Origin of the sequence: Streptomyces sp. NPDC101165, from assembly GCF_044768135.1 — a bacterium.
Lineage (GTDB): Bacteria > Actinomycetota > Actinomycetes > Streptomycetales > Streptomycetaceae > Streptomyces.
Map to the genome: position 1 here is coordinate 113,676 of NZ_JBIWPG010000024.1, position 45,962 is coordinate 159,637.

Here is a 45,962-nt window from a genome sequence, read left to right on the forward strand (position 1 = left end):
TCGCGGTGGCGGCGCTGGGCAGCCGTACGGCGGGAGTCGTGGCGGCGCTGTCTGCGGCGGCCTGGTACGACTTCTTCTTCACCCGGCCGTACGAGACGTTCGACATCACCGCGTCCGGGGACGTGGCGACGGCGATCCTGCTGCTCGTCGTCGGTCTGATCGTCTCCCAGCTCGCCGCCCGTGCCCGCCGTCTGGAGGTCGTCGCCGTGACCGACGCGGCCCACCTGGACCGGATCCACCGCACGGCCGCTCTCGCCCACGCGGCCAACTCCGCGGACATCGTGGTCGACCACGTGCGCCGGGAGTTGACCGAGCTGCTGGGCCTGCGTGCCTGCCGCTTCGAGTACGGCACCCTCATCGGGCGGCCGCCGCGGCTGGAGAAGGACGGCACCGTGACGGTCGGCCGGCACACCCGGGACGTCGACACCGCCGGCTGGCCCGAGGGCGAGACCGAGCTACGGGCGTACGGCAACGGGCACTACCTCGGCCGGTTCATGCTCACCCCCGGCCCGGGGCCCCTACCGCCGCTCCAGGCCCGGCTGGTCGCGGTGACCCTGGCCGACCAGACAGGGGCCGCGCTGGACACCTCGGGTCCGGTCACCTGAGTCAGTCGAGCCCGGAGGCCCTGAACACGGCCTGGGCCGTCTCGGAGTCGATACGCCGGGCCAGGCGCCGCAGGGCGGTCGCCCCGCACAGCAGCAGGCCGTCGTCGGCCGCCCTGCGCGCGCCCTGGTCCAGGAGGCGCCACAACTCCGGGTTGTTCACGAGGACTTCGGGATCGATCTCCACCCGGCCGCCGAGCGCGTCCTTCAGCACGAGCCGCTGAGCGATGCCGTCCAGGAAGCGGACGGACACCAGCAGGTCCGTGCGGACCCGGCGTTCGCGCAGCAGCCGCCGCGAGGCCAGCCAGTCCTCGCCGGCCGAGACCCGGGCGGGGCACAGCACGAGGAACAGCAGCAGGGCGAGGGCGAACCACAGCGCGCAACGCCAGGGCACCAACCGCCCCGAGCCCCAGTCGACGAGCACGAGCAGGGCGAGCAGGACCCCGGCACAACGGACGGCATTCCGCACGTCCTTGGGCCGGCGACCGTCATGTGCTGCCTGTTCCATGGCGGCGACGGTAGGGAGCCGAGCGGCCGGATAGAACCATTTTGATGGGATCTTGACGGATATCAGGTGAATTCCGAGATGGCCCGTCAAGATCCCGTCAAAGTCGCACGGTTGGGCGCGAAGAAGCCGCAAGGAGCAGTCGGACCCGGCCGCGAACGGACACAACCTGGGTGCACCCGCGCACCGTTCGGACCTCGTGCGCGGCTGAACGAAGAAGGAGCACGCACCCATGTCCGTCCTGACCCTCCAGCCGGGCGCGACGCCCGCCGACGAAGAACCGCCTGATACCGGGGAACGGCACCGCCTCACCGCCCTCACCGGCCTCGCCGCGCTGTCGCTGGACGCCATGGCGTCGGTGGCGTACGGCCCGGAGGCGATCGTCCTGGTCCTGGCCGCCGCGGGCGCCCACGGCCTCGGCTTCACGCTGCCGGTCACCCTGGCCATCGCCGGACTGCTCGCGGTGCTGGTGGCGTCGTACCGGCAGGTCATCGCGGCCTTCCCGGACGGCGGCGGCTCCTACGCGGTGGCCAGGACGCACCTGGGCGCGCGGACGAGCCTGGTGGCGGCGGCCTCGCTGATCCTGGACTACGTCCTCAACGTCGCCGTCGCGGTCACCGCGGGCGTGGCCGCCCTGACCTCCGCCTTCCCGGGCCTGTACGACGACCGGCTGTGGCTGTGCCTGGCGGTGCTGGTGCTGATCACGGGCGTCAACCTGCGGGGCATCGTGGAGTCGGCGAAGGCGTTCATCGTGCCGACCGTCGTGTTCGTCGGCTCGATCTTCGTCCTCATCGCGGTCGGCCTCTTCCGCTCCCACCCCGTGAGCACGGTCACCGCGGCCGGGCACGCCTCGGTCGTCGCGGACAACGCCACCACCATGGGCACCCTGCTCCTGCTGAAGGCGTTCGCCTCCGGGTGCAGCGCGCTGACCGGTGTCGAGGCCATCGCCAACGCCGTCCCCTCCTTCCGCGTCCCGCGGGCCCGGCGGGCCCAGCGCGCGGAGGTCGCGCTCGGCGCGGTGCTCGGCCTGATGCTGATCGGCCTGTCGGTGCTGATCTCCCGCTTCCACCTCCAGCCGGTCGAGGGCGTCACCGTCCTCGCCCAGCTCGCGGACGCCTCGCTCGGCCACAACTGGGCGTTCTACGTCCTCCAGTTCGCCACGATGATCCTGCTGGCGCTGTCCGCGAACACCTCCTTCGGCGGCCTGCCGGTCCTGCTGAAGCTGCTCGCCCGCGACAACTACCTGCCGCACGTCTTCGCCCTGAAGGCCGACCGCCAGGTCCACCGGCACGGTGTGCTCGCGCTCGCTCTGGTCTCCGCGGCCCTGCTGGTCTTCTCGGGCGGCGACACCAACACCCTGGTGCCCCTGTTCGCCATCGGGGTGTTCGTCGGCTTCACCATCGCCCAGGTGGGCATGGTCCGGCACTGGCGCCTGGAGCGCGGCAGGGGCTGGCGCGGCAAGGCGCTGCTGAACGGCTTCGGCGCGCTGCTCACCGGTGTCGCGACGGTCGTCGTCACCGCGAGCAAGTTCACCGAGGGCGCCTGGCTGATCGTGGTGGCGCTGCCCCTGCTCGTCGCCGCCTTCGGCGCCGTGCACCGCGCCTACGGCCGGATCGGCGAGCGACTCGGACTCGGCCGCATACCCGAGGCCCCGCATCGCGACCGCTCGCTGGTGATCGTCCCGGTGTCGACCCTGTCCCGGCTCACCTCCGAGGCCCTGACGGCCGCCGCCTCCCTGGGCGACGAGGTCCGCGCGGTCACCGTCTGCTACCCGGATCGGGAGGACCGCACCCAGCTGCACGCCCTGGAGCGCGCCTGGGCCGAGTGGGACCCGGGAGTGCCGCTGGTGCGGCTGTCCTGCGAGCGGCGCAGCCTGGGCCGCCCCATCGCCGCGTACGTCCGTGAGGTGGCCGCCGCCGAGCCGGCCACACGGGTCACCGTCCTGATCCCGGAGGCGGAGCCCGAGCGGCTGTGGCAGCGGCTGCTGCAGAACCAGCGGGGCGCCGTCGTCGCGCACGCCGTGCGGCGGGAGACGGACGCGGTGATCTGCCGGCTGCGCTTCCGGCTGATGTGAGCCGGGTCACCGACAGTCACGGCCGCTTACCGGCCGGTACGGATCAGGGTCCGTAAGAGACCCGTCAAAGCCGTGAGGGACGCCGTAAGAGGGTCGTCAACGGGTGACCGGATCCGGCCACGGAGGCGCTTTCCTCGAACCGTCCGTTTCAACCGAACCTCACTCCAGGAGTTCGCGATGGCCGATCTGGCCTTCGTCGTCACCGTGATCGCGGGTTTCGCGCTGGTGGCTCTTGTCGCCAAGGGGGTGACCAAGCTGTGACCGCCGAGAACATCGTCGGCCTCGTCGTGGCCGTCGCCCTGCTGGGCTATCTCGTCCTCGCCCTGATCTTCCCGGAGAGGTTCTGAGAGCTGACATGGGTCCCGTACTGGCCGGCGTGCTCCAGCTCCTCGCGCTCATAGGCGCGCTGGCGCTCGTCTACGTCCCCGTTGGCACCTACATGGCCCGGGTCTACTCCTCCGACAAGCACCTGCGGGTCGAGAAGTGGATCTACAAGGGCATCGGTGCCAACCCCGACGCCGAGATGACCTGGCCCGCGTACCTGCGCGGTGTCCTCGCCTTCTCGGCCGTGAGCGTTCTGTTCCTCTACCTGCTGCAGCGGCTCCAGGGCGTGCTGCCCGGATCGCTGCACTTCTCCTCGGTCAACCCGGCGCAGTCGTTCAACACGGCCGTGTCGTTCGTGACCAACACGAACTGGCAGTCGTACTACGGCGAGCAGACCATGGGGCACGTCGTGCAGACCGCTGGTCTGGCCGTGCAGAACTTCCTGTCCGCGGCCGTCGGCATCGCCGTCGCCGTGGCCCTGGTGCGCGGTTTCGCGCGTTCGCGCACCGGTGAGCTGGGCAACTTCTGGTCCGACCTGGTGCGCGGCACGCTGCGGATCCTGGTGCCGGGTGCGGTCATCGCCGCCGTCGTGCTGGTGGCGTGCGGTGCGATCCAGAACTTCTCCGGCATCCACGAGGTCGGCCAGTTCATGGGTGGCTCGCAGCAGTGGAACGGCGGCGCGGTGGCCTCGCAGGAGGCCATCAAGGAGCTGGGCACCAACGGCGGCGGCTACTTCAACGCCAACTCCGCCCACCCGTTCGAGAACCCGACTCCGTTCACCAACCTCTTCGAGATCTTCCTGATCCTGGTGATCCCGTTCGCGCTGACCCGCACCTTCGGTGTGATGGTCGGGAACGTGAAGCAGGGCTACGCCATCCTCGCCACGATGTTCACCATCTGGCTGGGCTTCACCGCCCTGATGATGTGGACCGAGTTCGCCCACCACGGCCCGGCGCTGCAGGCGGCCGGCGGGGCGATGGAGGGCAAGGAGGTCCGCTTCGGGATCGGCGGCTCGTCGATCTTCGCGGTGTCGACCACACTCACCTCGACCGGTGCGGTGGACTCCTTCCACTCCTCCTTCACCGGGCTCGGCGGCGGCATCACGATGCTGAGCATGATGCTGGGCGAGATCGCGCCCGGTGGTACCGGCTCCGGCCTCTACGGCATGCTGATCATGGCGGTGATCGCCGTGTTCATCGCCGGTCTGATGGTCGGCCGTACGCCCGAGTACCTGGGCAAGAAGATCGGCGCCCGCGAGATGAAGCTGGCGGCCGCGTACATCCTGATCACCCCGGCGCTGGTGCTGGTCTTCAGCGCGGCCTCCATGGCGCTGCCGACCCCGCCGAACTCGATGCTCAACTCGGGCGCGCACGGCTTCTCCGAGGTGCTGTACGCGTTCACGTCGGCGTCGAACAACAACGGCTCGGCGTTCGCGGGTCTGAACGCGAACACCGACTGGTACAACACCATGACCGGGCTCGCGATGCTGTTCGGCCGCTTCCTGCCCATGATCTTCGTTCTGGCGCTGGCCGGCTCGCTCGCCGAGCAGAAGCCCGTCCCGGTGACCGCGGGCACCCTGCGCACGGAGAAGCCGCTGTTCACCGGCCTGCTGGTGGGCGCGATCCTGATCATCACCGGTCTCACGTACTTCCCGGCCCTCGCTCTGGGTCCGCTCGCGGAAGGACTGGCGTGATGAGCACCGACGTACAGAAGCACGAGGACTCGATGTCCACTCCCACTCTCGCGCCCCACCAGGACGCCCCGACCGGGCACAAGCCCGCCGAAAGCCGTGTCGGAGCGGGCCTGTTCGAACCCAAGGCACTGATCAAGTCGCTGCCGGACGCGTTCCGCAAGCTCGACCCACGGGTGATGGTCAAGTCCCCCGTGATGTTCGTGGTGTGGATCGGCTCCGTGCTCACCACGGTGTTCTCCTTCAAGGACCCGACCGACTGGTTCGGCTGGACGATCAGCGCCTGGCTGTGGCTGACCGTGCTCTTCGCCAACCTCGCGGAGGCCGTCGCCGAGGGCCGCGGCAAGGCGCAGGCCGACACCCTGCGCAAGGCCAAGACCGACACGGTCGCCCGCCGGCTGGTGGGCGATTCCGAAGAGCGGGTGCCCGGTACCGAGTTGAAGATCGGTGACCTGGTGGTCTGCGAGGCGGGCGACATCATCCCCGGTGACGGTGACGTCATCGAGGGAGTCGCCTCGGTAGACGAGTCGGCGATCACCGGTGAGTCGGCTCCGGTCATCCGTGAGTCCGGCGGTGACCGCTCGGCCGTGACCGGCGGCACGAAGGTGCTGTCCGACCGGATCGTCATCAAGATCACGACGAAGCCCGGCGAGACCTTCATCGACCGGATGATCAACCTGGTCGAGGGCGCCGCGCGCCAGAAGACGCCCAACGAGATCGCGCTGAACATCCTGCTCGCCTCGCTGACCATCGTCTTCCTGCTCGCGGTGGCCACCCTGCCGCCGTTCGCCGACTACGCGGGCACGCATCTGACCATGGTCGTGCTGGTCGCCCTGCTGGTCTGCCTGATCCCGACCACCATCGGCGCCCTGCTCTCCGCGATCGGCATCGCGGGCATGGACCGCCTGGTGCAGCGCAACGTGCTGGCGATGTCGGGCCGTGCGGTCGAGGCCGCCGGTGACGTCTCGACGCTGCTGCTCGACAAGACCGGCACCATCACCCTCGGCAACCGCCAGGCCGCCGAGTTCGTGCCGGTGAAGGGCACCACCGAGGCGGAGGTCGCGGACGCGGCCCAGCTGTCCTCCCTCGCGGACGAGACGCCCGAGGGCCGCTCCATCGTCGTCCTGGCGAAGGAGAAGTACGGGCTGCGCGAGCGGCACCAGGGCGAGCTGGCGCACGCCGAGTGGATCGCCTTCACCGCCCAGACCCGTATGTCCGGCGTGGACGTCGACGGCCGCGAGGTCCGCAAGGGCGCCACCGCCTCGGTCATCGCGTGGGTTCAGGAGCGGGGCGGCACGGTCGCCAAGGACGCGGACACCGTCGCGAACCGTATCTCCGAGGCCGGCGGCACGCCGCTGCTGGTCGCGATCGAGGACGAGCAGGGCGCCCGCGTCCTGGGCGTCATCCACCTCAAGGACGTCGTCAAGGAAGGCATGCGGGAGCGGTTCGAGGAACTGCGCCGCATGGGCATCAAGACGGTCATGATCACGGGTGACAACCCGCTGACCGCCAAGGCGATCGCCGAGGAGGCGGGCGTCGACGACTTCCTCGCGGAGGCCACTCCCGAGGACAAGATGGCCCTCATCAAGCGGGAGCAGGCCGGCGGCAAGCTGGTCGCCATGACCGGTGACGGCACCAACGACGCGCCCGCGCTGGCCCAGGCGGACGTCGGCGTGGCGATGAACACCGGTACGTCGGCCGCCAAGGAGGCCGGCAACATGGTCGACCTCGACTCCAACCCGACGAAGCTCATCGAGATCGTCGAGATCGGCAAGCAACTGCTGATCACCCGCGGTGCGCTGACCACGTTCTCCATCGCCAACGACGTCGCGAAGTACTTCGCGATCATCCCGGCGCTGTTCGCGGCGGTCTACCCGGGCCTGGACAAGCTGAACATCATGCAGCTGTCCTCGCCCAACTCCGCGATCCTGTCGGCCGTCGTCTTCAACGCGCTGATCATCATCGCGCTGGTGCCGCTGTCCCTCAAGGGCGTGCAGTACCGGCCGGTGAGCGCGGACAAGATGCTGCGGCGCAACCTCGGGATCTACGGCATCGGCGGCCTGATCGCCCCCTTCATCGGCATCAAGATCATCGACGTGATCATCTCCTTCATCCCCGGGATCGGCTGATCGCCATGAACAACTCCGTAACGAACACCGTCCGGTTGCTCGGGGCGGGCCTGCGGGCGCTGCTCGTGCTGACCCTGGTGACCGGTGTCATCTACCCGCTGGTCGTCACCGGCATCGCCCAGGGGCTGTTCCACGACAAGGCGAACGGTTCCGAGATCAAGGCGGACGGCAAGGTCGTCGGCTCGTCCCTGATCGGGCAACAGGGCTACAGCCTCACGTACTTCCAGCCCCGTCCTGCCAACGGACTGGGCACGAACTCGGTCAACACCCGGTACAAGCTGATCCTTTCGGGCGCGACCAACCTCGCCGCCGACAGCAAGGTCCTGCTCAAGCAGGTCGAGGACGCCAAGGCCAAGGTGGTCAAGGACAACTCGGTGCCGGGCTACACCGTCCGCCCCGCGCAGGTCCCCGCCGACGCCGTCACCTCCTCCGGCTCCGGCCTGGACCCGGCCATCTCCCCGGAGTACGCCGAACTCCAGGTGCACCGGGTCGCCGCGAGGAACGGCCTGTCCGTCGCCGCGGTCGACAAGCTGGTCAAGGACCACACCGAGGGCCGCACCCTGGGCTTCATCGGCGAGCCCCGGGTGAACGTCCTTGAACTCAACATCGCGCTCAAGGATCTCGCGGCGAAGCAGTGACGGCCTTACGCGACCCGCACGGGAGCCGGCGGACCGGGAGACATCCCGGCACCGCCGGCTCCCGCAGCCATGACAGGAGAGGCGTACACCCATGACCCGGGTGCTCGTGGTGGAGGACGACCCGCAGCTCGTACGGGCCCTCGTGATCAATCTGCAGGCCCGCAAGTACGGCGTCGACGCGGCCCCCGACGGCGCCACCGCGCTGCGGCTGGCGGCGACCCGCCAGCCGGACGTGGTGCTGCTCGACCTCGGCCTGCCCGACATGGACGGCGTCGACGTCATCAGGGCCGTGCGCGGCTGGACCCGGGTACCGATCATGGTCCTGTCCGCCCGGCAGTCCTCCGACGAGAAGGTCTCGGCCCTCGACGCCGGCGCCGACGACTACATCACCAAGCCGTTCAGCATGGACGAACTGCTGGCCCGGCTGCGGGCCGCCGTCCGCCGCACCGAGGACCTGCCGATGGTCCCGGAGACCACGCTGGTCCAGACGGACGGGTTCACCATCGACCTGCTCGCGAAGAAGGTCGTACGGGACGGCGTCGACGTACGCCTCACCCCGACCGAATGGCACCTGCTGGAGATCCTGGTCACCCACCCCGGCCGCCTGATCACCCAGAAGCAGCTGCTGCACGAGGTCTGGGGCGTCTCCCAGAGCAACAAGACCAACTATCTGCGGGTCTACATGGCCCAGTTGCGACGCAAACTCGAGTCCGACCCCTCGAGCCCCCGTTATCTCATCACCGAGCCCGGCATGGGCTACCGCTTCGAAGGGTGACCATGGCACGCGGCAAGCTCCGTATCTACCTCGGCGCGGCTCCAGGCGTCGGCAAGACCTACGCCATGCTGTCCGAGGCGCACCGCCGGGTGGAGCGGGGCACCGACTGCGTGGTCGCGTTCGTCGAGCACCACCACCGGCCGCGCACCGAGGTGATGCTGCACGGCCTGGAACAGATACCGCGCAAGGAGATCGGGTACCGGGACAGCTCCTTCACCGAGATGGACGTCGACGCGGTCCTCGCCCGCCGTCCCCAGGTGGCCCTCGTCGACGAACTCGCCCACACCAACGTCCCCGGCTCCCGCAACGCCAAGCGCTGGCAGGACGTCGAGGAGCTGCTCGCGGCCGGGATCGACGTGATCTCGACCGTCAACATCCAGCATCTGGAGTCCCTCGGCGACGTCGTGGAGTCGATCACCGGGGTGCGGCAGCGGGAGACGGTGCCCGACGAGGTCGTACGGCGGGCCGGCCAGATCGAACTGGTCGACATGTCGCCGGAGGCGCTGCGCCGCCGTATGGCGCACGGCAACATCTACAAGCCCGACAAGGTCGACGCGGCCCTCTCGAACTACTTCCGGCCCGGGAACCTGACCGCCCTGCGCGAGCTGGCGCTGCTGTGGGTCGCCGACCGGGTCGACGCCTATCTGCAGGAGTACCGCACCGAGCACCGGGTCTCGGCCATCTGGGGTTCGCGCGAGCGGATCGTGGTCGGCCTGACCGGCGGCCCCGAAGGGCGCACCCTGATCCGGCGCGCCGCACGGCTCGCCGAGAAGGGCGCCGGCGGTGAGGTCATGGCCGTCTACATAGCCCGCAGCGACGGCCTGACCTCGGCCTCCCCGAAGGAGCTGGCCGTCCAGCGCACCCTCGTGGAGGATCTGGGCGGCACCTTCCACCACGTGGTGGGCGACGACATACCGGCCGCGCTGCTGGACTTCGCGCGCGGTGTCAACGCCACCCAGATCGTGCTCGGCGTCTCCCGCCGCAAGGGCTGGCAGTACGTCTTCGGGCCCGGCGTCGGCGCCACGGTGGCCGTGGAGTCGGGACCCGACCTCGACGTCCACCTCATCACCCACGACGAGGCGGGCAAGGGCCGCGGGCTGCCCGTGGCCCGGGGCGCGCGGCTCGGCCGGGCCCGGATCGTCTGGGGCTGGCTGGTCGGCATCGCCGGGCCCGTCCTGCTGACCTGGCTGCTGAGCGGTGTCTTCCCGGACGTCGGGCTCGCCAACGACATGCTGCTGTTCCTGACGGCGACGGTGGCGGCGGCCCTGCTGGGCGGCCTCTTCCCGGCCCTGGCCTCGGCGGTGGTCGGATCCCTCCTGCTGAACTGGTACTTCACCCCGCCCGTCCACACCCTGACGATCGCCGACCCGGAGAACATCGTCGCCATCGCGATCTTCGTCGGGGTCGCCGCGTCGGTCGCCTCGGTGGTGGGCCTGGCGGCCCGACGCACGCAGCAGGCGGCGCGGCTGCGTGCGGAGTCGGAGATCCTCTCCTTCCTCGCGGGCAGTGTGCTGCGTGGCGAGACCGGCCTGGAGGAGCTGCTGGAGCGGGTCCGCGAGACGTTCGGCATGGAGTCCGCCGCCCTGCTGGAACGCGAGAGCGACGTGGCGCCCTGGACCTGCGCGGGCAGCGTGGGCCCGCGTCCCTGCGCCACCCCCGAGAACGCGGACGTCGAGGTCCCGGCCGGCGACCACATGTCCCTCGCGCTCTCCGGCCGTGTCCTGCCCGCCGAGGACCGCCGGGTGCTCGCCGCCTTCGCCGCGCAGGCCGTCGTGGTGCTGGACCGCCGGCGCCTCCAGGAGGAGGCCGACCAGGCGAAGGAACTGGCCGAGGGCAACCGCATCCGCACCGCCCTGCTGGCCGCCGTCAGCCACGACCTGCGCACCCCGCTCGCCGGCATCAAGGCGGCGGTCACGTCCCTGCGCACGGACGACATCGAATGGTCGGAGGCCGACCGGGCCGAACTCCTCGCGGCCATCGAGGAGGGCGCCGACCGCCTGGACCACCTCGTCGGCAACCTCCTCGACATGTCCCGCCTGCAGACCGGCACCGTCACCCCGCTCCTCCGCGAGACGGACCTGGACGAGGTGATCCCGATGGCGCTGGGCGGCGTACCCGAGGACAGCGTCGAGCTGGACATCCCGGAGAGCCTGCCCATGGTCGACGTGGACCGGGGCCTGCTGGAGCGGTCGGTCGCCAACGTCGTGGAGAACGCGGTCAAATACAGCCCGCCGGGCGAGCCGGTCCTGGTCGCGGCCAGCGCCCTCGCCGACCGGGTGGAGGTCCGGGTCGTCGACCGCGGCCCGGGCGTGCCCGACGAGGCCAAGTCCCGCATCTTCGAGCCCTTCCAGCGCTACGGCGACTCACCCCGCGGCACCGGAGTGGGTCTCGGCCTCGCGGTGGCCCGCGGCTTCGCGGAGGCGATCGGCGGCACGCTGAACGCCGAGGACACCCCCGGAGGCGGGCTCACGATGGTCCTCAGCCTGCCGAGGTCCGGGGCGGCCCCGGCACGGCTGGCGCCGGGACCACGGGAGACGGCGATCACCTGAACGCCTGCTCCGCAGGTCGGAGCGGGTGGCAACCCGGCAAGGTCGGCCGCCCGGACACTGCCGGGATCCGCACAAGAACCGGCGCCGTGCAGGGACGGAAGCTGTACCCATGACCAATGTTCAACCGCATCCGCGCCGCACCGCGGGCAGGGGCTCGGCGGGGTCGCTGGCCCTCTGCGCGCTGCTGCTCGTGGCCGCCGGCGTGGCCGCGTGGTTCGTCCCGAACGCCGCGTCGGACGAGCAGGCCTGGCGCCGGGCCACGCCCTGCACGGCCGAGACGCCCGCCGCCCGGCGTGACGACTGCCTGACCACCGTCCCGGCCGTGATCGCGCGCACCGACGTCAACCAGCCCAAGCAGCCCAGCTGGCTGTACTTCACGGACAGCCGGCCGCTGCACCGACTTCAGGTCTCGGCCGACGCGGCCCAGGACTTCCGGGCCGGCGACCACGTGGAACTGACCGTCTGGCGCGGGCAGGTGAGGAAGGTGACCGGCGCGGGGAACAGCTGGCACGAGCACATCACCACCGCCCGCTCGCTGGCCGTCGTGGCGGCGCTGCTGGCCCTGGCCGCGGGCTACCCGGCGGCGAAGGTGTTGATGAGGCTGCGCGGACGCCGGCTGCCCGACGACGAAGTCCTGCCCTCGGCCGTGCCGTTCGCGGGCGCCCTGGCCGGCACCGCCCTGTGGCTGCTGCCCCTGTGCTTCCTGCACCCCACCGACCTGCTCACCTCGCCCACGCAGATCACCTGGGCGGCCGCGGGCTCGCTGTTCACCCTGGCCCTGCTCGCCGGGGCCTGGCGCGCGACCCGCATCCGCACACCCGGGGACGTGGAAGCGGCCGGAGCGGCCCGACAGCCGGATGAGGGCGAGGTGTTCCTGCCGGCCCGGTTCCTGGAGCCCACCGACTTCAACCCGCACGGCTTCGGCACCCACATCGCCCTCGGGGACGGCGCACCCGCGGTGGCCCCCGGCCCGGGCCGCTTCGCGGCGAAGCGCATCCCGGTCGAGCGGCTCACCGTCGGGAACGTACGACGGGCCCGGGACAGCGACGGCGACACCGTCCCCAGCAGCTGGCACATCGCCGAACTCGACGACGCCGGCACCCCGATCCGACTGGCCGCGGCCCCGGCCGACCTGACGCGCATCATCCGCGCGCTGGAGCCGGCCAGGGCCTGACGACGGTTCGTGACCGGCTCAGCGCACGGTCACGGACGCGGTCGTGGCCGATCCGGCGGTCCAGCCGTAGCGGTGGGCGGTGACCTTGACCGTGATCTTCTGACCCCGGTCGGCCTTCACCGGCACATAGGTGGACCGGGTGGCGCCGGTGAGGGTGTGGCCGTTGCGCTTCCAGGAGTAGCTGTAGGAAGTGGCGGCCGGCGACCAGGTCCCGTGGGCCGCGGTCAGCTTGGCGCCGACCTTGGCGGTGCCGCTGACGGCCGGGGCCTTGGTGACCTTCAGGGTGGGGCCGACGGCGACCGCGACGGCCGGCGAGGTGGAACCGGTCGCCCCGGCACCGTTGCTGACCGTGACTTTGCAGGACACCTTGTGGGCGTAGTCGTCGGAGGTCAGGGTGCGGGTCTTGGCGGTGGCGCCCGGGATCGCCTTGCCATCGCGCAGCCAGGACCAGGCGGCCGTGGCGTTGGAGCCGGTCCAGGCGGCGTTGCAGGTGAGCTTGGAGCCGGTGCGGGCGGTCCCGCTGACGGTGGCCTTGGAGGTGATCTCCGGCTTGGTCAGGAGCGTCTGGGACTGGGCCCACAGCTGGGAGGTGTAGCTGCCGGGGGAGATGTCGACCGCCTTGCGCCACACCAGCGTGGCCCGGCCGTCGGGGCCGGCGGCGATCTCACCGGACAGCGCCTCCGTGTCGGGGACGTCGGCGACGGGCGCGCTGTTGAGGGCGGTCGCCTTGCTCCACGTGCCGTCGGCCCGGACCGCCCACTCCAGGTAGTGGTCGTCGCCGTTGTCGATGGAGGGCGTCTGCGGCCACACCACCTGGACGGTGCCGTCGGCGCCGATGGCGGCGGACATCTGGTGGTCGACGTACCCGGTGGACAGCGTCTTCGGCGCGGACCAGGTGCCGGTGGCGGCGCTGCGGGTGGTGGTCTGCACGACCGGGGTGCCGGCGCTGTTGCTCCAGCCCTCCCACACGTAGGTGACGTCCCCGTCGGGGGCGGCCAGCGGGCCGCCGGCGTCGCCGTCGTCGATCGAGCCGACCGCGGTCTGCGCGGAGCCCCAGTCCCCGGTGGGCGACGTCCGGGTCGCGGACTTCAGGTCGGTCTTGTTCGTGGTGGCGTTGGCGTCGTGCCACAGCACGGTGGTGCGGCCGTGGGCGTCCATCGACACCAGCGCGTCGCCGGAGGTGGCGGTGGTGCCGGGCAGGACCGCGGGGCTGCTCCAGTCGCCGGTGGCGGTGGAGCGGGTGACGGTGGAGACGACGTGCTTGTCGTCGTCGAGCTTGTCGCGGGTCTCCCACACCGTGGTGGCCGCTCCGTCGGGAGCCACCGCGAGGTCGAGGCTCCAGAAGGAGCCCTTGTCGAAGGAGCCCAGCGGCTTTGCCGCGGACCAGGCGGACGCGCCGGGGGCGAGGGTGGCGGTCATCACCTGGTAGTGCAGGGAGCCGTCACCCTGGTCCCACACGGCGGTGACGGTGCCGTCGGCCGCAGCGGCGAGACGCGGAGTGGACATGTCCAGGCCGTCGTGGGTCGCGAGGGTGCCCGGGTCCGACCAGGCGCCCGCCACCGCGTCCCAGGCGGTGAAGCGGGCGGCCAGCGAGCCGTCGGCGCCGTTGCCGGTCAGCCAGGTCACCACGGCACCGCCGTCGGCGGTCACCGCCAGCACGGCCCTGGCGCTCGCGCCCTGGTTCGTGACCAGCGTCCTGGGCGCGCCCCACGTGTCGCTGCCGGCGGCCCGGACGGCGGCCCGGATCTCCCAGTCGGAGGCCCCGGCCTGCTTGTCGCGCCACAGCGCGAACGCGGTGCCGTCACCGGCCACCTTGACGTCGACCAGACTCTGCTGGCCGTCCGAGCCGGTGACGCCGGCCGCGGTGTTCCACGGACCGGCCGAGGCCGTGTACCCGGAAGCGGCGGCGGGCAGGGCGGGGCCCCATACGACCGCGGCCGCCGCTGCTGCCGCGAGTACGACGGCGGCGGCTCCCGGTCTCCGTATCTTCACTGCCACTACGACTCCTGATCCCCTGGGCGACGGCACCGTTCCCGGTGCCGGCTGGAGGATGACGGTATCCGGCCAAGATTTACATTGCCTGGAACCGGCAGTCTCGAGTGGATCAAGATTTCCGGCTTCTGCTTGCCCGGCAATGCGCAGGTGAGCGTCATTGCCGGGGCGCGGACGCCGTGAGTCGGGTCAGCGTGCTGCGGTGGCGCGGAATCGCCGCCGGAGAACGGTCCCGCCGAGGAGCAGGGCCACGCTCGCGCCGGCGACGGGCAGCATGCCGTCCGCACCGGTGTGCGCGAGCGGGGTCGTACCGGGGTGCACGGTGATGGTGTGACCCGGCCGCGGCTGCGGGTGGTTCACCGGGACGGGGGGCTTCTTCACCGGAGGCACGGTCTTGACCGGCGGGGTCTTGACCGGCGGGGTCTTGACCGGCGGAGTCTTGACCGGCGGCGTGGTGGGAGTTCCGGGCTGCTCCGTCTTGGGCGGAGTGGTGACGCTGGAGCCGCCGTTCACGGACGTGTTGCCGAACACCGGGTTGAGGACCCCGGCCGCGTTCACCGTGTTGCCGCTGACGTTCACCGGGAGGTGCACGGGCAGCTGGACGCCGTTGCCGCTGATGACGCCCGGGGAGCCCGTGGTCTTGCCCTCGGCCGCCGCCTGGGCGCCGGTGCCGTTCGCGCCGCCCGTACCGCCGGTGTTGGCACAGGAGTTGCCCGCGGCCGGGTTCAGGAGCCCCACGACGTTCACGGTGTTCCCGCAGACGTTCACCGGGACGTGCACGGGGAGCTGGATGGTGTTGCCGGAGAGCACACCGGGCGAACCGGCCGTGGAGCCGTTCGCCGACGAGTCCGCGTACGCCGACCCTGCCACGGCCATCGCGCCCGAGGCGGCCACGACAGCGATCACGCTGTTACGGGTAACCCGATTCATTTAGGTTCCCTGCCTTCCATACATGGTCGCGGGCACTCGCCCGCAAAGGAGGAAACGGTGGTTTACCCGTCCGGGTTATGACGAATCAGCCTTTCGCGCCGTCGAACCTCACACATCCCGCTCGTGGCACGTGCGCACAGAATGTGCCGCCAAGTCGGCATCTTCTCGTACGTTCCTCTAGTAGCTTTGCTTCATGTATCCGACGATTCCCCGGGACAGGCCCCCGGTCCGGCCGGTGGCGACGCACGACGCCGTCCTGGTCGTACCCGGGATCATGGGCACGGAGTTATACGAGGCCGCCACGGGGCGCATGCTCTGGGGTATGACCAAGGTGGCCGAGTACGCCGCCCGTTGGGACCTCGACAAGGGCATGGACGCGCTCGCGCTGACCGAGGACGAGCGAGCGGGCCGCCTCGGCCGGGTGGTGCCCGGCCGCCTGCTGCGCACGCCCGCCTGGATGCCGCTCACCGACGGGTTCGAGCCGTACACGCCGCTGGTGAAGAGCCTGCGCAAGGTGGTCGCCCATCGCGACGCGGTCGCCGAGTTCGGCTACGACTGGCGCCTCCCCGTCGAACACAATGCCGGATTGCTGGCCGACGCGGTCGACCGGCATCTCACCGCCTGGCGTGCCCACCCCGCCTGCGTGGCCACCCGTGACCGCGCCCCCGACCAACGGCCCGCCCGGATCGTCCTCGTCGCGCACTCCATGGGCGGCCTGCTGACCGCGGCGCTCGCGCTGATACCCGGCGCCTTCGACGAGGTGCGCGCCGTCCTCACCCTGGGCACGCCCTTCCACGGCGCCGTCAAGGCCACGGAGATCCTCAACAGCGGCCGCGGCATGCTGGGTCTGCCCGCGAAGAACCTCGGCCGCCTGTCCCGCACCCTGCCCGGTGTGCACGACCTGCTGCCCAGCTATCGCTGCCTGGACACCGGGGACGACGTCGTGGCGCTGACCCCGTCCGACGTGGAGAGCATCGGCGGAGACCGTGAACTGGCCCGCGACGCCTTCGAGTTGCACGCCCGGCTGGACAAGGCCGCGCTGCCGGGCCACCGGATCGTGGAGGGCACGGCCCAGCCGACCACGCAGTCCCTGCGCATCCGTGACGGGGTGGTCGAGGCCCGGCACGTCGGCTACGACCGGCACGACGACGATGAACTCCTGCGCGACGAGATCGGCCGGCTGGTCGAGTTCGACCACGGCGGCGACGGCACCGTCTACCGCTACTCGACCACGCACGGCGACGTGGACACGTACGCCGTGGCCCAGCAGCACGCCGCCCTCCCGGTCACCGGCTCGGTCATCGACTACACCCAGGGCCTGCTCACCGGAGGCCGGCGCGGCGCCCGGCTCGGCGGCACCGACGTGGGCCTCGACCTCCCGGACCGGGTCCCGGTCGGCACCGAGTTCGAGGTCGTGGTGCGCACCGAGCAGGACCCGGGCCGGGTCAGCTGCCTGGTGGAGGACGCCGGCGCCGAGATGCTCCAGGACCCGGTCCGCAGGCCCGTGCTGATGTCCGTACCGGGTCGGGACGGCGTGCTCGGCGCCCGCGTCCGGCTCGACGAGCCGGGGCTGTACCGCGTGAAGGTGGGAGGCGGCGGCGACCCGGTGACCCGGCTGGTCATGGTGGCCTGACCGGTCCGAGGACGCGGATACGGGACGACGCACGGGGGGCTGGGGCCGCATGGACGGGGACGTACAGGACGAGGGCTTCGTCGTCGTCACGGTGCCGATGGACAGCTACGTCGACGGCGACCGGTTCGCCGAGGTCCACGAGGTCGTGGCCGAAGCGGACGGCGTGGCCGGGCTGTTGACCGAGTGGGGCGGCGAATTCCGGGCCTGGGAGGGCGAGGACCGCACCCTGGGCGCCACCCAGGTCCGGCTGCGGGAATGGGCCAGGGCGCGCCCGCCGCGCAACTCCATGCTGCTGTGGTTCGGCCATGGCGAGTCCAACCAGGACGACGCCCTGCTCGCCGTGCGCGGCGCCGGCACCGACGGTGAGGACGACTCCGTCACGCCCGAGGAACTGGGCAGGCACCTCGTGGACAACTTCCGGCGCCGGGCGGCCGAGGACCACTGGGCGGTCGTGGTGGTCGAGGCCTGCGGCGCCGCCCGGTTCGTCGAGGAGCTGCTGGCGTTCGTCCTCCGGCAGCGCGCCGCCGTCCGCCTGCTGCTCATCGGTTCGGGCGCGGACCAGGGCAGCGGGTACGTGGCCTCCTTCCGCGAGGTGCTCACCCGGGTGCTGGCCGAGTTCTCCGACAACTACAGCCACATCCGGCTCAGGGACCTGGCGCAGCGCATCCAGGACCTGCTGTCGCCGGGCCGGGTGCTCTGCCTGCTCGACGGAGACGAGCAGGTGGCCCGCCGGAACCCGGCGGGCCGGCCCGTGATCATGACGCTGGAGGACTACGCCCGGCCGCGCGGAGAACTCCTGTCGTCGCCCGAGCCGGCCGGATCGGCCCGCGGTGAGGCCGTGCTGCCGCCGCCGCGTACCCCGGTCGAGGCGGACGCCCCCACCGGCGAGCTGTCGTGGTTCTTCGTCGGCCGGACCGAGGAACGCAGCCGCATCGCCGACTGGCTGGCGGCCGCAGACCACGGCCTGCTGGCGGTCACCGGACCGCCCGGCTGCGGCAAGTCCGCGCTGCTGGGCCACATCCTGTTACGGACCGGCCGGTCGGCGGAGCGGGCCACGGCCGGCGAGGCACCCCGGCACGAGCCGTGGCCCGAGGACGTCCCGCTGCCCCGCGCGGACACCTTCCTCAACCTCACCGGCGCCTCGGTCCGGCAGGTCGTCGGTCAACTGGCCCAGGTGTTCGCCGTACCGGCCCCGCCCGACACGGCGGGCGACGACGAACGCATACGGGCCCTCCTGGACGCCGTCCGGGCGGGCGGCCGGCGGCGCAGGACCCTGTTCGCCGACGGGCTGGACGCGTCGGCCGACCCGAACCGGCTCGCCGACCTGCTGCGCCTGCTCGGCACGCTGCCCGACGTACGGGTGGTGGCCGGCACCCGGCCGTCGTCCGCGGACAGCCTCGACGTACCGCGTGCCGTCACCGAGGACCTGCTCGACGGGCTGGGGTGCGACGCGGCGAACACCCTGCGCCTGCGCCCGGATCCGCAGGATCTCGCCATCTACGTGCGCGAGGTCCTGCGCGCCGAACGCGCCGCGTTCCAGCACCTGGACATCGACCTGGAGGCGGCCGTGCAGCGCGTCGGCGTGCTCGTCGTGGCGCCGCAGGCGGGCGCGGAGCGCGACTTCCTCTACGCCACGCTGGCCGTGCACGAGATCATCGCCGACCCGTCGCTGCTGCTGGACAGCAGACGGGCGGACCTGGCCGACCTGCTCGGCAAGGACCACCGACGGCTGTTCGCCGCCGTCGTCCGGCGCCTGCAGGTCGCGTTGCCCGGCAGTACGGCGGTGCTGCGCGCGCTGGCCTTCGCACAGGGCCACGGGCTTCCCCGGGCCGAGCGGATCTGGGCCACCGTCGCCTCGGCGCTGAGCGACACTCCCGTCGACGCCGGGCTGCTGGAAGCCGTGTCGCAGGCGGCGGCGCCGTACATCATGCTCGACGCCGAGGACGGACAGGCCGTCTACCGCCTGGCGCACCGCACCTTCCGCGACTTCCTCCTCGGCGACGACATGCAGGCCGACGCCCCGCAGGACGTGGGCGCCCCGCAGGAATCCGCCCGGGCACGAGACGACCGGCTCCGCGTCGTCACCGCCCTGACCCGTCTCGCCGCCACGAAGGACAAGCGGATGACGGCCCTGCCCCGGCCGCACCCCTACCTGCTGCGCCATCTCGCCGCGCACGCCGCCGAGGCGGGCCCGAGAGGATGGCGGGTGCTGGCCGGCCACCCCGGGGTGCTCGACCATCTCGACCCGGCGGCGCTGGCCGGCGCCGCGCTGCGGTCCGGCGCCGGGCTCGGTGCGCTGCCCCCGGCGGTCACCGGGGCCCTGGCGCTGGTGCACCTGGCCGTGACCGCGGGCCCGGGCGACCGCAGAGGACTGCGCGAACTCGGCACCTGGCGGACCACGGGCGCCGCCCCGGCCGAGCCCGCCCAGGAGTACGACGGTCCCGCCGCGCCCTGGACCGTGCGCTGGGCCGCGCTGCAGCCGCACGCCCCGCACGTGACCCTCGCCGACCTGCACGTCCCGATGCGGTCCCTGCGGGTGCTCGCCCGGCGCACGGACGGGCGGCAGCTGCTGGTCGGCGCCGGGGACGCCGGGGTGGTGCGGGCCTGGGACCTGAGCACCGGCCTCGAAACGGCGCCCGCGCTGCGCGGCGGACCCCGGGACGGATCCCAGTGGGTGCTCGCCCCGCTGTGCGGACCGAGCGGCAAGGACTGGCTCGCCGCCGCCGGGGACGACCGGACGCTGCGGCTCTGGGACGTGCTGACCGGACGCCCGGCGAACACGGAGTACTCGCTGCTCGGGGACGCCGTACGGGCCATGGCGCCGTTCGCGGGAAAGCTGGCGATCGGCGATCTCCAGGGCCGGCTCCGGCTGTTCGACCCGGCCGAGGGCCGGGAGGACCGGCACCACCGCACCGGTCACCGCGGCCCGGTGCACGGCATGACCGTCTACACGCTGCCCGGCACCGGCCCACGGCGCGAGCGGCTCGTCACGGCCGACGGCAAGGGCTGGGTCCTGGTGTGGCGGCCGGACCGCCGCCGTTTCGAGCGCGAGTGGCGGGCCCACGAGACCGGCGTGCACGCGGTGACGACGTACATCGATCCGGACGACGGGGTCGTCTTGGCGACGGCGGGTCAGGACGGGACCGTGCGGCTGTGGGACCCAGGCGACGGGCGGGAGTTGGGCCGGCTCACGGGGCACGAGAGTCCGGTGCACGCGGTGACGGCGTACACGGATCCGCAGGACGGGGTCGTCTTGGCGACGGCGGGTCAGGACGGGACCGTGCGGCTGTGGGACCCACGGGGCGAGCGGGAGTTGGGCCGGCTCACGGGGCACGAGGGTCCGGTGCACGCGGTGACGGCGTACACGGATCCGCAGGACGGGGTGGTGCTGGCGACGGCGGGTCAGGACGGGACCGTACGGCTGTGGGGCCCGCGGGCCAGGAGCGCGGCCGGGCAGCCGGCGGCACCGCCGTCCCCGGTGCACGCCCTGACCGAGGCCGTCGACCCGGCCGACGGCGGCCTGCTGTGCGTGGCGTACGCCGACGGCGGTGTCGCCCGCTTCGGTGCGGCCGACGGCGTGCGCTACACCGCGCCGGACCCGGGCGGCCCCGTCGTCGCCATGGCGTCCCTGGAGGACACCGCGAGCGGCTGGCTGCTGGCCACGGCCCACACCGACGGGAGCGTCCGGATCGGCGGTGTCGCCGCTGCGGGGGAGCGGATCGAGGCGGCCGTACCGGCCGGGGCGGCGCCCGGTGGCGGGCCGGTGCAGTTCCTGGCCGGGCTCCGGCTCGCCGACGGACAGCAGGCCTTCGCCGGGCTCACCGAGTCCGGCGGGCTGTGCTGGTGGGACGCGCGCACCAGCACCCTGCTGGGATCCGCCGACACGGGGCTGCCCGGGCCGTTCACGGCGCTGACCGCGATCCCGTACGGCGCGACGACCGCCCTGGCCGTCACCGGTGAGGGCGGCCATCACGTCTGGTGGTCCGCCGGCCCGGACGGACACTGGAACCCGCTGTTCCCGGGGCACACGGGGCGGCTGGCCGCGCCGGCGGTGGTCCGCGGCCCCACGGCCGGGCACCGGGCGCTGGTCACCGTGAGCCGCGAGGGCGAGCTGCGGGTGTGGAACGGCACGGGCACCCGGCTGCTGCACACCGTACGGCTGGGACTGCGCTGCCACGCCCTGACCGCGCTGGGCGAGGGCGGGGTGGCGGTGGGGACCCAGGACGGGATCGTCGTCCTCGGCCTCGACCCGAGCGCGTGGGCCGAGGACGGCGGACCCGCCGAACCCGGCGCGGAGGACACGGGACCGAACCGTGTGCGGTTCGGCGAACGAGCTGACAGGCCGTCGGGTGTCGCCTGAGAATGAATGGTGCGAAGTACGTCGAGGGGGACGGGCGCATTGAAAAACGTCGCAGAGTGCAAGGAACTCATCGACCGGCTCTTCTGCCGTGACGAGGCCCAGTTCGCGGGCTACACGCTGGTCGGGGATCCGGAGATCGTGGTACCGGAGCGCCTGGTGCGGGCGACTCTGAACCGCCGCACCGAGACCCACGGGCACGACGCCTACCAGCTCACGATCTTTCTCCAGATCACCGGCCTGGCCGGGGAGTTATGGGAGCACACCGCCCGCAACCTGCTCCGGGTCGGAGCGCTCAACCACCCCGCACTGCCGCAGATCGCCATGGGCAAGTTCGTCCCGAACGAGGACATCGCCTTCACGCTCACCCGGGAACGCGGCAAACCGATCAACATCGACCACACCGTCGCATGGGCCCGGCGCGCCCCGCGCAGGGCGCTGGAGCACTTCAGCAAGCTGCTGGACGCCCTCAACGAGCTGCACTCGGCGGGCATCATCCACCGCAACCTCACCGCGGCCTCGCTCAACACGCATGTGATCGACGTCTGGGACCCGGACAAGGTCGAGATCGTCCTGTCGCGGTTCGAGATGAGCACCCTGATGGGGAACGTCATCCGGACCGTGGGCGCGGGCAGCAGCCCCGACACGGTGGCCGAGGTCCGCCAGTTCTACACGGCCCCCGCCGGCATCGACGCCGAGCGCCATCTCGCCTTCCTCGCACCGGAGTTGCACTCCTACCTGTTCGACGAGCACACCAGCGTGCGCCGGGACTGGGTGAGCACCGACGTCTACGGGCTGGGGGCCACGGCCTGGGAGTGGTTCTGCGGCCGCATCCCCGACGTCCTGCCCGAGCCGTACGCGGAGGTGAAGCAGGCCGGCCCGGCGGAGCGCAAGGCCGCGCTGGCCCGGCTGCAGCGGGCCATGGTCTCCCACCTCACCATCGCCGGACTGCCCCAGGCCCTGGCCCAGGCGCTGCGCCGCATGATGGAGCCCCACCCGGACAGCCGCTGGACCGCGTACACCGCGGCGAAGCACCTGGACGAGAACTGGCAGCAGATCCAGGCCCACTGGGACGGGCCGGAGGACAAGACACCCCGGCTCGTCGCCTTCATGCCGGACGAGAGCGTGCAGATGCTCTACGAGGAACGGCAGTGGATCCGGCACTCCCCGGCCACCCCGGCCGGCCGGGAGGAACTGCGGTTCTTCCTGGAGCGGGAACTGGAAGAGGCCGAACTGGTCCACTCGGAGCGCGGGGCCCTGGGATACGCCACCGGACCGGAGGACCGGCTCAAGGAGGCGCAGTGGGTGCTGATCGGGCAGCGCGCCGTCTGGTTCTGCGCCGTCCTGTACGACCCCGTCCCCATGACGAACACGCGCAAGCACTTCGAACAGGTCCTGGTCATCAAGTACCTGCGTGACAAGGACATCACCATGGAGCTGGTGACGGCCAAGCGCAGACGCAAGATCGAGAGCCGGCTCGAACTGATCCCCTTCCGGCCCGGTCAGGACATGACGAAGGTCGTCGAGGGCAGGCGCTCGTGGACGGACCTGCAGGAAGAGGTGAACGGGCACGCCGGAAGCGACACGCTCAACGAGATGTACCTGCGCTCCCTGCAGTTCCTCCTCAACTATCAGCGGGTGGTGCTCCAAGCCCGGTCCTACCCGTTCCGCAAGGTCGAGACCGCCCACCAACAAGGCACGGTGACCATCGAGTTCGACGAGGAAGCGGACGCCGAACGCCGGCACGCCAGCCCGATGCTGGCCGCCTACGCGCTCGACGAGCGGCGCCGGCCGCGGTTCGGGGACTTCTTCACCGGGCTCGACGGCGAACGCGAGGGCAGGGCCACCCTGCTGAACGTGGTGCACCGCGGCTCCACCCGCGAACCGTACTTCGGCGGCTCGGGGGTCACCGCGGTCTTCCGGGAGTCCGTCGACCCCCAGACGATCAGGGTCACCGTGCAGGGCGGGGGCACCATCCCCAAGACGGGCTGGATCCGGCACGTGGACGACGGCGGCAGCGGCCCCCAACTCGACCGGCAGGAACGCGGACTGGCCCTGCTGAGGGCGCAGCCGCTGCTCATCGAGTCACTGCGCGCGCCGTTCTCGTTCGACCTGGGGCGCGGCCGCTGGATCGACCCCCATCCGCTGGAGGGCGAGGTCGACTTCGGCCCCACCTCCCGCAAGCTCATCGAGCGGATGCTCGGCACCCACCCGCTCTTCGCCCTGCAGGGACCGCCCGGCTCCGGCAAGTCGACCCTCACGGCCGCCGCCGTACGCCGCAACCTGGCCGTGGAGCAGGGGGCCCGGATCCTGGTCACCTCGCAGTCCAACCACACCCTCGACGGCCTGGCCCGCAAGCTCATCCAGCAGCAGGGCCCGCGCACCCTCATCCTGCGCGAGACGCCCGCGGAGAAGGAGGACGAGGTACGGGACGAGCTGGTGCGCTCCCACACGCTCACCCACCTGACCCGGTCGGTGCAGGACGCCTCGACCCGGCTGCTCAAGGCCAGGCTCGCCCGCCAGTCCTACGAGCACCCGCCCTACGCCGACGCCCCGTACCAGCGCGAGCTGGTCGAGCTGGGGAACCGCTGGTGGATCGACCTGCCGAACCTGCCCCCGCTGGAGGAGGCGCGCCGGGACCTGGCGGAGCAGTGGCTGCAGCACATCACCTCCAACCAGCTCGAACTGAGCGAGCGGATCCGCAGCGGGGCCAGTGTGGTCCTCGCCACCTGCTCCATCGCCGCGACCATCAACGACGGCCGCTGGGACCCGAGGGACCTGTTCGACTGGGTGATCGTGGAGGAGGCCGCCAAGGCGTGGTCGACCGAGATCATCGTCCCGCTGGTCCTCGGGGTGCGCTGGACCCTCATCGGCGACCACCTGCAGCTCGGACCGCACCGCGGGGAGGAGCTGGAGGCCTTCCTCGGCTCGCTGCGGGGCCACAAGGACCCCCTCGTGGCCCTCGAGTACGAGCAGAAGGACGACCACCTCAACGCCCTGCGGCTGTTCGAGCAGATCTTCGCGGACAAGACCGAACGCGACTACCAGCAGATGGACTCGGCCGTGGGCCGTATCGAGAAGCAGTTCCGCATGGACAAGACCATCGCCGAACCGGTCAGCCGGGCCTTCTACCCCCGCGTGCCGCCGCGCGAGGAGAACGGGCTGCCCGTCAGCTTCCTGGAGACCGATCGGTACAAGCCGCACGACCTGACCGCCCCGAACTTCCTGCGCGGCAGGTCGCTCGTCTGGGTCGACACCAGCGGCTGCGAGGGATTCGGCGACGAACCCCGCTGGCGCAACATGGGGGAGGTGGACCTGGTGGACCGGATCGCCCAGTGGATGCAGCCGACCTCCGCGCCTCCCGACCGCCTCGACGACGACGGCAGTCTCGCCGTACTCACGCCCTACAAGGCCCAGTTGGACCTGCTCGGCGGCCGGGACTCGCTGCGCGGCCGCGAGTACACCGTCCACTCCTTCCAGGGCAGGGAGGCCGACCGGGTCATCGTGTCCCTGGTGCGCAGCACGGCCGACCCGAGCGGTGGCATCGAGCGAAACGTGGGCCATGTGGGCCGGCGCGAGCTGATCAACGTGCTGATGTCGCGGGCCAAGCGGCTGCTCGTCGTCGTGGGCGACCTGCAGCATTTCGCCACCTACGGCGGTGAGCACTGGGCGACGGTCACCAAGGTGCTGCGCCACTACGGCGCCGTCGTCTCCGCCGACGAAGTGGGGCGGCCGTGATCAACGAACTGGTCCAACTGGCGCTGCCGTGCCGCATGCTGACCCTCAAGATGCAGGTCGGCCCGGAGGACGGCGAGACCACCCTGGAGACCCTCGTCACCAAGGCCATCGGTACCGGGCTGACCACGGTGCAGGACCTGGCCGATCTGTTCGTCCTGCCGTACCGGGTCGTGCTCGACGTGGTGACCTCGCTGTGGGCGCGCGGGCTGGTCTCCATCGACCTGCAGAGCGGCGACCTCGAACTCAGCGACGGAGGCCGCGACAGCATCGACGCGGGCTCCGCGGCGGCCGAGGAGAACGGGGTGCAGGAGAGCCGGTCCTACCTCTTCGAACCGATCACCGGCAGCTTCTTCGCGGAGCGGGAGGGCACGGCCAAGTCGCCGCCGGCGGCCCTGCGCGCCCCCGTGGACCACGGGCTGAAGGCCTCGGACCTGCCGCAGCGCGACCTGCTGGCCGCGGTCCGCGCGGCCACCCGGTACGGCGGCGGGGCCGGCTTCCGGCGCCGCATCCTCAACGTCAGCTTCGGCAACCCGCTGCTGCAGCCGCCCCAGGAGATCCGCTGGTACACCGTCGGGGTCCAGGTCCGGGCCGACGACGACAGCGGGCGGCTGACGGTGTCCGTCGCCGACCCGGGCAAGCGGTTCTGGAGCGCCCGTGCCGAGGCCCGCTTCCAGGAGTACTTCGCCCGGCTCGGCGACGAACAGCCGGACAGCGGCCTGGTGCAGGCGCTGCGCGGGAGGGCGAGCCGGGTCCTGCTCGAGCCCGAGGGCGTGCCGCAGCTGCTGACCCGGCTCGCGACCCAGGTCGAGAAGCTGCCACGGGTCGAGGCCCCGCACACCGGGCAGGCCCAGCAGAAGCTGGAGGACGTCGGCCGCCAGATCCAGCAGCGGCTCAGGGGACTGCTCCAGGCACGCGCGGATCTGGAGCCGATCGAGAACGCCCAGGGCCACGAGTGGGCGCTGAAGGAACTGCTGGCCAAGGCGGGCAAGCAGGTCGTCATCGTCTCCCCGTCGATCCGCTACTCCACCCTGAAAAGCCTGCTGCCCGAGCTGCACGACGCGCTCAAGCGCAGGGTCCGGCTCGTCTTCTCCTGGGGACGCACGATCGGTGACTCGCTCGCCCCCGAGGTGCGCACCGCGCTGAGCGAGCTGGCGGCCAAGTACCCGGGGCGGGTGCTGCTGTCCGCCGCGAGCGTGCGCACCGCGGCCTGCGTCGTGATCCAGGACAACGTGCGCGCCTACGTCAGCGCCCACAGCCCGCTCGACCTGGTGAGCGGTTCCGACGGCCAGATGACGGGGCTGCTGATCGAGCCGTCGAAGTACGGTCCCGAACTGCCCACATGCGTGGCGGACCTGCTGCTGTGGGTCCGCCGGACCGGGTTCTCCGGCCAGGAGCGGCTGCAGGTCCTCACCCACCAGGACGAGTTCCCGGCGGCCGACGGCGTCGAGCCGCTCGGCGCCGAGATCGCCGAGACACCGCTGCCGCCGGGGCCCGCCGACGGCACCCCCGAGATGATGCGCATCTGGGCGGCGAGCTGGCACGAGCACCAGGCCGCGCTCGCCGACGCCGTCCGGCAGGCCACGGACGAGGCGCCGAGCGTGGACCTGGTGGAGGACGGCGCCCACCAGGACTACCTGTGGCAGGCGCTGCACGGCGCCACCGAGCGGCTGGTCCTCGCCGACGACCGCATCAGCGCCCGCGCCGCCACCGAACGTGTCGCCGGCGCCCTGCGGGAGTGCGCCGACCGGGGCGTCGCGGTGCACCTGGTGCAGCCGTCCCCGGGCCGGGACGCCGACGCCGTCAAGGCGTTCACCAAGGTCGTCGAGGGAACCCGGGGCATCACCGTGCACCGGCGGCGCTCCGGTGTGCGGCTGGTGGCCCGCGACGACACCCTCCAGCTCGGCAGCTTCGCCCCGCTGGGGCGGGTCTCCCCCCGCGCCGAGGGCACCGGCACCCCCAGCCAGCTCGGGGTACGGGTGCACGGCTCCCGGCTGGTGACCGACCTGCTGTCCCGGCTGGGCGTCGAGCAGGACCCGGACCCCGCACCGCGGCAGCAGGAGCCCGACGCACCCGCCGCGCCGGTCACCGACGGTGCGACCGCCGCGTACGGCGCCCTGGTGACGGCACGTCAGGCCGACGCCGAGGGCCGCTACGGCGAGGCGCTCACGGACATCCTGCGCGATCTCGACGACCCCTGGCGGGTCCTGGAGGTCTGGGAGGAGCGCAAGGTCTCCGCCACCGATCTGCGCCGTGCCGCCGCCACGCTGCTGCGCCTGGGCGACCGGGTGCCGGCCGCGGACCGCCGGCGCTGGAGCCGCTGGCTGGTCAGGGACGCCTGGAGCCGGTCCGCCTTCTTCGAGGCCGCGCTGGTCGGGCGTCTGCTGCCCAACAACGGCGAGCGGCTGACGGCGGCCGTGTGCACGGCGGCGCTGCCACTGGAGTTCGGCCCGGTCGGCGAGGCGCTGGAGATCGCCGCCCTGGAGGTCGAGAACGAGGACGACCAGGCGGTCGCGGCCGTCGGCGGGCTCGCCGAGACGCTGCTGTGGGGTGGCTCCTCGGGCGGTCAGGTGGTCGACCTGTGCGGCGAGACCCTGTCGCCCCGCTGGCGCGAACTGGCCGACGCCGTGAGCGAACTGGGCCTGCCCGAAGGGCGCGGCCTGCCGCTGGACGCGTTCACCGCGGAGCTGGCCACGACCCTGACCGCCGCCGAGGCGGAGGAGCGCTGGGCCGTGCTGGGCCGCAGGATCGACGAGATCCGGCGGCGCCGCGGACGCTTCAACTTCGACGCGGGACAGGCCTGGCACGACGGCATGTTCGCCGCGGACGGCATCCTCACCCGCATCGAGGCGGCGACCACGGACCTCGTGCTCCGCCCCGGGCTGGGCCCCGACCTGCCCACCGACGTCCGCCGGTACGTCGACCGGCTGGTCGCCGCCGCCGGGCAGGAACCCATCCAGTGGCGCAAGCAGATGTCGCACCTCAACCGAATAGAGCAGCTGGTCCTGGAGGCGCGCCGGCTGTCCGCCGGCGCCGTGAGCCGGGCCGATGCCGGTGAACCGGTCCTGGCCCCCTTCCGGAGGTTCGCCGTGCTGACGGCCCAGGCCTGGGACGGGCTGTTCAGCGAGGCCGACGTCCTTCAACCGCCGTATCGCCACCCTCCGCTGGCGCTGCTGGAGCGCCTGAAGCCGGTGGCCAAGTGGGCAAGGGTGCACGCATGACCGACGACCCCGTGATCGAACTGCTGAGCCGCTGGCCGGGGCGCTTCCGCTTCGGCCGGCTGGCGGTGGAACTGCGCAGGACGGATCGGCTGGACGACGACACCCTCACCGATGCCGTGCTGCGCGGCATCGCCGAGGACGAGGACGAGCAGGCGGTCTTCGAGAGCCTGCTGAGGGAGGGGGAGGTGGAGGCCGCCGAGTACCTCCTGGAGAACGGCCCGCTGCCGGACCAGGCCCGGCTCTCCCGCCGTCTGCAGGCCGTCACGGCCCGCCGGCAGGAGCTGCTCGGGGAACTCGACTCCCGCTGGGCCGCCCTGCAGAAGCAGGCTCTGGAGGCGGACCTGCCCCTGCCCGGCCTGGACCTGGCGGAGCTGGAGAGCCGGTGCGTCGTCTCCTGGCCCGAGACGCTGCCGCTGCTCGAACGGGCCGAGGCCGACTTCGGGGAAAGGCTGCGGGACGAGCAGGAGGAGCTCCACAAGAGGCTGAAGGAACGGCAGGCCGCGGGCACGGTCGACGCCGCGGGGGCGGAGTCGAGCCGCGCACTGATCGACGCGGGGCTGCTGCGGGCCGCGGCGCGGCAGATCGACGACGGCACGCGCAGCTCCGGCCCGGAGCGGGTGCCCGCCCTGCCCGCCTGGATGCCGGGGGTGTCCCCGGAACAGCTCCTCGAATGGCACCTCGATCCGGTCCAGCAGCAGCGGCAGGCGCGCTATGCGGCCTGGGCACCGGCCGACGGCTCGGCCCGGCAGCTGATCGAGGCGTACGCCTCCCTGGCCGACGGCGGCTTCGACACGGCCCAGCGCTTCGCCACGGCACTCAACTGCTTCCTGAACCGGGACGACGCCGAGGACGTCCGGCCCGACGAGGTCACCGGCGGATACCTCACCACCGTGTCGCGGGCGTTCGCCGATCCGGAGATCGCGCGGTTCCGGCCCCTCGGCAACCTGGATCTGTTCATCGGCGGGCCCGAGACCCGGGAACCCGAGGGGATGGAGAAGGTTCCCCCGTTCGTGGCCGTGGGCCCGGCGCTGCAGGCATCGGCGGGCCGCGGCGGGTGCGCGGTGCTCGGTCTGCGGGCGCTGCTGCAGCTGGCCACCCTGCGCACGGGACGCTCCACGGCACTGCTGCGGGTGCTGGGACCCCAGTGGCCGCTGGCCGCGTTCGCGGGCCGTACACCGGACGAACTCGACGAGCTGCTCGGACCGGACGAGTCCACGCGGTGGCTGACCCTCCGCTGGATCCTCGACCTGACCGGCCTCGGCGGCATCACCGTCGCCGACGCGCTCGCGTACGCGACCGGCTGGGACCCCGCGCTGCTCCACCTCTTCCTGCAGGCCCTGGCCGAGCGGCAGGGCCGGGCCGGCGGCGGCCGGCGATGGCTGCCCCAGTGGCGTCAGGACCGCCCGTTCGCGGCGGCCGTCGAGGACACGGTGCTCAGGCCGCTCGGCCCGTCCCTCGTCGCCCGGATCGCGTTCTGGGCCGCGCTCGCGGCGGCACCGCCCGGCGAGGACGTCACGGCGGAGGAGCTTCTGACGGAGGCGCAGTACGCGGCCGACGCGATCCCCGACGCAGGGGCGGTCAGGGCCGCCATGGCCGGGCTCGTCCGGCTCCGGTCGGCCGAGGAGGCCTCCGCCGACCGCGTCCGGTTCCGCCGCTGCGGAGTCCTGGCCGTCCTCGGCGACCAGGCGCAGCAGCGGCTGGAGGCGGCCCTGCGGGACTGGGCGGCTCTCCCGCAGGACGCCGCGCCCGAGGACGACGGTCACGCCGTACGCCAGTGGGAGGCCAGGCGGCACGGCCTCAGCCCCGCGTACGACGCCTACATGGCGGCCCTGTCCGACTCCGCTCTCGCTGCCGACCTGGACATCCGGCTGGCCGAGCTGGTGGCGCAGACCGCCGAGAACTCGGTGGACCGGCAGCGTGTCGAGGGCACCACGGACCTGGTCCCGCTGCTGCGCGAGATGGCCGGCATGTGGCAGCAGGCGTTCCCCGGTCCGCAGGTGGAGATCGGCGCTCCGGCCGCGGCCGTGGCCCGGATCAGCACGCGTGCCGCGCAGGTGCTGTTGTACGAGCTGCTGGCGAACGCGGGGGAGGCGCTGGCCGGTTCGGACACCGGGCGGGTCGCGATCCAGGTCGAGCCGTCCGGGGACGAGTGGCTGGTGGACGTCAAGGACAGCGGCCCCGGCATCACCTACCCGCAGGGCCGGGAGGACCTGGTCTTCCGCGCGGGCCGCTCGACCAAGGGCGAGGACCGGGGAGACGGCCTCCACCGTGCCCGGCGCATCGCCGAGGTGGTGGAGGGAGACGTCCTGCTGGCCTCGCGCTCGCACGGCCACCCGGTCCTGAAGGGTGCCCACTTCCGCCTGATCGTGCCGATGGGCTGAGCGGTCGGTGATTCAGTGGTCCGGCGGGTCGGTCCGAGCAGCCGGGCCCGGCGGCCTGTCCGGCCCACCACGCCGTGCTCAACCGCCCCGGCCGGCCCGGGCCGTCGACCGCGGGCCCACAGCCCAGCCTGCGAAGTGCCCGTCCGCCGAGGTGCCCAGGCGTCCCCGGAGCGGCGGGCTCTCGGCGCGCAGGAGGCGGACGACGGCGTCGAGCCCACCTCCGGAGGCCGCCTCCAGGGTGACCTCGCCACCGCTGGCGCGGGTGAGCCGCTGGACCATCGGCAGACCGAGGCCCGTGCCGTCGTGGTCGGCGTCAGCGGCTCGCCAGAACCGGTCGAAGGCTCTCTGCCGTTCGGTCTCGGTCATGCCGGGCCCCTGGTCGAGCACATGCAGCTCGGCCACCGGCGGCGTACGGCCGCCGTCCCCCGGGACGGTGACCGTGGCCAGGGTGATCGCGGTTCCCGGCGGGGACACGCGCAGCGCGTTGGAGAGCAGGTTGTCGATGATCTGCTCCAGCGCGCCCGGGACCGCCCACACCCGAACGCCGGTGGCTCCGGGAACGATGATGCCGACGTGTTGTTCGTCGGCGAAGGCTGCCCAGATGCCCGCCCGATCGGCGACGACGGCGTCGAGATCGACCGCCTCCGGCCTGATGGCGGAATTCTCCAGCCTGGCGAGCGCGAGCAGCCCCTGCACCATCCGACTGAGCCGTTCCATTTCCCCGAGCGCTTTGTCGAGGCTGTCCTGGGCGCAGGGGGCGAGATGCGGCTCGAAGTTCTCCAGGCGCAGGCGCAGCGAGGTCAGGGGGGTCTTCAGCTGGTGCGACACCTCGGAGGCGAACGCCTCCTGGGCCTGGAGCAGATGCTGAAGCCGGGTCGCGGTCCTCGTGAACGACGCGGCCAGCCGGCGCAGTTCCGGCGGCCCGTGATCGGTGGCCGGTGGATCGGTGATCCGGCCTTCGGCGAGTTGTGCGGTGGCGCGTTCCAGGGCCCGGACGGGGCGGGTGATGGAGCGGGCGAGCACGAAGCCGATCAGGGCAACGGCGGCCAGCACCCCCAGGCCGACGACGGCGAGAGCCAGCCAGGTGGCATGGACCCTGGCCCTGAGCGGGCCCAGCACATACACGGTCCGCACCACACAGGGGACGGTGGCGCCGGAGCCACCCGGCACGGCGACGAAGAGGACTTCGCCACCGGCGGACGGGTCGCTCCGGGTACCGACGGCGGGTCGATCGCGCAGTGCGGCGGCGATGTCCGGTTCGGCGGACAGGTCCTTGCCGACCGGAGCGAGGGCAGCGGTGTCGGTGAGGACCACGCCCTTCCGGCCGGCGACGAGCACGCGGCTGCCGGTGCGCCGCCCGTACGCGCGAGCCAGTTCGGGCAGGTCGGCCGTCAGGCCGTGCTCCATCTTGTCCTCGCAGACCTCGGCGAGCGTCATCGCCCCCTGTTGGGCCGCATGGGAGAAGCGGGACAGCTCGCTGCGGGCGTAGAAGACGCCGAACGGCACTTCGAGCGCGAGCAGGACGAGCAGTATGAGGCTCAGATGGCTGAGCAGGAGGCGACGTGTCACCGGGGCGCTCCGCCGCGCACCGACCCTGCGGCGGACGCGGCGTCGACGGGTGCCGGCGGGACCAGGCGGAAGCCGATTCCGCGGATGTTCTCGATCCAGGAGGAGTCACCGAGTTTGCGGCGCAGTGCGGCGATGTGGACGTCCAGGGTCTTGGTGGGGCCGAAGTAGTTCGGTTCCCAGGCCGTGTCCAGGATCTGTCTGCGGGAGCAGACGGCTCCGGGGTCTTCGGCGAGGCAGACGAGCAGGTCGAACTCCTTGGGCGCCAGGGCGATCAGCGACTGGCGCAGATGCACCTGCCGGGTGCGGCGGTCGATGGTCAGCGGGCCGATCCGCTGGACGTCGGGCGTCCCGGGGTGGCGCGGGGCATCCGAGGGATCCGGCTCCGTGCGGCGCGTGTCCAGCACCGCGGGGCGGGTGCGGCGGGTGACGGCGCGGATCCGGGCGACGAGCTCCCGCACGCCGAACGGCTTCGAGACATAGTCGTCCGCGCCCAGCTCCAGACCGAGCACGCGGTCCACCTCGTCGTCCCGGGCAGTGATCATGATGATCGGCACGGACGAGCGGGACCGGAGTGCCCGGCAGACGTCGATGCCGTCCATGTCCGGCAGCCCCAGGTCCAGCAACACCATCGCCGCCTCCGGCGCGGCGAGGCCGTCGGCACCCTTTCTGGCGTGTTCCACGGTGAACCCGAAACGGCGCAGTCCCTCCACCAACGGTCCGGCCACCCGGTCGTCGTCCTCGATCAGCAAGACACGCATGCCGAAAGGCTCACAGACTCCGGTCGGAGTGTGGGGCGCAAACGCCGTAACCTCCCCCGAGCCGGTGATCCTTTTGCCACTCGTACGACGTAATTGCCGGACGCGGCGCGATGACGACATCCAGCACTTGTCCAGCGAGAAGTCAGGAGAGGGTAAAGACTTCGAACGCCGGGTGAATCCAGCGGTTCTCCGAGGCTGACGCCACCTGGAACCCGGTCGAAAGCTGATCCAGGGTCAGCTCGCAACGGTCGGAGCAACCCCAGGGGAATTGGCTGGGAAAAACCGGGACAACGCGATGGTCCGACGGAATTCGAGACGCCCCCTGCATGTTCTCTGGCAATTCGCTTGATTGTGCTCCCGTAGCGTTTTTCGGGCTGACCCCGTCCCCACACGCACCCGGGAACACCCCATGCCCATGGACGAACTGCGCCGCACGCGACCGGATCTGGTGGAGCCCTTCACGACGGCGCTGCCGGGAGCACGGGCAACCGTGCTCGGCCGGCTGTGGGGGGCCTTCGCGCGAGAACCCGTGCCCGGCGTGGCCGGACACCACCGGGAATCCGGCGCCCTGGTGGTCGGACTGCGACGAGGCGGCTCACTCTCGGCCGCCGAGTCCGGTGCGCGTCCGTTCGCCGAGGTGCCCGACGACTTCGCCGTGTCCGGGCCGGAGGGGCCGATCAGCGAGCCGGCCCGGCTCCTGGCGCAGCTCGGCCTGGGGACCCCCGCGGCGGAGCGACTGGCGACCGAACTCGACAACAGCGTGGTCAACCTTGCCCTGGCCAGGGCCGCGAACGCGGTCCGGGCCGCCCCCCTGGACGACTCGGCGGACGCCGAGCAGGCGGTGGTCGACGGGCATCCCCAGCATCCCTGCTGCCGGACGCGTACCGGCATGTCGATCGCAGACGTGCTCGCCTACGCTCCCGAGCACCACCCCGTCGTCCCACTGGCGCTGCTCCGTGTCCCGGCCGATCGCCTGCAGGGGGCCGGTGTCTGGCCACAGCACCTGCGCGACGGCGACACGATCCTGATGCCGCTGCATCCCTGGCAGCGGGACCACGTGCTGTCGCGCCGTGCCGACCTGGTCGTCATGGAGGAGACGATCCCGGCCCGGCCGTTGCTGTCGTTGCGCACCCTGGCACCGCTGGGCGTCCTGCCCGGCTGCCACATCAAGACGGCGCTCGACGTTCAGGTCACCAACTACCGGCGCACCATCTCCCCGGCCGAGGTGGCCGACGGACCCCCGCTGTCCGACCTCGTCTCGGCCGTCATCGACAAGGCAGGCTACGGCAGCAGCCTGCGCGTCCTGCGTGAGCTGGGCGGCGGCGCGGTGTGCGTGGACGGACAGCCCTCGGCGAGCCTGGCGGCGATGATCCGGGAGTCGGCCGAGTGCCACCTCGACACCGGGGAGATCGCGGTGCCGCTCACCGCCGTCCACGCGACAGGAGCCACCGTGATGTCGGGAGATCCGGTGCGCTGGCTGACGGACCTCGCCGGGCTCGTCCTGCCGCCCGCGCTGACCCTGCTGTCCATGGGGGTGGCGCTGGAGGCGCACGGCCAGAACACCCTGGTCGTGCTGCGAGAAGGGCGGCCGGTGCGGGTGCTCTACCGGGATCTGGACGGCGTGCGCGTCAGCCCCCGCCGCCTGGCCCGGTGCGGCTTCGCGCTGCCGCCGCTGCTCGGCACCCGTGCGGGCGACGACACACACGCGCTGCGCACCAAGCTGTTCGGCGCTCTGATCAGCGGAGTCTTCAGCGAGCTGGTCGACGTCCTCACGCGGACCCGGGCGGCCGACCCCCGGGCGCTGTGGGGCGCGGTGGCCGAGGTCGGCCGCCAGGTGTACGCCGGCCTGCCGGACCACGAGGACGCGGCAGCGTTCTTCGGCGACACGATGCCGCTGAAGGCGACCATCGCCATGCGCCTGGCCGAGAACCCGGGCAAGGCGCAGTGGACGTCCGTTCCCAACCCCCTCGCGCCGTGCCGTTGACATCCGACACCGACCGCTGACCCACTGGAGCGACCGTATGACCACCGGCACTGCCCCCGACAACAGGACCGCCAGCACGATCGTCACGGAACCGGCCGCCGAACCGACTCGGAGGGCCGATGCCGTCACCGCCCACACGCTGCTCAACTGCCTGATCCGCGAGGTCTCCGCCCCCGAGCATCAGGCGACTGTCGACGGCGGCCACCTCCTGCTGCGTCTGCCCCGTCGGGGCCTCCTGCTGCGCGCCCGGCTGCGCCGCGTCTCGCTGATCGGAGCCCACCGCTTCCAGGGCGCGGCGCAGCGGCTCGACGGGGACGCCTGGGTGACCGTCGGCTGGCGGGAGCTGGCCGGTTACATCCGAGACGAACTGGAGCTGCGTACGGGTGTCGCCAACGAGGAGTTCCTGGCCCAGGTCGCCGACAGCCGCGAGACGATCCGCACCGCATTGGAGGAGCGGGCCAACGGCACACCGCACGCGGACCCGTACGTGGCGTCCGAGCAGTCCCTGGTGTTCGGCCATCGCTTCCATCCCACGCCGAAGGCTCGCACCGGCGACCCGGTGGACTGGCTGGCGTACGGCCCCGAGACAGGCGCCCGCTTCCGCCTGCGCTACCTGGCCGTACGCGACCGTCTCGTGCGTGAGGAGGGCGAGCTGTCCGACCTGGACGCGCTGCATCCGACGCCTGAGCCGGGCTTCGCGACACTGCCGGTGCACCCCTGGCAGTACCGGCTGCTCGAGGGCCACGACCGGCTGCGCGAGGCGGTGGCCTCCGGCGATGTCGTCGACACCGGAGTGAGCGGCCCGGAGCTGGTCCCGACCGCATCGGTGCGCACGCTCTACCACCCCGGCAGCGACACCTTCCTGAAGTTCAGCCTGAACGTCCGCCTCACCAACTGCGTGCGCAGGCACGCCCGTTACGAACTGAGCGGCGGCGTCGCCCTCAACCGGCTGCTCCAGCCCCTCTTCGCCGGGCTGGCCGCCCGCTTCCCGGGCTGCGCGCTCCTGGCCGAGCCCGGCTACCGCACACTCGACGCGCAGGGCGACACCGCGCTCCTGGAGGGTCTCGGCGTCGTCGTCCGCTCCGGCCTGCGCCACCACCTGCGTCCCGGAGTGACACCCCTGCTCGCCGCCGCGGTGGCGGACGAGTACCCCACCGGCACAGCCCATGTCTCCCACCTCCTCGCCCGCGGCGACGGGGACGTCCTGGCCTGGTGGGACGCGTACCTACGGCTGCTGCTGCCACCGGTGCTGGCCGCCTACTTCGAGCACGGCGTCGTACTGGAGCCCCATCTGCAGAACGTCGTCGTCGGTGTGCACCCGGACGGCACCCCGGCGCAGATGCTCTTCCGCGACCTGGAGGGCACCAAGCTCCTGCCCGGGTATCACCGGGGCGCCCTCCGCGATCTGCCCGAGGACGTCCGCGGCCCCCTCACCTACGACGCCGAACACGGGTGGAACCGGGTCGCGTACTGCCTCCTGGTCAACCACACCGCCGAACTGCTCGGCGCCCTGGCCGACCTGGACCCGACGCTGGAACCGGCCCTCTGGGGCCTGGTGAGCGACCATCTCGACGCCTACGCCCGCACGGCCGCCGAACCGCCGCGGCTGCGCGCTCTGCTGTCCGGAGTACCGCTGCCCGCGAAGGCCAACCTCCTGCTGCGCTGGGCCCGCAAGGCCGACCGGCACGCCACCTACGTCCCCCTGACCAGCCCGCTCGGCGCGGACTTCCCCCGGGAGGTGGTCCGGTGAGGTCCGAAGTGCTCGACGAGGTCGGCCGGTTGTCCGACGGCGACCTGCCCGCGTATCTCTACGACCTGCCGGACCTGCGCCGGCACGTCCACGCCGTCCGGACCGCACTGCCGGAGCGTGTCGAGCTGCTGTACGCGGCCAAGGCCAACTCCGATCCCCGGATCCTGCGGACACTGGCCGGGTACGTCGACGGGTTCGAGGTGGCCTCCGGCGGTGAACTGAGCCACGTCCGCGGGCTCGCCCCCGACGCGCCGATCGCGTTCGGAGGCCCCGGCAAGACACAGACGGAGCTGGCCCAGGCACTGGACGCCGGAGTGGAGCGCCTGCACATCGAGAGCGAACACGAACTGCGCCTGGTCACCACCCTGCTGGGCGAGCGGACCGTGGACGCCCTGCTGCGCGTCAACCTGCCCGTCGACGTCGGGCGGGTCGCACTCGCGATGGGCGGGCACCCCAGCCCCTTCGGCATGGATCCCGCACAGCTGGACCGCTGTCTGGAGATCACCGCCTCCGACCGGCGCATCCGCCTGCGCGGCCTCCACGTCCACCTGGCCAGCGGCCTCCGGGCCGCGGCCCAACTGGCCCTGATCGACGAGGTACTGACCTGGGCCGAGGACTGGGCGCGCCGACGCGGAACCGACCTGGCCGAGGTCAACGTCGGAGGCGGGATGGGTGTCGACTACGACCGTCCGTCACGGAAGTTCGACTGGCCGGCCTTCGGTGCGGGACTGCGCCGGCTTCTGTTTCGCCACCCTCGCCTCACCCTGCGGATCGAGCCCGGCCGCTCGGTCACCGCCTACTGCGGCTGGTACGTCACCCAGGTCCTGGACATCAAGTTCAGCCGCGGGCAGGCGTTCGCCGTGCTGCGCGGAGGCACCCACCATCTGCGCACCCCGGCCGCGAAACAGCACGACCAGCCCTTCGAGGTGATTCCCGACGACGCCTGGCCACGGCACTGGGAGCGACCGGAGGCCCGTGACGAGCCGGTGACGCTGGTCGGACAGCTGTGCACCCCCAAGGACGTCCTGGCCCGCCGGGTCATGGTCGAACGGCTGCGCGTCGGCGACCGGGTCGCCTTCGCCATGGCCGGCGCCTATGCCTGGAACATCTCCCACCACGCGTTCCTCATGCACCCCCACCCGACCTTCCACCACGTCGACGACGTGGAGGTGTCGGTCACCGGCGCCTCCGCCCGTCAGCCGTCATGAGCGCGGGCTTCCCCGTGCCGATGACGGCCGTGCTCACCCTCCGGAACTTCCGTCGCTACCTGCTCGGGCAGCTGGTCTCCAACATCGGCACGTGGATGCAGCGTGCCGCCCAGGACCTGCTCGTCCTGCACCTCACCGGCAACAGCGGCCGTGCGGTCGGCATCGTGACCGCACTGCAGTTCCTTCCCCAGACCCTGTTCGGCCTGACCGGAGGCGTCCTGGCCGACCGGTACCCCAAGCGGCGGCTGCTGCTCCTCACCCAGACGGCCATGGGCGTGCAGTCGCTCCTGCTCGGACTGCTGACCGTCACCGGGGCGGTGAACCTGCCGGCCGTCTACGCGCTGGCCTTCGCCCTCGGCGCCGCCACCGCCGTGGACAGCCCCGCCCGTAACGCGTACATCTGTGAACTGGTCGCCCGGGAGCGCGTGGCCACGGCGGTCAGCCTGAACTCCGCCCAGTTCAACGTGGCCCGCATCCTCGGCCCCGCCCTCGCAGGCCTGGCCGTCGCCGCCTTCGGCACAGGCCCGGTGTTCCTCGGGAACGCCGCCTCGTACCTGGCCGTCCTGTACGGCCTGGTCACCATCCGCACGGACGAGTCGGGCGATCACGGCCGTACCCGACCCGGCCGTACCCGACTGCGCGACGCCTTCCGCGACATCACCTCCACCCCGGAACTGCTGCTGCCGATGAGCCTGATCGCCTTCGTCGGCACCTTCGGCCTCAACTTCCAGGTCACCATCTCGCTGGTGGCCGTCACGGTCTTCCACACGGGCGCCGCCGCCTTCGGCTACCTGTCCGCCGCTTACGCCCTGGGCAGCCTCATCGGCGCGATCCACGGGGCGAGCCGCGGGAAGCCGCCCGGCATCCGACGCCTGGTCACCACCACGGTGGTCTTCGGGGCGCTGGAAGCCACGCTGGGCCTGATACCCGGCTACGGCGCGTTCATGGCGCTGCTGATCCCCACCGGTTTCGCCGCGGTGACCGTGACCACCACCGCCAACGCGCTCACCCAGCTCCATGCCGGCCCGGACGTGCGGGGCCGCGTCATGTCCGTCTACTTCCTGGTCCTCCTCGGCGGTACCCCCGTGGGGGCGCCGCTGGTGGGCCTGTTGTCGGACGCCTTCGGCGCCCGCTCCACGCTGGTCCTGGGCGGCGTCGTCTCGGCGTCCGCCGCGCTCGCGCTCTCCCCTTTGATCGCAGGCCGGATCCAGCGGCGCACCCGAGTCACGAGAGCCGCCTCCGCAACCGGCGCACCCCTCGCGCCGGCCCGGCCGGCAGGGGACCGGTCGGCCGACCTCTGACGCACACGGCGGAAGGGGAGGCCGGGTGTCGGCCTCCCCTTCCGCGGCTCACCGAGGTCAGCGCAGGCGCAGGGCCTCGCGGATCGTGGTGAACAGGTCGGTCTGGTTGGTGACGCCGAGGACGCGGAACGCCTGCGGACCCTGGGCGGCGATGCGGACCTGGGTGCCGGTGTGCTCCTGGGACTGGCCCGGGGTGTTGGTCGAGTAGTTGACCTTCAGCTGCTGGCCCTCGTTGGTGACGAGCGTGGAGGACAGGCCGGGCGGGGTGGCCTCCAGCGGGACGATCTGGCTGGTGTGGCCGTGGTCGGCGGTGGTGACGACCAGGGTGTCGGGGTGCTTGGCGGCGTAGGCGCGGGCCACCTCGACCGCGCGGTCGAAGGCGGCGGTCTCACCGATCTGGCCGCACGGGTCGGCCGCGTGGTCCTGCTTGTCGATCGAGGCACCCTCGATCTGCAGGAAGAAGCCCTGGTTCGAGCGCTTCGTCTTCTGCTTGGCCGCCAGCAGCTGGATGGCCTTCGTGGCGGAGTCGGCGAGGCTCGGGGTGGTGGCCGGGCGGTTCGGGTTGGAGGTCACGCAGCGCTGCACGTCGGTGCCGCCGACGGCGGCCGCCTTGCCGGTCCACTCGACGGGCACGTTGCCCGTGGCGAACAGACCGAGGACGGGCTTGCCCGCCTTCGCGCTCTTCAGGCCCGCCCGGTCGGTGACGACCTGGTAGCCGAGCTTCTGCGCCTGCTCGGTGACGGTGAGGCCCTTGTACCTGCCGTCGGTGACCTTCTGGTCGAACCGCTGCTTGCCGCCGCCGAGGAGGACGTCGACCTTGTGGTTGACGGACTGCTCCGCGATCGAGCCGGGACCGCCGGCCGCGATGGTGTCCGTGGGGCACTTGGCCATGTCGGCCGGGCCCTGGCAGGAGCGGTCGGTGGCGTGCGAGGCGAGGACGGCCGGGGTGGCGTCGGTGAGTTCGGCGGTGGTGACGCTGCCGGTGGCGTAGCCGTTCTTCTTCGCCAGCTCCAGCAGCGTGGGGACGGCCTTGTCGGTGCCCGGGGTCTTGGAGATGCGCCCGTTGACCGTCTTGATGCCGGTGGCCCAGCCGGTGCCGCTCGCGGCGGAGTCGGTGACGTAGTCCGGCGTGCCGTCCGCGTGCACGGCGTACGTGGTGTAGGCGCCGGTGAGCGGGAACTTGTCCATGTTCAGGCGGCCGGCCGCGCCGACCGTGTAGTCACGGGCCAGCGTGATCTCCGAGTCGCCCATGCCGTCACCGATGAGCAGGATGACGTTCTTCGCCTTCCCGCCCTTGATCGCGTCCTTCGCCTGCTTCTCGTTGTCGAAGGCGCCGGCGGAGGTGGCGACCGCGACGGCGGCCGTGGCGGCGACCAGCGCGGTGGCGACCGTGAGGTGACGACGGGTGGGTCCGGGCATGTGACTGACTCCTTGTGGCGTCCGACGGGCGGATGCGTTGACCAACGAACGCCAGACCACCAGGTGTTCGCAAAGCGGAGGTAAACGAATGGTCGAGTGCGCATATCCGGGACATGACACAAGGAGGCCCTGAACAGGCCGCTTCACCGGGCGACTTGAGTGCTTTCGAGATCGTCCAGGTCGCCGCCGAGGGTGAGTCTTTAATGGTTGCGCAATCCGGGAACTATTAGACTCGCCAGTCCTCACCCGCAGTTCAGCTTCATCGGGGGACACATGACGCGTGCTGGACCGTCGGTGCCGGAGACCGCCGTCGTCTTCGAGCGTGTGCTCGATCAGGCGCTGAACTCCGCGCAGGTGCTGGATGCCCTCGACCGCGCGGAGGGAGTGGCCGACCGGGAGCAGCTGCGCACCCGGGCGGTGCGGGCGCGTACCGCCATCACCGCGGCGGCGACCGTCGAGTACCAGGAATACCTTCGCGCCCGGACAGCGGCGGAAGGCGCGAGCGGTGGGACGGTGGCACGCGGTGCGGGCGGGCCCCTGTCCCCGTCGGCCGTGGTCGTGACGGGCCTGTCCGCCGTGAAGGGGGCCTGGCGGTGGGTGGCGGCGAAGCGTGACCGTGCCGCAGGCGCGAGCGATGCCCCGGGCGACGACGTCCCGGACGTGACGCGAGCGCGGGAGACGTGGGAACTGGCGCTCCTGGAACGGGCGGTCGTGCCCTTCCTCCTCGGCCGCCTGGAGGAACTGCTCATGAGGGAACGGGGAGACCGGGCCACACGTTAGAAGGCGGCCCCGGACCCGCCCGTACCATGGGCGGGCGTATGTGCGTCGGCTGTGAACAGGGCGGGACGGGAGAGGGCTGTGACTCAGAGCGCCGGTGGCTTCGAGGACCCGCCCGCCGAGGTGCTGGCGGCGGCGGCCGCCGCGTTCGGGCTGCTCGCCTCGTCGGCCCGGCTGCACCTGATGTGGGCGCTGGCGCAGGGCGAGAGCGATGTGACGCACCTCGCCGACCGGGTGGGCGGTGCGCTGCCCGCGGTCAGCCAGCACCTCGCCAAACTGAAGCTCGCCGGGCTCGTCAGCTCCCGCCGTGAGGGCCGCCGGCAGGTCTACTACATCGACGACCCCGACATCGTGACCGTCGTGCGGGTGCTGGTCGGTCAGCTGACCGCGCGGTCGCAGCAGGCCTCCGCGCCGGCCTACCGGCTGCGCGGGATCGGTGGCTGAGAGCACCGCGCCCCCGGGTCCGGACGCGAGGGCGCCGGACACCGGTGCCACGACGGCGTTCGACGGCGACCGGGCGGCCGCCGCGCGGTCCCGTCCAGGGCGCTCTGCGCCGACCGTGCTCGAAGTGCTGCGGAAACTGGACGCGAGTCCCCGCGGTCTGACGGAGCCGGAGGCGCAGGAGCGGCTGGCCCGGTTCGGCGACAACGTGCTCCCGGCCCTGCGGGAAGCCACCTGGCCGCAGCTGTTCGTCCGCAGCCTGCGGGACCCGTTCACCGCGGTCCTGCTCTGCCTCGGGCTGGTATCGGCGGCCGTCTTCGCCTGGGGGACCGCCTCGGTGATCCTCCTCCTGGTCGTGGTGAGCTGCGTGCTGCGGGCGACCGGGGAACACCGGGCCGACCGGTCCACGGCCGCCCTGCGGGACCTGGTCGCCACCACCGCCACGGTGGTGCGCCGCGCCGACGAGGACGCGCCGCCCACGAGCCGGGAACTCCCGCCGGACGAGCTGGTCCCGGGGGACGTGGTCCGGCTGGGACCGGGCGACCTGGTACCGGCGGACGTACGACTGCTGCGGGCCCACGGCCTGACGGTGCACCAGTCCGCGCTGACGGGGGAGTCGGCGCCTGTCGCCAAGTCCGCCTCGGACGCCCCGCACCGCGCCGGCGACGATGGAGGTCCCTCCGCTCGGGCGGAGCCGGGAGCGGGGGAGTTCGAACAGCGACAGTGCTGCTTCCAGGGCAGCAGCGTCGTCTCCGGAAGCGCCACCGCGGTCGTCACCGCGACCGGTGCGCGGACCCGGTTCGCCGCCGCCCACGGCCGTTCGGCCGGGCAGCGGGAAGCGAGCGCCTTCGACCGCACCGTCCACGGCATCTCCTGGATCCTGATCCGGTTCATGCTGCTGACCCCGCCGCTGGTTCTCATGGCCAACGCGGCGCTGCGCGGACGCGGCCTGGAGACGCTTCCGTTCGCCGTCGCGGTGGCCGTCGGACTCACCCCCGAGATGCTGCCGGTCCTCGTCACCACCTGCCTGGCCCGCGGCGCCTCGCTGCTCGCCCGGACGCACGGGGTGATCGTCAGACGGCTGCCCGCCCTGCACGACCTCGGCGCCGTCGACGTGCTGTGCCTGGACAAGACCGGCACCCTCACCCAGGACCGGCCGGTGACGCACCGCGCCACCGGCCCCGACGGCCGGGACGACCCCGAGGTGCTGCGCTGGGCCGCCGTCAACGCCTGGTGGACCCTGCACCTCGCCGAGCTGCCGGAACCCGACGCCCTGGACGAGGCGCTCCTGGCGGCCGCCGACGCGGACGCCCTCATGGCGTACGACGGTGTGGCGGCCGTCGGGTTCGACCCGGTGCGCCGGCTCGCCACCGCCGTCGTCCGCGCCCCGGGCCGCCTCGGCCGGCACACCCTGGTGGTGAAGGGAGACGTCCAGGCCGTCCTGGAGCGCTGCGCGCTGACGGACGAGGAGCGCCGGAGCCTGGCCGACCGTGCCGCCGCGCAGGCCGACGACGGCCTGCGCGTCCTGGCGGTCGCCACCGCCGAACGCCCGGCCCGCACCCGTGCCTACACCCCGGCCGACGAACGCGGCCTCACCTTCCGCGGCCTGATCACCCTGCGCGACGCGCTCGCGCCCACCGCCGCCGACGCGCTGCAGAACCTCACCGACCGCGGTGTCGCCGTGAAGATCCTCACCGGCGACCACCCCGGCACCGCCGCCCGCGCCTGCCGCGACCTCGGCATCCCCGTCACCGAGGACGCGATGCTCGACGCCGGCCGCATCGACACCCTCACGGACGCCGAGCTCTCCGCCCTCGCCCGCGGTACGACCGTCTTCGCCCGCTGCACCCCGGACCACAAGGCCCGGATCACCCGGGCCCTGCGCACCGCCGGACACACCGTCGGCTTCCTCGGCGACGGCGTCAACGACCTCCCCGCGCTGCGCGCCGCCGATGTCGGCATCGCCCCGCGCGACGCCGCCGACGTGACGCGCGAGGGCGCCGACGTCGTGCTCGCCGAGAAGGACCTCACCGCGCTCGACCACGCCGTCGCAGCGGGCCGGCACGCCGGCGGCAACATCGCCACCTACCTGCGCATCACGCTCTCCTCCAACCTCGGCAACGTGATCGCGATGCTCTCCGCCGGCCTGCTCCTGCCCTTCCTGCCGATGCTCCCGGCACAGGTCCTGACCCAGAACCTGTGCTTCGACGCCGCCCAGCTCGCCTTCGCCCACGACCGCCCGCACCCCTCGGTGCCGCGCCGGCCGACGGAACTGCGCCCGCGCGACCTGCTGCGCTTCATCGCCGGCTTCGGAGTGCTCAACGCGGTCGCCGACCTCGCCACCTTCGCCGTCCTCGCGCTGGCCCTGCACGGGCCGGGCACCGGGGACGACGAGGCGGTGTTCCACTCCGGCTGGTTCACCGAGAACCTCCTCACCCAGGCCCTCGTCATGGTGCTGCTCCGGGCCGGCCGGCACACCGCCGGCCGCCGCAGGCCGGGCCCCGTCACCTGGGCCGCGCTCGCCCTCGCCGGCATCGGCCTGGCGCTTCCGCCGTCACCGCTCGGCCCGGTGCTCGGTCTGACCGGCCTTCCGGTCCTGTACTACGTCCTGCTCGTCGCCGTCCTGGCCGTGTACGCCGCCGGTCTCCTGGCGGCCGGCTCCCGCGCCGCGCGCAGGCTCCAGCCGGCCCGCGGGGTGCCTCAGCTGTGAATTGTGTGTGGATCTGTGCTGCTCGGGCCAGGGGTTTGTTAGATTGCGCAATCACGCAACCAAGGTGATGGGCCCGACCGTCGTGGGAGTGGGTAGATGAGCGAGCCGTGGGACGGCCGGGGTGGCCAGGCCACGCGCAGCCGCAGCGCCCGGGTGCCCGGACAGCGCTCGGGCGAGCCCGAAGGACCGCGACCGGGCGGCCGGGCCGCGGCCCGAGCCGCATCCCGCTCGCAGGGCAGCTCACGGTCGCACGGCAGCAGGCGTTCGCGGCGCCGGACCCGCCCGGCAGGGCGCGGCAAACGAGTGCTGAAGATCCTCGCGATATGCCTGTCCGTCCTCGTCGTGGTCACCGCCGGCGCGGGTTGGTGGTTCTACCAGCATCTGAACGGCAACATCCAGAGCGTGTCGTTGGACGGCAAGGGTGGTTCGGAGAAGGCGGATGCGTTCGGCCGTACGCCGATCAACATTCTGGTGATGGGGTCGGACGGCCGGACGAGCAAGGCGGACTGCAAGCTGGGTGGTGGGTGTTCGCGGACCGGGGTGCAGTCGGGCAGCAACGCGGATGTGCAGATGGTGGTGCACATATCCGCCGACCGTTCGAACGCGACGGTGATGAGTATCCCGCGGGACACGATGACCCGGGTCCCGGCGTGCAAGGACGGTGCGACGGGTCAGTCGACGGCGGGCTACTACGGGCAGATCAACAGTGCGCTGCAGTACGGTCCGGCCTGTCAGGTGGCCACCGTCCACCAGCTCACCGGCATCCCGATCGACCACTTCGTGAAGCTGGACTTCTCGGGTGTGGTGAAGATGTCGGACGCGGTCGGCGGTGTCTCGGTGTGTGTCAGCGACGACGTGTACGACACCTACTCGCATCTGAAGCTGTCCAAGGGCGCGCACACCCTCAAGGGGGTGGCGGCTTTGGAGTTCGTGCGGTCCCGGCACGGGTTCGGTGACGGCAGCGATCTGGGGCGCACCGTCTCGCAGCACATCTTCCTCGGCGCGATGATCCGCAAGTTCAAGAGTGCGGGCACGCTGACCGATCCCGCCGCGGTCTACGACCTGGCCGACGCGGCCACCAAGGCCCTGACCGTGGACGACGGGCTGGGCACGGTGAAGAAGCTGATCGCGCTGGCGTCGGACCTGAACAAGGTCCCCACCAAGCGGATGACCTTCACCACGATGCAGACCGGCAGCGACCCGAACGACAACAACCGTGTGGTGGTGGGCGCGGGTGCCAGGACGCTGTTCGCGACCATCGCCGACGACCAGTCCCTGACCACCGGCTCGGGCAAGAAGTCCGCTGCCGCCTCGGCGACCGCGAAGACCCCGGCCG

27 protein-coding genes and 1 pseudogene (1 of these 28 only partly in view) are annotated in these 45,962 nt (G+C 72.2%); 22 read left to right on the forward strand and 6 right to left on the reverse strand.

Annotated elements, in window-relative coordinates; translation table 11 throughout:
• A protein-coding gene (locus ACIRVH_RS38500; protein WP_403963744.1) for a DUF4118 domain-containing protein crosses the window boundary here: on the forward strand, positions 1-605 show its 3' portion. 196 nt of this gene lie to the left of the window's left edge; the window shows 605 of its 801 coding nt (coding positions 197-801); its start codon lies off the left edge, out of view; the stop codon is at positions 603-605.
• A gap of 1 nt (position 606) precedes the next feature.
• Here ACIRVH_RS38500 and ACIRVH_RS38505 read toward each other — a convergent pair whose 3' ends face one another.
• Complete coding sequence (locus ACIRVH_RS38505; RefSeq protein WP_403963746.1) at positions 607-1,110, reverse strand: hypothetical protein; 504 nt, start codon at positions 1,108-1,110, stop codon at positions 607-609.
• 229 nt (positions 1,111-1,339) lie between these two features.
• Here ACIRVH_RS38505 and ACIRVH_RS38510 point away from each other — a divergent pair, with 229 nt between their 5' ends.
• The 8 genes and pseudogenes from ACIRVH_RS38510 to ACIRVH_RS38545 form a co-directional block, all read left to right on the forward strand.
• A complete protein-coding gene (locus tag ACIRVH_RS38510; protein ID WP_403963749.1) occupies positions 1,340-3,181 on the forward strand; it encodes an APC family permease in 1,842 nt (613 codons plus the stop codon).
• A 257-nt stretch (positions 3,182-3,438) separates the two neighbouring features.
• A complete protein-coding gene (gene kdpF / locus ACIRVH_RS38515) occupies positions 3,439-3,528 on the forward strand; it encodes a K(+)-transporting ATPase subunit F (protein WP_016434100.1) in 90 nt (29 codons plus the stop codon).
• A gap of 8 nt (positions 3,529-3,536) precedes the next feature.
• On the forward strand, positions 3,537-5,198 hold the full coding sequence (gene kdpA, locus ACIRVH_RS38520) for a potassium-transporting ATPase subunit KdpA (protein ID WP_403963752.1): 1,662 nt from the start codon (positions 3,537-3,539) through the stop codon (positions 5,196-5,198).
• Positions 5,198-7,324, forward strand: coding sequence for a potassium-transporting ATPase subunit KdpB (gene kdpB, locus ACIRVH_RS38525; protein ID WP_403963754.1), 2,127 nt, complete (start codon positions 5,198-5,200; stop codon positions 7,322-7,324). Before kdpA ends, kdpB begins: the two co-directional genes overlap by 1 nt.
• A gap of 5 nt (positions 7,325-7,329) precedes the next feature.
• Positions 7,330-7,962 carry a potassium-transporting ATPase subunit C gene (locus ACIRVH_RS38530; RefSeq protein ID WP_403963756.1) on the forward strand — a complete coding sequence of 211 codons (633 nt, stop codon included), beginning with the start codon at positions 7,330-7,332 and terminating at the stop codon, positions 7,960-7,962.
• Positions 7,963-8,053: 91 nt separating this feature from the next.
• On the forward strand, positions 8,054-8,737 hold the full coding sequence (locus ACIRVH_RS38535) for a response regulator (RefSeq protein WP_403963758.1): 684 nt from the start codon (positions 8,054-8,056) through the stop codon (positions 8,735-8,737).
• A gap of 2 nt (positions 8,738-8,739) precedes the next feature.
• The gene (locus tag ACIRVH_RS38540; RefSeq protein WP_403963761.1) at positions 8,740-11,286 is read left to right on the forward strand and encodes a DUF4118 domain-containing protein; all 2,547 of its coding nucleotides are present in this window, start codon (positions 8,740-8,742) and stop codon (positions 11,284-11,286) included.
• A 136-nt stretch (positions 11,287-11,422) separates the two neighbouring features.
• Positions 11,423-12,460: pseudogene (locus tag ACIRVH_RS38545) on the forward strand (PH domain-containing protein); the annotation flags it as partial.
• Positions 12,461-12,478: 18 nt separating this feature from the next.
• Here ACIRVH_RS38545 and ACIRVH_RS38550 read toward each other — a convergent pair.
• Positions 12,479-14,458 carry a hypothetical protein gene (locus ACIRVH_RS38550; protein ID WP_403963764.1) on the reverse strand — a complete coding sequence of 660 codons (1,980 nt, stop codon included), beginning with the start codon at positions 14,456-14,458 and terminating at the stop codon, positions 12,479-12,481.
• 183 nt (positions 14,459-14,641) lie between these two features.
• Positions 14,642-15,382 carry a chaplin gene (locus ACIRVH_RS38555; protein ID WP_403963767.1) on the reverse strand — a complete coding sequence of 247 codons (741 nt, stop codon included), beginning with the start codon at positions 15,380-15,382 and terminating at the stop codon, positions 14,642-14,644.
• A 193-nt stretch (positions 15,383-15,575) separates the two neighbouring features.
• Between ACIRVH_RS38555 and ACIRVH_RS38560 the strand changes: the two genes are divergently transcribed.
• The 5 genes from ACIRVH_RS38560 to ACIRVH_RS38580 are packed head-to-tail and all read left to right on the forward strand — an operon-like array spanning position 15,576 to position 30,709.
• Positions 15,576-17,015 (forward strand): esterase/lipase family protein, encoded by a 1,440-nt coding sequence (locus ACIRVH_RS38560; protein WP_403963770.1) that lies wholly within the window; start codon positions 15,576-15,578, stop codon positions 17,013-17,015.
• A 49-nt stretch (positions 17,016-17,064) separates the two neighbouring features.
• Complete coding sequence (locus ACIRVH_RS38565) at positions 17,065-21,375, forward strand: AAA family ATPase (RefSeq protein ID WP_403963773.1); 4,311 nt, start codon at positions 17,065-17,067, stop codon at positions 21,373-21,375.
• A 39-nt stretch (positions 21,376-21,414) separates the two neighbouring features.
• Positions 21,415-25,110: an AAA domain-containing protein gene (locus tag ACIRVH_RS38570; RefSeq protein ID WP_403963776.1), complete on the forward strand. Its 3,696-nt coding sequence runs from the start codon at positions 21,415-21,417 to the stop codon at positions 25,108-25,110.
• Positions 25,107-28,328 carry a hypothetical protein gene (locus ACIRVH_RS38575; RefSeq protein WP_403963779.1) on the forward strand — a complete coding sequence of 1,074 codons (3,222 nt, stop codon included), beginning with the start codon at positions 25,107-25,109 and terminating at the stop codon, positions 28,326-28,328. The genes ACIRVH_RS38570 and ACIRVH_RS38575 overlap by 4 nt, the downstream gene beginning before the upstream one ends.
• On the forward strand, positions 28,325-30,709 hold the full coding sequence (locus tag ACIRVH_RS38580; RefSeq protein WP_403963782.1) for an ATP-binding protein: 2,385 nt from the start codon (positions 28,325-28,327) through the stop codon (positions 30,707-30,709). The genes ACIRVH_RS38575 and ACIRVH_RS38580 overlap by 4 nt, the downstream gene beginning before the upstream one ends.
• 78 nt (positions 30,710-30,787) lie before the next feature.
• Here the strand turns inward: ACIRVH_RS38580 and ACIRVH_RS38585 are convergent, their stop codons facing one another.
• Positions 30,788-32,278: a sensor histidine kinase gene (locus tag ACIRVH_RS38585; RefSeq protein WP_403963785.1), complete on the reverse strand. Its 1,491-nt coding sequence runs from the start codon at positions 32,276-32,278 to the stop codon at positions 30,788-30,790.
• A complete protein-coding gene (locus ACIRVH_RS38590) occupies positions 32,275-33,036 on the reverse strand; it encodes a response regulator transcription factor (RefSeq protein ID WP_403963788.1) in 762 nt (253 codons plus the stop codon). Before ACIRVH_RS38590 ends, ACIRVH_RS38585 begins: the two co-directional genes overlap by 4 nt.
• A gap of 409 nt (positions 33,037-33,445) precedes the next feature.
• Between ACIRVH_RS38590 and ACIRVH_RS38595 the strand changes: the two genes are divergently transcribed.
• The 4 genes from ACIRVH_RS38595 to ACIRVH_RS38610 are packed head-to-tail and all read left to right on the forward strand — an operon-like array spanning position 33,446 to position 39,279.
• The gene (locus ACIRVH_RS38595; RefSeq protein WP_403963791.1) at positions 33,446-35,020 is read left to right on the forward strand and encodes an IucA/IucC family protein; all 1,575 of its coding nucleotides are present in this window, start codon (positions 33,446-33,448) and stop codon (positions 35,018-35,020) included.
• 37 nt (positions 35,021-35,057) lie between these two features.
• Positions 35,058-36,770, forward strand: a complete 1,713-nt coding sequence (locus ACIRVH_RS38600) for an IucA/IucC family protein (RefSeq protein WP_403963796.1) — start codon at positions 35,058-35,060, stop codon at positions 36,768-36,770.
• A complete protein-coding gene (locus ACIRVH_RS38605) occupies positions 36,767-37,978 on the forward strand; it encodes a type III PLP-dependent enzyme (protein ID WP_403963799.1) in 1,212 nt (403 codons plus the stop codon). Before ACIRVH_RS38600 ends, ACIRVH_RS38605 begins: the two co-directional genes overlap by 4 nt.
• Positions 37,975-39,279, forward strand: coding sequence for an MFS transporter (locus tag ACIRVH_RS38610; RefSeq protein ID WP_403963803.1), 1,305 nt, complete (start codon positions 37,975-37,977; stop codon positions 39,277-39,279). The genes ACIRVH_RS38605 and ACIRVH_RS38610 overlap by 4 nt, the downstream gene beginning before the upstream one ends.
• A gap of 57 nt (positions 39,280-39,336) precedes the next feature.
• On the opposite strand, the gene ACIRVH_RS38615 is transcribed toward ACIRVH_RS38610, so the two are convergent.
• Positions 39,337-40,698 carry an alkaline phosphatase gene (locus ACIRVH_RS38615; RefSeq protein ID WP_403963805.1) on the reverse strand — a complete coding sequence of 454 codons (1,362 nt, stop codon included), beginning with the start codon at positions 40,696-40,698 and terminating at the stop codon, positions 39,337-39,339.
• Positions 40,699-40,971: 273 nt separating this feature from the next.
• Here ACIRVH_RS38615 and ACIRVH_RS38620 point away from each other — a divergent pair, with 273 nt between their 5' ends.
• The 4 genes from ACIRVH_RS38620 to ACIRVH_RS38635 all read left to right on the forward strand — a co-directional run.
• Entirely contained in the window at positions 40,972-41,478 is a 507-nt protein-coding gene (locus ACIRVH_RS38620) for a hypothetical protein (RefSeq protein ID WP_403963808.1), read from the forward strand.
• A 78-nt stretch (positions 41,479-41,556) separates the two neighbouring features.
• Positions 41,557-41,919, forward strand: coding sequence for an ArsR/SmtB family transcription factor (locus tag ACIRVH_RS38625; protein WP_403963811.1), 363 nt, complete (start codon positions 41,557-41,559; stop codon positions 41,917-41,919).
• Positions 41,912-44,626, forward strand: a complete 2,715-nt coding sequence (gene mgtA / locus ACIRVH_RS38630; RefSeq protein WP_403963814.1) for a magnesium-translocating P-type ATPase — start codon at positions 41,912-41,914, stop codon at positions 44,624-44,626. The genes ACIRVH_RS38625 and mgtA overlap by 8 nt, the downstream gene beginning before the upstream one ends.
• A 96-nt stretch (positions 44,627-44,722) precedes the next feature.
• Positions 44,723-45,962: LCP family protein (locus ACIRVH_RS38635; RefSeq protein WP_403963816.1), on the forward strand; the 1,240-nt coding region annotated here is incomplete at its 3' end.

Excerpts from the sequence above, each read along its gene's own strand:
- ACIRVH_RS38580 (WP_403963782.1), top strand. The coding sequence starts at position 28,325 with ATGACCGACGACCCCGTGATCGAACTGCTGAGCCGCTGGCCGGGGCGC.
- ACIRVH_RS38555 (WP_403963767.1), bottom strand. The coding sequence starts at position 15,382 with ATGAATCGGGTTACCCGTAACAGCGTGATCGCTGTCGTGGCCGCCTCG.
- ACIRVH_RS38620 (WP_403963808.1), top strand. The coding sequence starts at position 40,972 with ATGACGCGTGCTGGACCGTCGGTGCCGGAGACCGCCGTCGTCTTCGAG.
- ACIRVH_RS38565 (WP_403963773.1), top strand. The coding sequence starts at position 17,065 with ATGGACGGGGACGTACAGGACGAGGGCTTCGTCGTCGTCACGGTGCCG.
- ACIRVH_RS38530 (WP_403963756.1), top strand. The coding sequence starts at position 7,330 with ATGAACAACTCCGTAACGAACACCGTCCGGTTGCTCGGGGCGGGCCTG.
- ACIRVH_RS38510 (WP_403963749.1), top strand. The coding sequence starts at position 1,340 with ATGTCCGTCCTGACCCTCCAGCCGGGCGCGACGCCCGCCGACGAAGAA.
- ACIRVH_RS38615 (WP_403963805.1), bottom strand. The coding sequence starts at position 40,698 with ATGCCCGGACCCACCCGTCGTCACCTCACGGTCGCCACCGCGCTGGTC.
- ACIRVH_RS38540 (WP_403963761.1), top strand. The coding sequence starts at position 8,740 with ATGGCACGCGGCAAGCTCCGTATCTACCTCGGCGCGGCTCCAGGCGTC.
- ACIRVH_RS38535 (WP_403963758.1), top strand. The coding sequence starts at position 8,054 with ATGACCCGGGTGCTCGTGGTGGAGGACGACCCGCAGCTCGTACGGGCC.
- ACIRVH_RS38590 (WP_403963788.1), bottom strand. The coding sequence starts at position 33,036 with ATGCGTGTCTTGCTGATCGAGGACGACGACCGGGTGGCCGGACCGTTG.
- ACIRVH_RS38600 (WP_403963796.1), top strand. The coding sequence starts at position 35,058 with ATGACCACCGGCACTGCCCCCGACAACAGGACCGCCAGCACGATCGTC.
- ACIRVH_RS38595 (WP_403963791.1), top strand. The coding sequence starts at position 33,446 with ATGCCCATGGACGAACTGCGCCGCACGCGACCGGATCTGGTGGAGCCC.
- kdpA (WP_403963752.1), top strand. The coding sequence starts at position 3,537 with ATGGGTCCCGTACTGGCCGGCGTGCTCCAGCTCCTCGCGCTCATAGGC.
- kdpB (WP_403963754.1), top strand. The coding sequence starts at position 5,198 with ATGAGCACCGACGTACAGAAGCACGAGGACTCGATGTCCACTCCCACT.
- ACIRVH_RS38560 (WP_403963770.1), top strand. The coding sequence starts at position 15,576 with ATGTATCCGACGATTCCCCGGGACAGGCCCCCGGTCCGGCCGGTGGCG.
- ACIRVH_RS38505 (WP_403963746.1), bottom strand. The coding sequence starts at position 1,110 with ATGGAACAGGCAGCACATGACGGTCGCCGGCCCAAGGACGTGCGGAAT.
- ACIRVH_RS38610 (WP_403963803.1), top strand. The coding sequence starts at position 37,975 with ATGAGCGCGGGCTTCCCCGTGCCGATGACGGCCGTGCTCACCCTCCGG.